The sequence below is a fragment of the Chthoniobacterales bacterium genome (assembly GCA_035274845.1).
GTDB lineage: Bacteria > Verrucomicrobiota > Verrucomicrobiia > Chthoniobacterales > UBA10450 > AV80.
Genome location: DATENU010000002.1, coordinates 56,339 through 113,481, shown reverse-complemented (window position 1 = coordinate 113,481; position 57,143 = coordinate 56,339). Strand labels below are relative to the sequence as shown.

Here is a 57,143-nt window from a genome sequence, read left to right as displayed (position 1 = left end):
ACCTGGCCAAGGTGGAGAGCTGGCTGCAAAAAAACAACGCGCCGTCACAGCTCATTCTCCCGAAAAAATTGCGGGACCTCGAGCCGGTCGGCTGCCGCACCCTGCGTTTTCGCGGACACGATGTTGCGCTGGTCTGCTTCAAGCGGAACGAAGGCGGACTGCTCCATCTATTTGTGCTGAATCGCGCGGCCTTACCGGACGAAATCAAAGACAAGGCGCCTCAGATTTCTCCGGAGGGAACCTGGATGACCGCAGCCTGGGGCGACGGAGATCAGGTTTACCTGATTACCGCACAGGGCGACGAGAAGGTCATCGAGGCTTACCTGGCGGACGCGTAATCGAAACATCGAGTCTTCCGATCCCATGGTAGGGACGGCGCGCTGCGCCGTCCGTCCGCGACATTGCGTCGGGGCCTATTTCGGACGCCGCAGCGCGGCGTCCCTACCAGTCGCTTCGGTGTTTGCCTACGGCGCAATGATCGATTGGGCCAGCTTCGCGATCAGCGCTCCAACGATGACCAGGAAAAAGATCCGGACAAAGCGGCTTCCTTTCGCGATGGCGAGCCGGGCCCCGATGCTGGCGCCGAGGACGCTGCAAATGGCCATTGGGACCGCGTAGGCGTAGATGATGTGGCCGGTCCAGCTGAAGTAAATGACCGACGCCAGGTTCGTCGCGAGGTTGATCACTTTCGCCGAGGCGGAGGCGGCCAGGAAATCGAACCCGAATACGCCGACGAAGAGAAAGATAAGGAAGCTGCCCGTTCCCGGACCAAAAAAACCATCGTAAAAACCGAGCGCCGCGCCGAACAGGAGGCCGAGAAGCTGCGCCTTCTTCGGCGGATGTTTCGGCGCGTGAATGATGCCGAGGTCTTTCACAAAAAAAACGTAGATCGCCACGAGGACCAGAAGGACGAGCACGATCGGCCGGAGAAACGCGGTGTTGAGGAGCGAGACAACGCGCGAGCCGAGGAAGGAGAAGATGAAGGCGCTGATCGCCGCCGGCAGGATGGTGGGCCAATCAAAGGTGATGTGCCGCGAGTAACGCTGCACGGCGATGGTCGTCCCCGCGCACGAGGCGAATTTATTCGTCCCGAGAATGGTCGCGATCGGCAGACCCGGGAGGAGAATCAGCATGGCCGGAATCTGGATCAGCCCGCCGCCGCCCACGACGGAATCGATGAAGCCCGCGAGGAGCGAAAACGCGCAGAGGAAGAAGATAAGCATGATGGATCGCGCGCTCGTTGCCGTAGCGACGGCGCTCTGTCGCCGTACGATCGCGTCGATTGCGGGCAGCGCCTGTTACGCCGACAGAGCGGCGTCGCTACAACTCCTCATCTCATAGCTTCACGCGTTGTAACCGCAAGGCGTTTGCGATCACCGAGACAGAACTCAAGCTCATGGCCGCGCCGGCGATGACCGGGCTCAGCAGAATTCCAAAGAAGGGATAGAGCAGCCCGGCCGCGATCGGAATCCCGAGCGCGTTATAAAAAAAAGCGAAGAAAAGGTTCTGCCGGACATTACGCATGACGGCGCGGCTTAAATGGATCGCTTTCACGATGCCGTTGAGATCGCCCCTTAGCAGGGTGATGCCAGCGCTTTCCATGGCCACGTCCGTGCCCGTCCCCATGGCAATTCCCACGTCGGCCGCGGCCAGGGCAGGCGCATCATTTATTCCGTCGCCCGCCATCGCGACGACGGAATTCGGTCCGCGCAAGCGCTCGATCTGTTCGTGCTTGTCCTTTGGAGCAACGCCCGCTTCCACGTCATCGATCCCCAGTTTTCGCGCGACCGCCTGTGCGGTCCGCTCGTTGTCCCCGGTCAGCATGATTACTTTCAGGCCCAGCCGATTCAGTTCCCGGACGGCACCGGGCGTTGAATTCTTAATTGGGTCCGCGACAGCAATCACGCCAGCGGCGCGGCCCGCGATGGCGACAAATATCGCTGTTTGACCCTCGGTTTGCAGCTTTGCCGCCTGTTCCTCCAAATTCTCCAGGCCGGAGATTCCATTTTCGCGCAGGAAAGCCGGCTGGCCGACCATGATCGTCGCGCGCGGCACTGTCGCGATCACTCCGCCGCCGGTCGTGGAAGAAAACCCTTCGATCTTCTCGAGCGGAATTTTCCTTTCCCGCGCGGCTTCGACGACGGCCGAGGCGAGCGGATGTTCGCTCTGCTGCTCGGCGGAAGCGGCCGCGGCCAAAAGATCGTCTTCGTCGATTCCTAAGGTAGCAATAATCCGGGTGACACGCGGTTTTCCTTCCGTGAGCGTGCCGGTCTTGTCCACGACCAGGGTTTTGACCTTTTCCATCAGCTCGAGCGCGACGGCGTTTTTCACCAGCACTCCGCCCTGAGCGCCGCGGCCGACCCCCATCATGATTGACATCGGCGTCGCCAGGCCAAGAGCGCAGGGACACGCGATGATGAGCACGGCCACGGCATTAACAATCGCATGGGCGGGCCGCGGCTCGGGGCCGATCCAGGCCCAGACGACAAAGGTGATCACGGCCACCACCAGTACGGCCGGCACAAAATATCCCGCGACGGTATCGGCGAGCCGCTGGATGGGGGCGCGGCTGCGTTGCGCCGCCGAAACCATCTCGACGATCTGGGCGAGCACGGTCTCGTGGCCAACCTGCTCAGCCTTCATGACGAAACTGCCGGTGTTGTTCAGCGTCCCGCCAACCACTTTGTCGCCGGGAGCCTTTTCAACTGGGAGCGCTTCTCCGGTGATCATCGATTCGTCCACGGAAGTTCGTCCCTCGATCAGGGTTCCATCGACGGGGACTTTCTCGCCGGGTCGGACGCGCAAATGATCGCCGCTCCTTACTTCCGACAGGCCAACCTCTTCTTCGTTTCCATTGCGAACACGGCGAGCGACCGGCGGCGCGAGATTCAACAAGCTCCGGAGGGCGCTTCCTGTCCGGCTCCGCGCCCGGAGCTCGAGGACCTGGCCGAGCAAAACCAAAACGGTGACCATGGCGGCAGCTTCGAAATAGAGGCCGAGCTCTCCGTGATGCGTCATCGACGCCGGAAACAGATTCGGCAAGAGCAACGCCGCGCAGCTGTAAAGATAAGCAACGCCGACGCCGATTGCGATAAGGGTAAACATGTTGAGATGGCGGCTCACGATGGAACGCCAGCCGCGGACGAAGAACGGCCAGCCGGCCCACAGGACCACCGGCGTCGTGAGCGCGAATTGAATCCAGCGCGCAATATTCCCGGAAAGCCACGACGGCGGATTCGGGATCAAATGCGACATCGCCAGGAAAAAAACCGGCAGAGTTAGCGCCGCGCCGATCCAAAACCGGCGGGTCATGTCGCGCAACTCGGAGTCGTCTTCTACGGTCGCCACCGAAATCGTTTTCGGCTCGAGCGCCATCCCGCAAATCGGGCAGCTCCCCGGCCCGACCTGCTCGATCTCAGGATGCATCGGGCAGGTGTAAAGGGCGCCGGGCGGCGATGGTGCACCTGTGGACGAGCGCTCATGATGACAGCAGGCGTGTTCCTCATTCATGGCGGCAGCATAAGACCTATAGGACGTATACGGCCTATTGCCCGCTTTCACAGTTCGTCCGACCGTTACCGTGATGCGGACGTCTTTTGGTGATCGCACCGAAGCCGGCCAATTGCTGGCGGAGCAATTGCGCGCCTACGAGCGGCGGCCCGACACGATGGTGCTCGCACTGCCACGCGGCGGCGTGCCGGTCGGATATGAGATTGCGGTGGCTCTCGGCTTGCCCCTCGACGTTTTCGTCGTGCGAAAGCTGGGCGTGCCCGGGCAACGGGAACTGGCCATGGGGGCGATCGCTTCCGGCGGGGTGCGGGTCTTGAATGAAGATGTCTTGCGCGCCATGCCGGATGCGGCGGCGACCGTGGCGGAGATTACGGCGGAAGAAACGCGCGAAGTGGAACGGCGCGAACGCGATTATCGGCAGGAACGGCCCGCGCCGGAATTGCAGGGACGGACGGTAATCCTGGTCGACGACGGCCTGGCCACGGGCGCAACCATGCTGGCGGGAATCGCGGCGCTGCGGCGGCAGGACCCGGCGCGGATCGTGGTCGCGGTCCCGGTTTGCCCGCCGGAAACACTCGGCGAAATCGAGCGGGCGGCGGACGAGACGGTGGCGTTGTTCGCGCCGGCCTGGTTTCGCGGGGTCGGGCAGTTTTACGGAGATTTTGCGCAGGTGAGCGACGAAACCGTGCGCGATTTGCTGGCGCGCGCCGCGAGGAGAGAGTAAACGAACTTCCCGATGCGGCGCCGATTTACATCCTTTTTTTTCTCTACCCCCCTCCTGATGTTGGGCGCGGCCGCCTTCGGCGCGGACGATCCAGCCCAGGAATCCCGCTTCATCTCGAACACCCGCCAGCTTGTCTTCGAAGGCAAGCGAAGCGGGGAAGGCTATTTCTCGCCGGACGCCAAGAAGCTGATCTTCCAAAGCGAACGCGAACCGGAGAACCCGTTCTTCCAGCAATACATCCTCGACCTGGAAAACGGAGAAACGACGCGAGTCTCTCCGGGCAAAGGCAAGACGACCTGCGGTTTTTTCCAGCCGGGAACAGACCGCGTCCTGTTCTCCTCCACGCATGCCGATCCGGAAGCGGCCGCGAAACAGAAAGCCGAGCTGGAATTCCGCGCCAGCGGGAAACAACGGCGTTACTCGTGGGATTACGACGATTCCGCAGACATCTTCTCCACGAAACAGGATGGGACCGACGCGATCAACCTGACGCACTCACCGGGTTACGATGCGGAGGGCTCTTATTCACCCGATGGAAAACAGATCGTCTTCTGCTCGCTGCGGAGCGCGTTCCCGCTGGATAAGCTGCCGGCCAAAGATCGCGAGCGTTACGACAAAGACGCCGCCTGGTTCGGCGACATCTATCTCATGAACGCGGACGGCTCGAATGTTCGCCGCCTGACCACGGAGCCGGGCTACGACGGCGGCCCGTTCTTCTCGCCGGATGGAACGCGGATCGTCTGGCGGCATTTCGAGGAGAACGGAATGATCGCCGATGTCTGGACGATGAAGCTCGACGGCTCGGACAAAAAGCGGGTGACCGATTTCAAATCGATGTCGTGGGCGCCGTTCTATCATCCGAGCGGGAAGTATTTCATTTTCACGTCGAACAAACTCGGTTTCGAAAACTTCGAGCTGTTTCTCGTGGATGCGGCGGGGGAACACGAACCGGTCCGGGTGACGTTCACTCCGGGTTTTGACGGGCTCCCGGTGTTTTCGCCGGATGGAAAGAAGCTCTGTTGGACGAGCGGGCGCACCGGGGATGGGAAGTCGCAGCTTTTTATCGCGGATTGGAATGACGAGGCGGCGCGAGCGGCGCTGGGCACAGCGACGCAGACAAGCGACGCGGTTTCAAAATCACCCACGACTGGAACCCCCGATCCCGGCTACAGCGCTGAGATAAGGGCGGCGGATTTGCGCAAGCAAATCGAATGGCTGGCGGACGCGAAGCGCGAGGGACGGATGACCGGGAGCGCGGGAGCGCAGGAAACGGCAAAATGGCTGGCGAATTATTTGCGCGACAACGGCGCCAAGTCGTTTGCCGAAAACTACGCGCTTCCGTTCCAGTTCAATGCCGGCGAACGGGTCCTTCCGGAGAAAACGCGACTCGAAATTTCAGGGGCCGCGGCGAAACTCGACTCGGACTTCCGGCCGCTCGCCTTCAGCGAAAACGGCGAGGCGAACGGCGACGTAGTTTTTGCCGGGTACGGGCTGGTGGTTCCGGGGGAAGGCGCGGCGCGCTATGACTCGTATGCGGGCCTCGACGTGAAGGACAAGATCGTCCTGATTTTGCGCTACGTCCCGGAAGGGGTCGACCAAACGCGACGCGCGCAGCTCAATCGTTATGCCGGTTTGCGTTACAAGGCGATGCTCGCGCGCGAGCGCGGCGCGAGAGGCGTGCTCGTGGTGACCGGGCCGACTTCGCCGAACGCGGGCCAGCTTCTCGCGCTCAACAACGACAACACGAACGCGAGTAGCGGCATCGTAGTGGCGTCGATCAGCGGATCGCTCGCCGATTCGCTCCTCGCGCCGAGCGGCAAAAAGTTAAAGGAACTTCAGGTGGGACTCGACCAGGAAAACCCGCACGCCGAGGGCGGCTTCGTTTTGCCTAACGTGAAAGTAAAGCTGGCCTGCGGCGTCGAGCACCTGAAGAAAAACGACAACGATGTGGTCGGTTATTTCCCGCCGAGCACAGGGACTGATGAATACATTGTGGTCGGCGCACATTACGATCATCTCGGTCGCGGCGGCACAAGCTCCCTCGAGCGGACGGGCGAAGAGAACAAGATTCATCCCGGCGCCGACGATAACGGTTCGGGGACGGCATGGACGATGGAGTTGGTAGCGGCCCTCGCGAAAGAGCGGAGCGAACATCCGGAGAAATTTCGGCGCGGCGTGATCTTCGGGTTTTGGTCGGGCGAAGAGATCGGGATCATCGGCTCAGCCGCGTTTTGCGAGAAGCCGCCGGTGCCCTTGGAAAAGATCGTAGCCTACGTGAATGCCGACATGGTCGGCCGGCTCCGCGACAACAAGCTGACCCTGCAAGGCGTCGGCTCATCGCACGCCTGGCGAAAGCTGATCGAGAAACGGAATGTCGCCGCCGGATTCAATCTCACCCTGCAGGATGATCCCTATTTGCCGACCGACGTGACGAGCTTTTACCCGAAGAATGTGCCGGTCCTGAATTTTTTCACCGGCGCGCATGACGATTACCATCGGCCCAGCGACACGGCGGATAAAATTAATTACGAAGGGCTGGAGCGAATCGCGAAGTTTTCGGAGCAGCTCGTGATCGATCTGGCGGGAGCGCCAGAACGGCCCGACCTGGCCAAGGTGGAACGCACTTCGCAGGATGGCGGCGGCCGCGAGACATTGCGGGCGTATCTCGGCACGATCCCGGATTATACGACCAGCGATGTCAAAGGCGTGAAGCTGAGTGGCGTGCGCGGAGCAAGCCCGGCGGAGAAAGCGGGATTGAAAGGCGGCGATGTCATCGTGGAATTCGCCGGGCAGAAAATCGCGAATATTTACGATTACACCTACGCGCTCGACGCCGTGAAAATTGGCCAGCCGGTGCAGGTGGTGGTTGAGCGCGATGGCAAGCGCGTGACGCTGACCGTCACGCCGGAAGCGCGGAAGTAATTTTTTTCTTGGAGACGGCCCGCCATCGGGCCGTTGGGATTACGGTCGATGGCATGCGAGGCCTCCCCCCTCCGGCCTGTGGGCAGGCCGGCTCCATTAGGCGGCTCCAGCTCACGGCACCAGCACCGCCGCCCCACTCAGTTTTCCAGACCGCAACGCTTCGAGCGCTTCGTTCGCCTGTTCGAGGGGAAAGGTTTTCGTTTCGGTTCGAATCGAAATCCGGGAAGCGATTGCCAAAAATTCTTCCGCATCGCGCCGAGTCAGATTGGCTACCGAGACGATCTCTCGTTCCTGCCAGAGATCGCGATAGGGAAACGCAGGAAGATCGCTCATGTGAATTCCACCGCAGACAACTCGCCCGCCCCGCTTCAGAACCCGAAGCGCCGCCGGGACGAGCGCACCGATCGGCGCGAAGATAATGGCGGCATCGAGCTTTTCCGGGGGCGCTTCCTCCGAATCGCCGGCCCAATGCGCACCCAAACGGAGAGCGAATTGCTGCGCCTCGACGTCTCCCGGCCGCGTGAAGGCGAACACCTCGCAGCCTTCGGAACGCGCCACCTGGGTAATGATATGCGCCGCGGCGCCGAAGCCGTAAATGCCCAGTTTCCTGGCATCGCCCGCCTTCCGGAGTGAGCGATACCCAATCAAGCCGGCGCAGAGCAAAGGCGCCGCGCTGACATCGTCGAAGGCATCCGGGAGCCGAAAAGCGAAGCGAGCATCGGCCACGGCGAATTCCGCGTAACCGCCATCGATGGTGTATCCGGTGAACCGGGCGCGCTCGCACAAATTCTCGCGGGCCGAAAGGCAAAATTCGCATTCGCCGCAGGTCCAGCCGAGCCACGGAATTCCAACGCGGTCCCCTCTTTGAAAGTTGTCCACGCCGGGACCGATTTCTTCCACGCGTCCCACCACTTCGTGTCCCGGCACCAGCGGCAATTTTGGATTCGGCAGTTCACCATCGACGACATGAAGATCGGTCCGGCAAACAGCGCACGCGGCTACTTTCACGAGCAATTGCCTCGTCGCAGGCCGCGCAACGGGAAGGTCGTCGCCAATCAACTCTCGCCCGACAGCATGGAGACGCATTGCGCGCATGAGGTCCGTTCTATCCGGCTGGATCAACCGTGGCGGGCGTGATTATCTCGGCGCGCGAAATCGGCCATCATCATTCGCACCGTCATTCTCCTGTTCTGCCCAAATGCGTTCATGACCTCACCTGGTATTCTCATCTGCGGAATGCGAACGACAACAGGTTGTTCGTGGCCACGAGGCACTGTTTTGCCGGGGAAAAATTTTAAGAGCTCGACAGATATCAGTGACCAAAGCAATATCTGGATAGCCCCTCAATCGCCCAGTCCTCCATGAACTTTTTCCTCCAGCCGTCTTGAGCCGCGCAAAATCGACACGCTGTAGTCCTCGAAATTGTTGCGCATTACCATTCGCACGTCGCCCGAATTCTCTATGAAAGCGAACGATTCACTGGCGCTGATGGGGAACCGGAAGACCTATTCCGTGACAATTGTGCACGTCTCGGATATTCACTGGGACTATCCTAACTCCGCTTCGTTTCATACCAAGTCGCTAGGCGGAACGCCGCTTGACGAACTTAACGAGATTTTCAGAAATACACTGCATGAAGCAGCGTTAAAGGCTGCGGCAGTATCGGACAAAACTTACCTTCTTCTGGGCGGGGATAATATCTACAAAAGTAGATGGGACAAGGACCGTGTAGCGACGCTTAACGAGGAATTATTACTGCCCACGGTGAACCTGGCTGGAAAGCGGCTGCCCGTATTTCACGGCGTCATAGCCGTACCTGGCAATCACGATTCATTCTCTCCGCACCGCAATCTCCCGGCGGCAGACAAACAAGGCACGCATGGAGACCCTGCATCCGACAAGTTCCACTATTTTAAACAGATATGTGCTGAGCTCCAAACTAGCAGCAAGGTCCCGATTACCTTCGTAACACCATTTTCGCATCCACCGATTGCGAGAATCGTATATGCCAGAGACACGAGTTATGGGAAAGAGACGGATACCGGACGGGATAAATCGATTTCGATATGGGCTGTCAACTCTGCTGAAAAGTGCGGACTGTACGACGCGGCTGAAGAGAGGCTCCAAATTTTGCTCCGCGACCTTCGAAAGAAGGTCTCCAATTCCAAGAGCCGTTCCCCCGCCGTTCGCAGCGTCATTGAGCAAGTGGAAACAATTCTCGCGGCATACGATAGCCCGGAAAAATCCTACGACCCTGGCTCCATCGACCGAGAGGCTGCGAAGGCCTGCGAGAGAGCGTTATCCCCCGCCGATAGCTTAAGGATCGCAGTTCTTCACCACAATAATCTGCCGACCAACAATGATGACACCAACAAATACAGATTTTTGAATGCGAGCTACTTCAACAAGTTCCTCGTCCGAAATCGATTTAGAATAATCCTGCACGGCCACCAGCACATTTCCGAGGTGGCAGCTTATACCACCTTCCAGTCGTCGCGCGCCGAGGAATACGCTTCCTATCTCACCGATGGCTTTCTTGCCATTGGCGCGCCGGCCTTTGATATTGGCGCACATCAGGCGGGTCACCTCGGTTTTAATATTGTGCGCCTCGAGGTCTCATCAGAGCACAACATATGTCGAGTCGGCGTAACGAGTCATCTTTGGAACGAGGAGGCTAATGACATAAAAGCGCAAACTCGTGTTCACGACATCGCCCTGTGCGAACCCGAGGAAAAGGAGCGTTTGATGGCTCTTTCCGGTGTGAACAGAATTATTTTTAGCAAATCCTCACTGCGCGGTATTGCGCGTTCAATTGACAGCATGGACTACGATCAAAATCATAGCGCGCCGCTCAGAAACGAACTGAGCAACGCTAAGGAAATTAAAGCCATGTACGCCTTAAGCGTTTTCACGCCGATTAACTGGCTTAATGCCAAGCTGTCCGATCTATTTTCCTCCCTGGGGCGGCTAAATATCAAACGAGCGGCCTACGCATATATGCGGCACAAGCGCAAGTCCGTGAATGGCGACGGGTTGCTGTTCCAGTTCTCGAAACCACTGTTGTATGCCCTGCGCGGCGCTACAGCCAATAGCCAGGTTCTGCGTCGCCTAGATTTAGTGGCGTTGGCGTCGAAAATGAAAGAGCAACAATACGCTCAAGCGTATGAGTTCGTAAACAGTAGAATTGCGGCCTTTGCCCTCGGTCTTCGAAGCATGAGCCTTTTCGGACAGGCTATATCGCGGGAATCCGCCAGTAACGCAGGTCTCGATGAAGCCTTGGCTGGCGTAACGGATACTTGGGTCACCGAGGGTGCTACAAGGCCTTTCGCCAATTTCGGCGGTGTATTCAAGAAGGAACTGAAGCAGATGTCTAATCTGTGCGAGTTTCCTCGTATCGTCCTGTGGGAGGAAGAAGATTTCCTACGCCCGTCTGCATTGGACATAATTCTTTTCCATGAAAGTATGGGCTTTCCACTTTTCTGGCTCGATGCATCTCTAATTAAAAACTCTCAGGGATTGCGTCGCAATCGGATAGGATATGTTTCGATAATAGCGTGCCGACGAAGCGACTATGATATTCAATCAGCGAAGGAATTATTTCATAGTCCTGACGGAAAAGCGATTTATCAAATGAGTAATGTAGCTGATTTGTTGTGGGGGGGTAGCGATGTCAAACTGTGGCCCTTGGCGAAGAAGGAAATGGGACTCGAAAAGAAAAAATTCGGTAAGCTTGGACGCAGCGATAGGGCGTTGCATGAGTACGTATGGCTACTGGGACATCCTTCACTTTGTTTTGCCGCCGACGCGTGGTGCGCCAAGCAGGCCGGCGGGGAAATATGGAAGGAGTTTCGCAGAAGACTGGATCGCTCTACGAAGAGGAAGGCCCCGAGAAGAACAAAAGCTAGCTCCTCCGATCGCGCGAGCTAGATGCTTTTGGGAGGACTGTTTCGTGTAGGGGACGCCCGCTAAGCGGATTTAGCTACTGCGAAACGCCCCCAGCGTGGCGACCTTTGGGTGGCGCAGTTCGACAACCAGGAGATTCCGGAAGACGGCGGCATGTTTCAGAACCGGATTCCGAAGGGGGAGGAACTAAATGCATGGCGCGAAGCCTTGAGGCGGGCTGCTGCCGACTCTCAGAGCGGGTAGGCTGCAGCTCATGAACGAGCCCCGTTGGATGGCGCGACAGCCCGGGCTGGACGAACAGAAAGTCGTCAAGCTCGATTATCTCTGGTCCGGCTCTGCGTCGCCAGCCTGGCGTATTTCATATTTCACTCCTGATTTTCGAGCGGCTAAAGAGGATGCCCTTGCGTCGTTGCCTGCTCGTGATCGCGACTGCGGTCGCCATCGCTCCCGCTCGCGCCACCGCGGACGAGGTCCGTGAGTGTCGAGAAGGCGCAGAAGCTGGTGAGTTTTCCTCCCCCGGCGTCCCACGCCATTGCTGACGTTCTTTGACAAACAATGCGTGTCTCTGCAAAGCTCGGGGTCTAAACCGGCCCGCCGAATGTCGACCACGCGAATCCTGATTATTGAGGACGAACCAGACGTGGTCGATTTGCTCACGCTGCATTTGCGCAAAGCCGGCGGTTTCAGCTTGTGCGTCGCCACCGAAGGCGCGGCCGGGCTCCGCCTGGCCCGCGAGGAACGGCCCGCCCTGATCATCCTCGACCTGATGTTGCCCCGAATGCCTGGACTCGAAATTTGCAAGGTTTTAAAAACCGATCCGGCCACGCGCCAGATCCCGATTATCATGCTGACGGCGAAGGCAGAGGAGATCGACCGCATCGTTGGCCTCGAATTTGGCGCGGACGATTACGTGACCAAGCCGTTCAGCCCCCGTGAGCTGATCTTGCGGGTAAACGCGATCTTGCGGCGAGGAAAAGGCGAAGCCACCGAGGAAAAATTGTCGATCGGCCAGATCACCCTCGATCCCGCGCGGCACCAGGTGAGCGTGGGTGGCCGTTCCGTCCGGCTAACCAGTGTGGAATTCAAACTCCTCCGGATGCTCATGCGGCGACAAGGGCGCGTCCAGGAACGCGACCGGTTGCTAAACGAAGTGTGGGGGTACGAAAGTTTGATCGATACCCGCACCGTGGATACGCATGTCCGCCGGCTCCGCAAAAAACTCGGCAAAGCTTCGGCCGCCATCGAAACGGTTCGCGGCTTCGGCTACCGGATCCGGGAAAGCTAAGGGCTGATGGGCTGGCTCGCATTTTGTGGACTGGCCGCCATCGTGATTGTCGCGGCCGTCGTCGTCTGGCGACGGTGGATCGGACCCTGGGAGGACGCGGAAGAATTGGTGGATGCCATTTTCAACGGACGACCTCCGCGGAAATTCCTGATTAGTGCCAACGCGCGAGCGCAACGCCTGGGACTCGCGCTGGAGAAAGTAGGCGATCGCCAGCGAGAGCTCGCAGAGAGGGTCAGGGAAGGCGAGCTGAGCGCCCAGACCGTTTTTGGCGCAATGCTCGATGGCCTCGTGGTGGTGGATGGCCAGCGCCAGGTTCGCCTGATGAATCGCGCGTTCCGGCGTTTGTTCGGCATCGAAGGAAAAGGCCGCGGCCTGCCATTTCTCGAACTGATCCGGCACGCCTCGATCGACCGCCTCGTCCTGGAAGCGGTCCGGGCGCGCGAACCGCAGCGTGAATCGATTCAGCTCTCGCGCGGTCCGAGCGAAGGCCGCGAATTGGAAGTGACGGCGGTGCCTCTGGGCGAAGATTCCGCCCAGATGGAGGGCGCGGTGATCCTCTTTCGCGATGTCACCCAGCTCAAGCAGGTGGAGGAAATACGGCGCGAATTCGTGGCGAATGTTTCCCACGAGCTCCGGACGCCGCTCTCGATTTTTCGCGGATACCTCGAGACGCTGTTGGACGACCCGCACCAGCCGCCGGGCGAGTTGCTTCGGATTCTCGAAATCATGGAGCGCCATTCCGATCGTTTGAACTCGCTCGTGGAGGACGTCCTGAGCCTGGCCCGTCTCGAATCGCCCGGCACCAAGCTCGACTTGTCCGAGGTCGATCTGGCTGAGCTGTTGCACTCGATCATGCGCGACTGGGAAAAACGCTTCGCGGCCGCCAAACTCAAGTCGCACCTCAATTTTCCGGGAAACCTGCCCCTTCTCAACGCGGACGAGAGCCGGCTCCAGGAGGTCATCTACAATTTGCTCGATAACGCGGTGAAATATTCGCAACCGGGAGGCATGGTTTCCTTGCGCGCGGAGCTCGAGGGCGACCGCGTCCGCATCAGCGTCTCCGATCAGGGCGTTGGAATTCGCGAAGAGGATCTCCCGCGGATCTTCGAGCGATTTTATCGCGCCGACAAAGGACGCAGCCGGGAACTCGGCGGGACCGGTCTCGGGTTATCGATCGTGAAACATATCGTGCAGCTGCACGGCGGCACAGTCGAGGCCGGGAGCGAGCCGGGGAAAGGAACGACTATCAGCGCTCTCCTCCCCGTCACACAAACGTAACACTAAACAAATTGCCGGGGAGCTGACCTTTCCGCGATTGTCTTTTTCGCATGGAAAGTGTCGCCGACGCCCGCCTTCTCATCCCGCCGAGAACAAAATCGAGAAAAATGCAGGCGGCCTTCGAGCAGATGATCAAGGCCTTCTTCGGCGGCAATGCCCTCGTCGCCGTGATTGTGCTCGCGCTGATCACCATTTTCCTGTTCCGCGAAGGGTTCGGATTCTTCGGACAGAATCTCGCCAACCTGCGGCTCTACCGGCAGGCCGGGCTCGAATATGTGGACATCATTCGCGGTGTCTCCACCCAACATGAAGCGCTCGCGCGCAACCTGAGCGACATCCGGCTTCGGGAGGTTCGCACCATGGAAAAGCGGAATGTTCCGCTGGACGAAATCAATGCGGCGCTGGTGCCGTTCGATCAATTCGCGGCCGGATTTGGCGACAGCGCGGAGAACATGCGCGGCCTCCTCTCCGATCTCACGGACCAGGCGAGCGCCTTGAAAGAGCAGTTGTTCGCGCGCAACGAATTGCTGGTGCAACGCGAGCAATTGATGCGTTCCGGCAACCAGGCTGCAGCTGCGGCGATTGCGGTGCCGGAAGTGAATCACGATGCCGCTTTGGCCACTTTGGGGCAGAGCGCCGCGACCTTTGATACGGCCAGCGCTGAAATGGCGGCAAAAATTCGCAATCTCCTGGGGGAATCGCCCTCGCTTCCCGATCCAGCCGGGACGAAAGCGCTCGAACAATGGAAATCCAAGGCTCGCGAGTATCTCGATGGATTACCGGTAGCGTCACAGAGATTGCGCGCCTGGTCGCCGGACGTGCTCGTGCCGTGGTATCGCTCGATTAGCTCCTTTCTCACGGGGCGCGAATGGGTCACGGCGAGTTTTTGGCAGGATTGGTACGGAATCATTCCGCTGCTCGTGGGCTCGGTTCTGGTCTCGATCGTGGCGCTGCTAATCGCTGTGCCGCTCGGGGTCTCTTCCGCGATTTATGTGAGCGAAATCGCGTCACGCCACGAACGACGGTTCATCAAGCCATACATCGAATTCATTTCGGCGATTCCTTCGGTGGTGCTCGGCTTTTTTGGAATCGCGGTTGTCGGGCAAGCGGTCCGGGCCGCCTCCCAGTCGCCCCTCCTGAAGTGGGTCTCATTTTTTCCAATTAGCGAGCGGCTGAATGTTTTCACCGCGGGTTGTCTGCTCGCGCTTATGGCGGTGCCGACGATTTTTACTCTTTCCGAAGACGCGCTTCGCAACGTGCCGCGCGGATTCAAGGAAGCGTCTTACGCCCTTGGGGCGAACCGCCTCCAAACCATCGGGCGCGTGCTCGTTCCTGCTTCCCTGTCGGGAATTGTTTCCGCCATTCTCCTGGGCCTGGGACGGGTCATCGGCGAGACGATGGTGGTCCTGCTCTGCGCGGGAAACCGGATTGCGATTCCCGATTTCACCCAGGGGCTGGGCGCCATGTTCCAGCCGGTCCACACCATGACGGGAATCATCGCGCAAGAGATGGGCGAAGTGGTGCGCGGCAGCACGCATTACCGCGCGCTCTTCATGGTGGGCCTGGTTCTTTTTACCATCACGCTCGTGATCAACTATCTCGCGCAGAAACTGGTCGCCCGTTACCGGATGAGCATTGGATAGGACCCATATGACCTATACGACTTATAGGAGGCGCGGACGGCTGCTCGAACAAACGCTCTTTGGGCTCTTCCGCTTCGCCACCTACTTCGTCCTCGCCGCCGCCACCTACATCTTTCTCGACATCGGCATCAAAGGCAGCCGGACGGTTTTTACGTCGACGCCGCCCTTCATCAACATCCCCTTCCTGACGGAGCCGCCCCAAACGCTTTACGTCTTCGACTTCGAAGGAAAAAAATTGACGTTGAGCGACAGGCAGTTTCGCGAATGGAAAGCGGCGCATCCCGCGGACACCGTTGAAGCCACGAGCATCGCCTATTCGGCCGGCGGCATCTGGCCCTGCATTGTGGGAACGGCGCTCCTGGTCATCGGGTCGATGATCCTGGCGCTCGGCATCGGGATCAGCAGCGCGATTTATCTGAACGAATACAGCCGGAACGGCCGCGGCATCCGCCTGATTCGGATTGCGATCCTCAACCTGGCTGGGGTGCCTTCGATTGTCTTCGGTCTTTTCGGTTTTGGATTGTTCGTCATTTTCTTCGGCTGGAATGTTTCGCTCATCGCCGGCTGGTTCACCCTCGGCCTGATGGTCCTGCCCGCGATCATTACCGCGAGCGAAGAATCGCTCCGGGCCGTCCCCCAGGGGTTGCGCGAAGGGTCGCTCGCGCTCGGGGCGAGCAAATGGCAGACGATCCGCAAGAATGTCCTCCCTTACGCGATGCCGGGAATTCTGACTTCCTCGATCCTCGGGATCGCGCGGGTCGCGGGCGAGACGGCGCCCATCATGTTCACTGCGGCTTACGCCATGAAGGACGAAATGCCGTGGCAGGTGGCCAGGTTTACCGACTTCGTTTTCCAGGGGGTCATGGCCCTGCCGTATCACATTTACGTGGTCAGCTCGAAGATTCCGCAGAACGAGTACACGGAACGCGTGCAGTACGGCAGCGCGTTTGTCTTCCTTTTCCTCGTCATGCTGATTGCACTAACATCTATTGTCTTGCGAGAACGAACCAGGAACCGCCTATCATGGTAAGCGTCGCTGAAATGCCCAAATTAACTTCACAGACTCTCGTTAACCCGCCCGCCCCAGTGCCGGAACCGAAAGCGGAGGCCGGCATGATTGAGATCGAGCACCTCGACTTCAAGTATGGCGCGCACCAGGTGCTCCACGACGTCAGTCTCAGTATTCCCGCGCGCGCCGTCACCGCTTTCATCGGGCCGTCCGGCTGCGGAAAAACCACCCTGCTCCGTTGCCTGAACCGGATGAACGATCTTATCGATGGCGCCCAGATCTCGCGCGGCTCGATTCGGATCGAAGGCGTGGATATCAACGCGTCCGAGGTTGACGTGGTCGATCTCCGGCGCCGGGTCGGCATGGTGTTTCAAAAATCGAATCCATTCCCAAAATCGATTTACGACAATGTCGCCTACGGCTTGCGCATCGCCGGGGTCACCAAACGCACGCTGATCGACGAAGCGGTCGAGAAAAGTCTGCGCTCGGCCGCACTGTGGGAGGAGGTCAAAGACCGGCTGCATGTGAGCGGTTACGGCCTTTCCGGCGGCCAGCAGCAGCGGCTTTGTATCGCGCGGGCCCTGGCGGTGGAACCGGAGATCGTCCTGATGGACGAGCCCTGCTCCGCGCTCGATCCCATCGCCACGGCAAAGGTCGAGGAATTGATCCGTCAATTGAAGCAGGAATACACCATCGTCATCGTCACCCACAACATGCAGCAGGCGGGCCGCTGCTCCGATCACACCGCCTTCTTTTATCTCGGGCGCCTGATCGAGTTCGACGCCACCGGCAAGATTTTTTCCAACCCCGGCCAGCGGCAAACAGAGGAGTACATCACCGGCCGCTTTGGTTAAATCGCTTATCGAGCCAACCACGTTCCGCAATGAATGCACCCAAGCATATCCTCGGCACCTTCGAAGAGGCATTGTCGTCTCTGCGCAACAATGTCCTCATGATGTCGAGCCTCACCGAACGCAGCCTCGACCGGGCCATCACCGGCCTCCTCAAGCGGGATGACGACCTGTGCGCGGTCGCGATCGCCGACGACGAAGAGATCGATCAACTGGAAAAGCAGATGGACAAGGATGGAATCGAGTTGCTCCTCCGTTTTCAACCGGTCGCGTCCGATCTGCGCCGGGTCGTTTCCGCGATGAAGCTTTCCTCGAATCTCGAGCGTATGGCGGACCAGGGCACCAACATCGCGCGCCGCGCCCGCAAACTGAACCAACACCCGCCGCTGCCCGAGGCGGAATTGATGAGGCCGATGTACGTCCACGCCATGGCGATGTTCAAGGACGCGGTCGACGCCTATGTCCGCGAAGACGTGCAACTGGCGCGGTCGGTCGTGCCGCGCGACCAGGGCCTCGACGATATGAATTCATCCGCCAGCCGGCGCCTGATCGAACGGATGGCGGAAGATCCCGGCCAACTGCGCGGTTACCTGAATCTGATCTTTGTCTCCCGTTGTCTGGAACGCGTCGGCGATCATGCCACCAACATGGCGGAAGACGCCGTTTACGCCGCCGCGGCCGAAGATATCCGGCATCAGCATTCCGCCCTCGAAGAGAGCGCTGTAAGGTAGCTTGCCGGTTCGTTCGCATCGCGGTTTCCTCTCGGGCAGACGCCGTTTCCGGGCCCGTCCGCCCGGTAAATTGAATAGGCACAGCCGCTGCTACGCCTAAACAGGCGATATGGTTTTTGTTGACCAGCGCGCGTTTATATGAAAAACAGTGCCGACATGTCCGCGGCGGCGCAGAGCGAACAATCGCAGTTCGTCAAAAACTCGGTGCTCTACAAGGAGTTCCTCGCCGAGCGGGAGGAGATTTTGAAGCATAAATGGATCGAGAGCGAAAAAGCCGGAGCCGATATCGGTTTTGAAAAGGCGCTGCTCGATTGGATCGTGAAATATCGATCCAGTTGGCGGAACAAGCGGATGAAGGAGGCAAAGGCCGAGACGACCACCGCTTAATCTGCCACCTTCCTTTAATGCGATCCCGCGAGGTCGCGAAGGAACCTTGTGAAACCAAACCCTTCCACTTCTTCATCCTCATCCACCACCGGGCCGGTGATGGATGCTTCCGCGATTAATCGCGCCCTGCGCCGGATTGCGCATGAGATCGTCGAGCGGAACCCGGAGCTCGGCTCTGTCATTCTGGCGGGAATCCCGTCCCGGGGCGCCGCGATCGCGCAACGGCTCGCGGAGATTATCCGGTCGTTAGGCCAAGGCGAAGTTGGGTCGGGCGCGATCGACGTTTCGATGCATCGCGACGACGTCGGGATCCGGCGGGATTTGCCGCGGGTCCAGGCTTCGACGCTGCCGTTGCCGCTCGAAGGGAAAACGGTCGTGATCGTGGATGATGTGCTCTCCACCGGCCGCACGGTGCGCGCGGCGATGGACGCGATCGGTTCGTTCGGACGGCCCGCGCGGATCCAGCTGGCGGCGTTGATCGATCGCGGGCATCGCGAATTGCCGATCCGGCCCGATTACGTCGGGAAAAATCTGCCCACCGCACCAGAGGAACAGGTGCGCTTGCAGCTCCAGGAAATCGACGGCGAACCGGACGCCGTCCGGGTCGAAAAGGGAGGGGTCGCATGAGCAACGGCGAGAAATCCGAGCTGCGCTGGCAGCGAAAAGATTTACTCGGGATCCGCGAGCTCTCGGCGGACGAGATCACTTTTGTTCTCGATACGGCGGACGCTTTCAAGGATGTGGGCACCCGCGAGATCAAGAAAGTGCCGGCCTTGCGCGGTAAAACGCTCGTGAACTTCTTCGTTGAGCCGAGCACGCGGACCCGGACGTCGTTCGAGATCGCGGCCATTCGGCTGAGCGCGGACGTCATCAATATCTCCGCTTCCTCCTCCAGCCTGGTCAAAGGCGAGACGCTCAAGGACACCACGAAAATCCTCGAAGCCTATCACGCCGATTTGATTGTGATCCGGCACAGCTCCTCTGGCGCGCCGCAGTTTCTGGCCCGCCGCGTCAAATCGAGCATCATCAACGCCGGCGATGGAGCGCACGAACATCCGACCCAGGCCCTGCTCGATCTTTACACCATCCGATCGCGCAAAGGCGGCGTCGACGGACTGCACGTCGTCATTATCGGAGATATTCTTTTCAGCCGGGTCGCGCGCTCGAACATTTTTGCCCTGACGAAACTGGGAGCGCGCGTCACCCTGGTGGGTCCGAGCACGCTGGTGCCGCCTGAGTTTGAAAGGCTCGGTGTCACGGTGACCCACGATCTGGATTCGGTCCTGGAAAGCGCGGACGTGGTCAATTTGTTGCGCATCCAGCACGAGCGGCAACGAAAGGAATATTTCCCCGGGATCGGCGAGTACATCCGGCTGTTTGGCCTCACCAAAGAGCGAGGGAAACGGCTGAAGCCCGATTGCCTGATCATGCATCCCGGCCCGATTAATCGCGGCGTGGAAATCGACAGCGAACTGGCCGACGGCGCCCAGAGTGTGATTCTCGAGCAGGTCAGCAACGGGATCGCGGTGCGGATGGCGGTGCTTTATCTCTGCGGAGGAATTTCCACGCCATGAGCACGGTGATTCTTCGCAACGGCCGGATCATCGATCCGGCAAACCACCGGGATGAAGTCGCGGATTTGTTTATCGTCGATGGAAAAATCACCGACGGCTCTCAACTCTCAACCCTCAACTCTCAACCCGACGAGATTGACGCAAGCAATCTCGTCGTCGCCCCGGGCCTGATCGACTTGCATGTCCATCTGCGCGAACCCGGCTTCGGTTGGAAGGAAACGATTGAATCCGGGGCGCGGGCGGCGGCAGCGGGAGGATTCACCACGATCGTTTGCATGCCGAACACGTGGCCGGTGGCGGACAGCCCGGCGACGATCACCTGGATTCGGCGCGCGGCGGAACGGGCTTGCGTCAACGTTTTGCCCTCGGGGGCGATCTCAAAAGGCCTAATGGGCGAAGAGCTGGCCCCAATCGGTTCGCTCAAACAAGCGGGCGTTGTCGCCATCACGGACGACGGCCGTTGCGTCCAGAACAACGAGCTCATGCGCCGCGCGGTCGAATACGCGCGGATGGTTGGCGTGCCGGTTCTCGATCATTGCCAGGATTACAACCTGGTCGGCAACGGGGTCGTGCATGAAGGCTACTGGAGCACGCTCCTGGGGTTGCCCGGCTGGCCGAGCATTGGGGAGGAAGTCATCGTGACGCGGAACATTCTTCTCGCGAACTGCTGCGATCACCAGGTCCATTGCCAGCATCTCAGTGCGGCGGGGAGCGTTCGGCTTCTGCGGGAAGCGCGAGGCCGCGGCGTGAAAATCAGCGGGGAAGTCTGTCCGCACCACATCGCGTTGACGGATGACGCGATTCAGGACTTCGACACCAATTGCAAGATGAACCCGCCGCTGCGAGCGAAGGAAGACGTGGCCGCGCTCCTCGAAGGAATCGCCGACGGCACCATTGAAATCCTGTGCAGCGATCACGCGCCGCACGCGCAGTTCGAGAAAGAAGTCGAGTTCGACGCCGCGCCGTTCGGGATCGTCGGCCTAGAAACGGAACTCGGATTATTTCTTGATCTGCTCGTGCACAAAAACAAAACGATCGAGCTGCCCCGATTGATTGAGATGTACACCGTGAATCCAGCGCGATTGCTTCAGATCGACGCCGGTACGTTGTCGGCCGGTCAGGCCGGCGATGTCACGCTGATTGATCCTGATCTGGAGTGGACCGTCGACGCCTCGAAATTTCAATCGATGTCGCGGAATACGCCGTTCGATGGCTGGAAACTGAAAGGCAGAGCGGTGCGGACGATTGTGGGCGGGAAAACGGTTTGGGCGTTGTAGGCGTTTTTTCGTCCTTCGTCCTCGTTCTCGGGCTCGTCCTCGATCTATAGCCGATTCGAGCACGAGCACGAGGAGGAGGACGAGGACGAGAGAAGAACTACCCGGTGTAGCCGCCGGAAATATACATCTCCAAATGCTGGATGGCGGCGGATTGGGTGGCGATGACCCATTTCACCAGGTCGCCGATCGAAATCACTCCGCGAATTTGGTCTCCTTCGAGCACGGGCAAATGTCGGATGTGTTTGTCGGTCATCATCCGGAGACAATTCTCGACCGGTTCGCGCGGACTGACGACGGTCAGTTCGCTCGACATGATTTCGCGCACGAACGATTCCCGGGACCTCTTCCCCCGCAGCATCACCTTCCGGGTGTAATCGCGCTCCGAGATCATCCCGACCGGCCGGTCGTTCTCGGTGACCAGGAGTGCCCCGATGTTTTTCTCGGCCATCAGTGCGATGGCGTCGTAAACCGTTGCGTCGGGCGAGATCGTAAAAGTCTCGGCCCCTTTTTGGGCGAGGATCGCTTCGATAGTTCCGGTTACGTCCATGGCTCCCAGTTTCTGCCGGCGGCAAAACCACCGGCAGGGAACCGAACGTAGCGACCCTCGCTGGCCGTTGCAATACTTTCTCTGCGGACGATAGGAAAGCGGACGCCGCAGCGCGGCGTCCCTACCTAGGCGCGTTCAGCGACGATGAAATCGAACTCCTTTTGCTGCGGGCGCGGCATCGGGGGAACAGCCGCCAGGGATTGACGCAACGCCCGGAGGATGCGGAGTCCGCGCTCGATTCGATCGGGCCGGACAGAATAGGGAACGGCGAGCAGGTGCCGCCGGGGATAACGGATTTTGTATCTTTTCATGGCGCGATCCTAAAACAGGGGGTAGGACATCGACTGTCCGATGGTCAAAAATAATGAAAATTTTTCGCGGCCCCCGCTCGAGCGGATGATGCGGCTGCATGCCGCCCTGAAGGCCCGCCACTTTCCCAACTGCCAGAAGATCGCCGCCGAGCTCGAGGTCTCGGCCAAGACGATCCAGCGCGACATCGATTTCATGCGCTACCGGCTCGGGTTGCCGATCGAATATCACCCGAAGGAATTTGGTTTTTTTTATAGCGAGCCGGTCACGGCTTTTCCGAACATCGAGGTGTCGGAAGGCGAAATTACGGCGTTGCTCGTGGCGCAGAAGGCGCTCGCCCAATACAAGGGGACGCCTTTTGAGAGGCCGTTGCAGTCCGCCTTCCGAAAACTGACCGACGGGTTGAAAGACCGGCTCTCGTTTTCCTGGCACGACCTGGAGGAAGGGATCTCGTTCCGGAGCGCCGGCGCCAGCGCGGCGGACCTTGAATTGTTCGAAGCGGTGAGCCGGAGTGTTCTCCGCTCAGTCGAATTGGAGTTCGAATATCGGAAACTGAACAGTCCCGGCTACGAGCAACGGCGAGTCCGCCCCTACCATCTCGGCTGCCTGGAAAATCAGTGGTACCTTTTCGCGGAAGACCTGGAGCGCCGGCAGCTCCGGACGTTCGCGCTTCCGCGCATGCGAAAGGTTTCGCTCACGAACAAAGGGTTTCGCCGGCCGGCGGATTTTTCCATCGCGCAAATCCTGAGCGGAAGTTTCGGCGTCTATTCCTCCGGGAAAAAGCAACGAATCCGGATTCAGTTCGACGCCTTCGCGGCACGCCTGGTAGCGGAACGGAAGTGGCACGAGTCCCAGCGTGTTCGCGAGAAGGCTGATGGCTCAATTGTCCTCGAGCTGGAATTGGGCGGCCTGCAGGAAATCGAGCGCTGGATCCTCAGCTGGGGCAAGCACGCGCGGGTCCTCGCCCCGGCGGAGCTGGCGACGCGCATTCGGGACGAAGCGACCGCGATCGCGAAGCTTTATTGACGCGCGCGCCGGGTCGACCGCACTAGGCTAGACTCGGTCGATCCAAAACTCTGGCCGGCGAAAGCCGTGTGCGATTGCGACAATCCAGATTGTCTGTTCCCGGATGACATAAGCGACGTAGTGCGGAAACACGCGCAGGTTTAGTCGGCGATATCCTTTCGGCCTCAGCCGTGGCAATTCAGGTTTTGGGCAATTCGACCCATGGCGGCGGCGAGTTCATCACGAAACCGGGAACCAAGGCCGGGCTCCTGCGATTCGTAATAGGCAACCGATTCAGCAAATTCCCGCTCGGCTTCGCCAAGCGTAATCAGGTTCATCGACGGAGCTGACGATCAATATCGCGCAACACGTCGGCGAACGGCCGGCCTTGTGCGACACCACTATCGATCATCTGAATCCGACGCTCGATCTCAGCCTCCCACGCCGCATCGACATCTCCGCCTCCGCGCGCCTCATTGTTTTCGAGAATCGCCCGCGCAAGTCTTAGTTGCTCTTTCTGCGGCAACTTGAGCGCCTCTTCCGATAGATCAGCCAACGTCCGGCTCACAGGTCCAGGATAAGACTTTCGCCAATGGTTGTCGAGGGGGTGCAAAATTTTGTGAGAAGTTCATGGATAATTCTCCGTTCGACCGCCGGCGCTGACAACCGCATAGACTTTTGGAGACGAAGTACCCATAGAGGTTTTTAATGCCCGACAAGAGATGGCAAAAGAACGATGACGGCTCGGAGTCCACGACGAAGATTAAGCAAGTTGGTGACATAAAAGAAACACACCATCTGACGACGGCGGGCGGCGGCACTCGCAAGGATCACAGTCACGTTGTCATTCGCGAAAAGGCCGACGGGACAAAGAGCGCGCATGCCGCGCCACGCAAATCGAAGCGGTAATCAGAAGATCAGCCCACGCAATGTGGGGCAGCATAGTTTCGTTTATAGAACTGGCGAAATCGTCGCTTTGCTCTGCGGATCATTATAGGCTGATGGGAGAAACACCGGTCTCGTAACGCTCGGCTTCCAAGGCCAAATTGAAGCGTTGAGCCAGCGGTGCTTCGCAATACGATCGAGCTTCGTAGGCTGATCAGTCTGGACACGCCACAAGCCGGTGAAAATCTGGCTTCTGAGTCGCTCCAAACCTTCAACTGCCTTCTTTCTACAATCCTCTCCGTCCCGGTATGCCTCCCAAGAACGAGGACGAGCGAAGGGATCGATGAGCCAAAGCCCGTCGTAGTCGCGGACGACCATTGAAAGGAAACTGATGTTGATCGGGATCTCGGCACCGGCCTCCTCAAGTTGTTGACGAACCTCATCGGTTACAATTATCCGCGGGTAGACCGCTGCTCTTCTTTCCAATTCGTACGCGCGGTTCAGGCCTTCCCCGAATATGATCCGCTTTTTGTGATACGTCGATCCTCGAGCGATTGCGCCACGCGTCAAAATCGATAAACGCGACAACCCGTTCTTCCAATTCATTCGCCATCTCGTAGTCATAGAAATACTGCGGCCTTCACTGCCCGCCACCGATTTCCGTTGCCGGAAACGCAAGGACATACATCGGAATTCCTGATCTGGGTGCCAACCGAGATCTCTATCTTTGCGGCGATTCGCAATTGCTTGCAGGACTACGCACATTTCGCCAGTGCGTGTACAATGACCGGATGGAGCATAACCTGACCATCCGCTATGTAATCGCGATCCGAAGCGAAAAAAGGATACCGAAGCTCTACAAACTTTTGCTCCCCAGCGAAGAGAGATTGATGGCGTTACGATCGCTCAACCGGATGAACATCAACTTTCTCTCATTGTATCCTGACGTCGAAGGCGCATCGCTGTATTGCAATATGACCCTTGAACTCGACCATTACTGACGCCCGAAATACCGCGAAGAGGTTCCGCCGACCTTACCGCCGCGCGAATTTCGCCTCGATCAGCTCGTGGACGAGACTGGTGATCGCCGGATGATCGAGGCGATCGACGACTTCGTTGAGGAAGCCGGAGACGAGGAGCTGTTTCGCGACCGGCGCCGGGATGCCGCGTGAGAGCAGGTAAAACATTTCGTTTTCGCTGATCTGGCCCGAGGTCGCGCCGTGGCTGCACTTGACGTTGTCGGCCAGAATTTCCAGGCCGGGCATCGAGTTGGCCTCGGCATCGTCACTCAGCAAAAGATTGCGCACCGTCTGATAGGCGTCGGTAAAATGAGCGTGCGGTTCCACCCGGATCAGGCCGCCGAAGGTGTTTCGCGCCCGATCGTTCAAAGCGTTCTTGTAAAGAAGATCGCTCGTAGTGTGCGGGCTCATGTGGTCCTGAAGAGTGCGAGCGTCGAATTCCTGGCCGTTATCGGCCACGGACACCGCGAGAAGATCGCTCCGGGCGCCTTCACCGATGAGGCGGCTGAGGCTTTCGAAGCGGGAATAAGCGCCGCCGAGATGGACGTTCAGGCTCAAGGCGGACGCTTCGCGCGCCACGGAGGTTGAGTTGATCTGGATCGAGAGGACTTTCTCGTTCCAGTTTTGCGTGCAGACGTAATTCAGTTTCGCGCCGCGCCCGACGACCAGATCGTTCACGCCGCAGGCGAACCCGGCGCGGTCCGGATGCACGGAACCGAAGTGCTCGATCACTGTCACCTTCGCCAGCTCGTCGGCGATCAGCAACGTATGGGGAAACACGCTGGCGTTCTCCCCATGAAGCCAATGGAAAATTTCAATCGGCAGCTTCACCTCGATGCCGCGCGGGACATAGACAAACGTTCCGGAGGCGACCCAGGCCTGATGCAACGCCGCAAATTTCGCCGATCCGAGCGTGGCCGGCTGCGCCATGAAATGGCGGCGGAACAAATCCTCGTGCTCGAGCAAGGCCCGTTCGAGCGGCATCAGAAGGACGCCGCGTTTTCGAAGCGCTTCGGGAAGCGGATCGCGCCGCAACAGTTGTTCATCCGCGAAAATAAGCCGCCCGGAGACCGCCTCGAGCGCGACGGAACGATCGAGCACCTCGCCGCGTTCGGCTTCCGTTAATTCGGCGCTCTTTGTGTAGCGGGAAAGATCGAGCGCATTGACGCTCGAGAATCGCCAGGGCTGATCTTTCCGGTTCGGAAGTGGAAGCGACTCGAATGTCGTCCAGGCGGCGCGCTGTTGATCCCGGAACCAGGCGGGAAGCCCGGTTCCATGGGAATCGGAAGGGCCGGAGAGAATCGCCGGCCCGGAATGTTCCTGCGGCGTTTCTCGTTCCATCACTTCATCAAGGAGAGCTGTCTGGTTAGTCATTCCCGAAATGAGACGCAAACGGCGGCCCGAAGACCGCCGCCGATTGCCCTTGTCTTGGGGGCCGAACCCTAGCCGACCGACCCCTCCATCTCAAGCTCGATCAGGCGCTTGAGCTCAACGCTGTATTCCATCGGAAACTGACGCACCAGGTCGTTGACGAAACCGTTCACGCTCAGGCTCATCGCCTGCGCCTCGGTCAGCCCTCGCTGTTGCATGTAAAAAATCTGCTCCGCGCTCACCTGGCTGACGCTGGCTTCGTGTTGCACGGAGTTGCCGGTCCCGCGGACTGTGATCGCGGGATAAGTGTCGGTGCGGCTGGTGGCGTTGATCAGGAGCGCATCGCACTCGGTGTTGTTCTTGCAGTTTTTGAGGTGCTTCGGGATCTGGACCAGGCCCCGATAAGTCGCCCGGCCTTCGCCGATGCTGATGCTTTTGGAAATGATATTGCTGCTCGTTTCGTCGGCCGCATGCACCATCTTGGCGCCGGTGTCCTGGTGCTGCCCGTCGCCGGCCAGGGCGATGGAAAGAACTTCGCCGCGAGCGCGCCGGCCTTTCATGATCACGCCGGGATATTTCATCGTCAGGCGCGAACCGATGTTGCAATCGATCCATTTCACCTCGGCGTCTTCGTGGGCAAGCCCGCGCTTGGTCACGAGGTTGAAAACGTTCGAGGACCAGTTCTGGACGGTGATGTACTGCAGCTTCGCGCCTTTCAACGCGACCAACTCGACGACCGCGCTATGAAGCGTGGCGGTGTTGAACTTCGGCGCCGTGCATCCCTCCATGTAGGTCAACTCCGATCCTTCGTCGCAGATGATCAGGGTGCGCTCGAATTGGCCGAAATTCTCGGCGTTGATCCGGAAATACGCCTGGAGAGGGTGCTTCACTTTTACGCCGGGCGGGACGTAGATGAACGATCCGCCGCTGAACACCGCCGAGTTGAGCGCGCTGAATTTGTTGTCACCCGTCGGGATGACTTTGCCGAACCATTTCCGGAAAATTTCCGGATGCTCCTTCAACCCTTCGCGGCTGCCGACAAAAATGACGCCCTGTTCGCCGACGGCCTTCTTGATGTTGGAATAAACCGCCTCGCTGTCGAATTGGGCTTCGACGCCGGCCAGAAATTTCCGTTCCTGTTCCGGAATACCGAGCCGCTCGAACGTCCGCTTCACGTCATCGGGCACTTCCTCCCAGCTACGCTTCGGTTGGGTCCCTCCGCTCAGGTAATAGCGGATGTTGTCGAACACGATCGCCTCCAGGTCCTTGCTCGCCCAGTGGGTCGGCATCGGCTTGCTCATGAAAGTCTTGTAAGCGTTCAGCCGGAATTCGCGCACCCAGTCCGGGTCCTCCTTGATGTCGGAAATGTAGTGAATCGTTTTTTCCGTCAGACCTACCCCCGCGTCGTGGGTGTGGGTTTCGGGATAAGCGAAATTCCCGACGTTCCGCTCGATTTCCAAAGGTGATGGTTCTTTGCCCATAAAATTCCTCGTCAGGCCAGAGCCGGCTCGCCCACTTCGTCCGGCAGCGCCTCATAACTTTCGTAGCCTTTTTCTTCCAGCTCCAAGGCGAGCTCTTTCCCACCGCTCCGCACGATCCGGCCCTGGACCATGACGTGAACGTGATCGGGAACGATGTAATCGAGCAAACGCTGGTAGTGCGTGATCAAAAGAACGCCGAGGTTCGGGCCGCGCAGGGAATTGACGCCGTGGGCCACGACTTTCAGCGCGTCGATATCGAGTCCGCTGTCGGTTTCGTCGAGAACAGCGTATTTCGGCGCCAGCATGGCCAGCTGAAGAATCTCGTTTCGTTTTTTCTCACCGCCCGAAAAACCCTCGTTCACGGACCGGGCGGTGAAGGATCGATCCATTTCCAGGAGATCCATTTTCTCATAAAGCTTCGCGTAATAGTCCGTAGCCTCGAGTTCTTCTCCCTCCGGCAAACGCGCCTGGACCGCCGCACGCAGAAAATTCGCGATCGTTACCCCGGGAATTTCGCTCGGATACTGGAAGGCGAGAAAGAGCCCCTGGCGAGCGCGTTCGTCCGGCTCGAGTTCAAGGATGTTCTTGCCGTCCATGGTCACTTCGCCCCCCGTGACTTTGTAGTCAGGATGCCCCGCGAGCACTTTGGCGAGCGTGCTTTTCCCAGAACCGTTCGGCCCCATGATCGCGTGGATTTCGCCCTTCGGCACGGTCAGCGACAGTCCCCGGATAATTTCCTGGTCTGCAATCGAGACGCGCAGATTATTAATGGATAGCTGGTTCATTTTTGGGGAAGCAAACATAGTCCGTTTTGCCGGCTTTGCGAACGCCGAAATCGGTTTCTGTTTCCATGGGGCGGGGCCGAATTGCCGGAGGACATTTCATCGCTAAAGCGCTCGTTATGAAAATTCTAAAGCAGGGGCATTTTTCCTGCTCTATTACGCTGGAAACATGAGGCTTATCGCAACCTCATTCCCAAACAAATGACCAGCCAAACAATGCCTGTAACTACCGCCTCCGAATCCATTTTGCCCCCGAAAGCCTCTTCGCCCGCCGCGCCCGAGACCATTGGTCACGCTCTCCCGGCGAGGCCGCGACGGATCCTGGTGGTGGATGACGAGCCAGCCGCGCGGGTTCTGGGCAAACGCGTTTTTTCCGAAGCGGGATTCGAAGTCGCCACCGTCCAATCGGGTTTCGAATGCCTGGAGCTCTTCCGGCAGCACCCCCGCTACTTTGATCTGATTTTGCTCGATCTTTCGATGCCATTCATGGATGGCGAAGAAACCTTCACTCGCCTGCGCGCCATCAATCCCAATGTCGTCGTGCTTTTGAGCACGGGTTTCATGGCCCAGGAGCGCGTGGATCGAATGCTGGCCGCCGGGATGGCCGGATTTTTGCGCAAGCCGCACAATCCCGCTGAGCTGGTCGCCCAGGTCGAATCCGCCCTGAAGAAGGTCAGCATGTCTCGCGCGGGCTGCGCGACCAGCGACATGACCGCTTCAATCTGAGAAGCGGGCGGGATGATTTGCGAATTGCGATTTGCAATTTGCGATCTAAGAATGTGAGCGGCGAGCGCCGCCATCGAAATTCGATTACCCCGTGGTGTAACGGTAACACAGCGCCCTTTGGAGGCGTTATTCATAGTTCGAATCTATGCGGGGTAGCCCCGTAAAAGGGCTTCGCCCTCACGTGGTTGATCTCTGCGGGCTCGCGGCAAAGTTCAAAAGGCGTCGACCGGCACCGCTTTTAAAACATATTACCTTTTACTCGGACCTGACCGCGTGAGGCGAAGCCTCTTACGGGGTAGCCACGTCACCGCTTAATTACGACCTGCTGGATTGCACGGTTGGGAAGCAGGTTCGCGATTGCTCCCGGTGGCGTTCCCCCGATCGCGCGGAAACGAGGTCTGTTCAAGAATCCTTGCCACCATGGCAGCTCGTGAGCTCACGCCGAGTTTTGCAAAGACCCGGCGCAAATGGGTGCAAACAGTCCAGCCGCTGATTTCCAGGACGGCGGCGATCGCCTTGTTCGGGTAACCCTTTGCAATCATCCTCACGATTTCCTGTTCCCGCGGACTCAACTTTATCGGGGCTTTCGATGGTTTTTCAGAGCGGACAAGCAGACAGCGGATGCCCTCGATTTCCATGTCCATGAGGACGTCACCGGCTCCATTGCTACCCTCGGCTCTGAGCTCGCCCGGTTTTCTCGAATGAGTCGACTGCGCGACGATTTTACGAATGAGCGTGCGAAAACTCGGGGCGACCTTTAACGGTCGCGGACCCGGCCGTGCTTTGGTGGCGGCTGGGCCCAATGATTTTTTTGGCCTCGTCCCGTAGATCTTCACCTTCAGTTCTTTCAGGGGGAGTTTCGATCACCAGATTTTCCGAGCTATGCGTGTTTCTTATTGCCGGGTGCGTCATGAGTAAGCAAGTCGATTCTTCATTGTTCGATTCGTCAAATCGCCCGGAATTCGAATTACGCGCATAACTGGCAGATCGGGGCAGCTCTAAGCCAGCCTGCGGCTCTTGAGGTTTTGGGAGAGTCGTGTTCGCTGATCTCGTTACCAAAAAGGGGGGACGACCCAGCGGGCCGGCTTATTTTATTAGTTAGCTTTGCGGAGGGGTGGGGTTCCTTTCGCGCAAATTACTATCCGTTCGCAGCCGGCGGCGCATGTCGCACGAAGATGCGACACCTGACAAAGTGAAGCTTTCAAGAGGTTCCCCAGTTTGGGTGAAACATATCCAGGTGTCGTCTGAATCGGGTTCATCCCAACGTGTGACTAGTGGCAAAACGAAGCCGGTACTAATCTCCGCTCCAACACGAGGCACAGGCCAAAAAAAAATCAATCCGAAAACAATAACTGGAGACTCAAATGAACCGATATCTGGAGCATGAACTCGAAGGAGAACTCGAAGCTGAAGGTGAGTTGGAAAACGAACTGGAGGGCGAGTTGGAACTCGAGGGTGAACTGGAATCCCACGAGCACGAAGGCGAATTCGCCTCTGAATTGGAAGGCGAAGGAGAATTCGCGAGCGAGTTAGAAGGAGAGGGAGAGCTGGCTGGCGAAGGCGAGATGGCCGGCGAACTTGAGGCCGAAGGCGAACTCGGCGAGCACGAACAAGGGGAGCAGTTTCTTGGCAACCTTGTCTCCGGCCTGGGCAGCCTCCTCGGCGAAGGGGAAGGCGAGGGGGAAGGCGAAGGTGAACTCGGAGAATTCGAATTCGAGCACGAGCAGGGCGAGCAATTTTTCAAAAAAGCCTTTCGCGGCATTTCGAGCATCGTTCGGAAGGCCGCACCGATTCTTAAGAACATAGCCAAGGTTGCGGCGCCGACCGTCGGCAAGGCGGTCGGAGGGTTCTTTGGTGGTCCCGCTGGAGCGATGCTTGGCTCGAAGTTGGCCAGCCTGGCAGCGCAGCAATTACGCGAACAGGAAATGGGTGGCTCTTTTGAGATGGAGTCTCACGAGCTTGAGATGGGCGAACACGAACTGGGCGAGCAGGAGGTGCCTCAACAACTTGCCGAGCATGAAGCCGAGGCGGAAGCGATGGCGCATTACGCCGCGTTTTCCGAGAGCGAACACGAAGCTGAGGCGATGGCGGGAGCCGCCGTCACCATCACGATGTCGCCGCGCGACCGGCGTGCTTTGCGCAAGCTCGTGCCCAACCTCGTCCGTGGCGCCGCCATCCTCACACGCGTGCTTCGGATGCGCGGGGCCACGCGGCCATTTGTGCGCGTCGTGCCTACTATCGTGCGCCGGACTGTTCGAACGCTTCGCCGCGGGGCGGCGGCCGGCCAGCCGATCACTCGCCGTCGCGCGGGCCAGGTGATGGCACGCCAGACGCGCCGCGTTCTCAGCAGTCCACGTTACTGCGGAGCAGTGCTTCGCCGCAACATTCGCGTCGCGCGAATGGTCGCTCGTCCGGGCTCCATGCGCACCATGAATGGTGCGATGCGCCGGGGCCGTTCGATCTAACCGCCTTACCCTGCCATTGACTACCCTAACTTATCAAACCGAGGAGCTAATATGTCCGCCGCCACCGAACTGGAATTGGAAACTGAATTCGAACTAGAAAGCGAAGGCGAATCTGAACTCGCCGGCGAACTGGAACAGGAGCTGGGTCTCGCTCATGAGCTGGCCAACGAGTTCGAGCTCGAGCACGAGCAGGAAGCCGAGCACGAGGCGTTTTTCAATAATTTGGCCGCGATGGCCGACCGCAGTGGGCGCTCGCAGGCCCTGCGACGCATCGCTCTGGCGGCGGCACGTTCGGCCTTGAAGGGACAGGCTCGGCCCTGGCCCGTTGTCCAGGGTGAGGGCGAGTTCGGCGAACTGGAAAGTGAATTCGGAGAGCTCGAAGCCGCTCACGAATTCGAGTTCGAAGCCTCTCCAGGGCAATTGGCCCAGTTCGTTGCCGAGATGGAACACGAAGGTCACGCCGCCGCGGAAGCAGCCAATGAGCAGGAGGCGGCGGAGCATTTCCTTCCGCTCATCGGCCTGGCCGCGAAGTTTGTCCTGCCGAAGTTGGCCGGACTCGCGGCCAAGAAACTGGGCGGGATGGCGGCCAAGAAGATTGGCGGCAAACTGATCGGCCGGGTGGGAGGGCAACTGCTCCGCAAGGTCGGTCCGCGCATGATGAATCGTGTGACCCCTCAACTCACTCGTGGCATCGCCAATGTGACGCGGACGCTATTCCGGAACCGGGCGACACGCCCACTGATCCACGCTATGCCCCGCATCGCCCGCACCACGGTAGCACGGCTCGGCCGGCAGATCGCCAGCGGCCGCCGCGTGACCCCACAGCAAGCGCTTCGCACGCTCGCGCAACAGACCGCTCGCACCGTCAGCAATCCGCGCGCTCTGGCGCAAACCTATCAAAGGTCTCTGGCACTGGACCAGCGCTACCATCGCCGCACCCGCCGCGTGTTGGGCCGTCCAGCCGGCGCGCCGGTCCGCGCTGCCAACGATCCCGGCTCGCCCACCGCAGGCGTTGCCTTCCCGGGAGCATTCCCGGCCGGGGTAATGCCAGGTTATCCGGGAGTAACCGCGCCGGCGATGGGCGGGTGCCGCTGCAATTGCCTGCCCTTCGGGGCGGCGGGGTACTCGATTCCGACGATGGCAATACCGCCGGTCACGGCAATACCGCCGGTCACGGCGATGCAGCCGGTCATGCCGATGTCACAGTCCGTTCCGACCTGCCCGACCTGCGGGCGCTGAGAAAAGAGCTGATCACTTCCCGACCCAAATGAGTACCGCCGCTCCAGCATCCGCGCCAGCCGCCTTGGGTGCCCGGAACGGCGCTCCGAAGCGGCAGACCAGTGCCACGCAGCCTGTTCTGATGCCTTGGATCCGGGCCCAGGGGCTCAACCTGGTGCGACACACCAAGGCGCTGCGCAACTTCACTCGCGAAGAATTTGGCACAGGTCCGGAAGCTCCGACTGAAGGCCACGTCCAGGCGGTCAACAAATTGCTCGGATCCCTGCGAACCGGCCTGGTTCGCCGCGCGCGGCAGATGATTGAGTTCTCCGCGGCGGCCCGCCGGAACCCGACACGTGGGCGCCTCACCGCCTTGGTCACGCACAAGCATCACGCGCACGATTGGGTCAAAGGCATCGAAAAGATTTGGGACTTCTATTTCGAGTTGTTCGGCCAGAGGCAATCGCCATTCGGCTTGTGGCTGTTGAGCACCGACCGCATCGCGCTGGATTGCTACCAGGTGACCTACCTCGGCATCGGCAAGGAAAAATCAGTGCCTGCGCCCCCACCCTTTTGTTACATGCGCACCGGCTTCGGTCCGGCGACGTATAAGCGCGGCATCAAACTGCGGCAGCTTGGCAGTCAGTACAATCCTTTTCCGCTCATCCAGCTTCCGTATCACCGCATGGTTAATCCATGGACGCTTGGGGCGGTGCTCCACGAAGTGAGCCACAACACCCAAAGCGATCTCGGCTTGTCGCGCGCCGTGCCGCTGGCCATCGCGCGCGCGCTGTTGCGGGCAGGTCTCGGCCGCGAAGTCGCGCGCGTCTGGGTGAAATGGAATAGAGAAACTTTCGCGGATCTGTGCGGGCTCTTGCTGGGCGGGCCGTGCGTCGTCGCATCGTTAATGGATGTAGTCGGCCGTTCTCCGCAGATCACTTATTACTTCGATCGAAACGGGGTTCATCCCACGCCGTACCTGCGCGTGCTGATTAGTGTGGAGCTGCTCCGGCGGATGGGCTTTCTGACCGAAGCCGAGAAATATCGGCAGGCGTGGATGACGCTTTATCCCGGGCCCGCGAGGGGGACGTTTCCGAAAGAGATTTTGCTCACCGCGCCAAAGGCCATCGCGCTGGTGGTGGATGCGTTGTGCTATCGGCCCTTCCCGGAAATCGGGAACCGGACGCTGTCGGAAGTTTATCGGTTCGGCCAGAAGGAACAGCGGATGATCGAGGAATGCGCGCAACGCCTCGCCGCCGGCACTGATCCCGGCATCGTGCCGGAACGTTTTCTCATCGGCGCGGCGCGTTACGCGTTAGACAATCGCCTGGCTGGCGCCGACGCCATCCGGGATGGGTTTTATCGAGAGTTGGCGAGGAGATGATGGATGAGTCTGGAAACCACATTTGAATCGTTGCGCGGTCAACTGGCCCGGTTGCAGGAGGCGGTGTCCGCTTTGCACGTTACCGTGACCGAGGATAAACCGGCCGCCGGCGCGGTCGTGCTCGTGGACCAGTTAGAAAACCTGGTGACGGATTTGTCTGGTACCGTGGAAGAAGCCGATGCCCGCGCCGCGCAGATAATCTTAGGCAGCCAGCTCAACGGCCCGTCGGACCAGAGTCGGATTGCCTTGCGGGAGATTCACGGGCTAATCAATCGGTTCACCGCCTTGTATGCGGACGAACTCTCCGCGCACGATCCGATCGCACAGCTTTTGGAAATGGGCCGTGAGCGCGGACGCGAGTGGCGCGACTGGAGTAAGGTCGTGAAGACGGCCATCGAGCGATGCGCCGCGCCGATGAAAGCCGCGGCGAGCGCGATCATGGAATGCTGGAGCGACCTGGCCGAGCGCCTCACGCGGAACTCTGTCTCCGTCCAGGCGACCAACATCGGACAACACATCACGCTGCGCGAAGATCAACTTGAACTGAAAACATGAACCCGAACACGAATACGAGCGGAAGGAACTGACTATGCCAAATGGAACTAGAGACGTCGTGGAAGACGCCGTCATTTACCCGATCCTGACCAAAGAGGTCAACGGTTATGGTGGTGGCGGCCGCAATGGCAAATCGCCGGGATCCTCCGGCGGCTCACTCACCCGCACAGCCCAGGGCGCCTTGCGCGATATGCTCGGCTGGCGTTATCGCGCCGACGATCCCAAGGGCTTCCTTGCCGCCTTGAACAAGGCGGTGAACCTCAAAGAAGTCGAGGGCCATGTCGAATGGACGTGGAATGCACGCCCATTCACGGTGCAAGCGGACCTGGGGGAAGTAACTGGAGCCCAGGCGAGCATTTATGCCCGTGCCAAAGTCGCCCTGGATAACGCCCTGCCTCTGCTTGATGGATTAAAGCCTTTGCGGCCGGATGCGGATTCCGAGAACACGGCCGCTACCCAGGCTTTGGTGCGTTCCGCCTGGACAGAGCTGGTGGGAGAGCTTGGCACTTTGGGCGGTCCCAGGATCCAACGCGTCGATGACTACTTTGTGCGGCTGCTCGCCCTGAAGCCGGGAGACGTGGGCATAGTGGATGCGGATCAGGTGGGCGGTTTGCTCGGCGAATTGCGCAAACGATTCGGCCTGGATTCCGATCGTGTGCTCACCGTGGAGGAAGAACGAACCTACACCGACTTCATCATCCTCGTGGATTACACGAACACGATTTTCCAAACCTGGGGCAAGCAACGGAAGTCGCTCTTCCGTAATGCAACCGGCGCGAAATATCTCGGCACAGAACTGGTTTGGATCTCGGAGGCCCTGGCTGTCATCGTCGAATCCGTCCACGAAGCCTACGACGCGATGGACTCGGTCTTCTTCGGACCGGAGGAACGTCAGGTGACCCTGCTCGAGTTCGATAATGGTGAATCCATCACCGTGGCCGAGCTGTTGAGCTGGATCGAAAATTTCGCAGGCGTCGAAGCGCCGCAATTCATCGAAAGCTCCGGTAAAGATGGTGTCGGCGCCGTTCGGGAAACGCTGAACCAGATCAACCGGCTGCTGTCGCAAGTTGTCACCGAGTAATCAACCCAGGAACCGTTTATGAACACAGACACACTTCCATATGCAGTCACATCACCACGTGTCGGGGAGGCGCTCAAGGCACTTGTCCACCACATCAATTACGCCATCACGCTGACCGGGTTGGAACCGGTTAAAACCTCGGAGCCGGTGTTGAGTGGGGACTCCCTTCCTCCGCTTCCCAAAGTCACGGAAATCAAGCCGGACGAGATCGCTTATGAAGATCGCCAGAATGTTGCCCAAAAAGGTCTCCAGGTAATTGGTCAGAATCTCGATGGAGTTCGCGAGGTGCGCCTGATCCAACGTCACGTGGTGGGAGCCTTGACCGCCTCGGCCTTGGACGATCAGATCAACCATTCGAAGGTGAACGGTAAGCCCGACGGGAAAAGCTTCACCGCGCAAATTGCCGGGCTGTCCTTTTTGCCTCCCGGCAGTTACAAACTACAGCTGATAAACGAAACTGGAGAGACCACGCTCTCCCCCGGTTCCGTCACGATCCATTCGCCGAAAGAGACGTATAGCAAGCCACCCCACACCTATGGTACGCAACCCGCGCCGACACCTCCTGCCTACGGCATTGAGGAGATGATCCCCCCTTTCGGGCACGCAGGCCAAACACTGTGTGTCCGCGTGATTGGGAAAGGGGCGTGCTTCACCGATCAGACATGCTTCACGTTCGCTCCCGCCGGGCCGAAAGTCGAGCTCACGACGCTTCTTTCAGCGCATATGGCGGTGCTCAAGGTCTGCATCCCGTCGGAAGTCTCCACTCGGGAATTTGAGCTGAGGGCAACAACTGGCACGCAAGCGGACAGTGCAGCTTTCACCGTTCATCAGGAGCACGAGAATTGGTGGAACCACTTAAAAGATGTCTTCGGGAACCACAAAGCTTGGAGAGACTGACCTATGGCAAACGAAAACGATTATCAACAACTTCTGGATCGCCTCAGCGCGTTGCGCGAGGGGATGACGAACCGATTCGCGGGCGACTTGGTCGGAAATCCGCCGCTCGCCGATGCGCTGAAACAACAGGTCGACGACATCCTCGCTTCAGTGGTGAAGCAGGACATGCAGGCCAAGCTGCCGCCAGACAAGGGGCTGGCCCAGCTCGCCGGGATCGGCGCCGAAGCCGCGGATGAATTCGGCAAAACCCGCATCCCGCAAGGCGTCGAGCCGTACGATGAGCAAATCACGTCCGAACGCCTCGTGGCTGTGGGTGACCTGTATTACATCTATCAGCACGAAAAGATTGGCGTCTTCCGTGTGATCCGGAAGCTGAAGGAACTGTTTCACGCCGGGGCAGTGCGTTTGTCGAGCGGCCCGGGGGCGTTCCGGCTCTACCAGTTCGATCGCCGCGATGTGTTGCGTTACACCCTGGCCGACCGCTTGATGGCGTATCGTCGCGCCTTCGGCTACGGCAACGCGCCCGTGCCGCAGGGCACCACACCCAACGTGGAATTCCACAATCAGTTCGGCCACTTCGTCAACCAGGTGGCGCTCTTCTGGCGCGACAAGCGAATCAGCGACGTCGTGCGCGAACGTGCTTACGATCCGAGCTTCGGAAGCATCGCGATTGTGCGCCGGTCGGGGCTGGATTTGAGAAACAACCTCAAGTTCACCTCCTTTGGCCATCTCAACGTGATGCGCGTGGAGGTCATGCAGCTCCTGGAGGAAGCCTTCAAAATCCTTGGCGCCGAAGACGTGAAGAATCTCTTCGGGACGGATAATGCCTGGGACACCGTGGAAGAAATCCTGGTGCGCTACTTCAACGAGCGGCTGGTCACCTCGCCGCGCCAGCGCATGGGTGTCGCTGGGCGAGAAATCCTGCGCTGGGTCGCGCAACCCCACATCATGAAAATGCAGCGCGGCCAGTTCGAGGCACTGCTCCTCGAGATCGCCGAGTTCGCCGAGGAATGGCTCACCAGCGCGCAATCCATGGGCCTGGCCAAACGCATGGAGACCAATCGCGTGATGTCCTGGGGCGCTAACGGAAGCAACGGGTCATCCTTCGGCGACATGGCGCCTCCTCGGGCGGCGCGGCGGGCGGCTGTCCGCGGGCGGCGAGCGCGCATGGCGGCAATGGGACGATCATGAGATAGCGCCGCAAACGGAGATCCCGCTCTCGAAAAGCATCGCCCGAATGCAACCACCACGCACCGAGTTCCAGTTGGAGCACGAACTGGAAGCGGCCGCCTTCGGACTTGAAGCGGAGCATGGAAGCGCCTATCGAACCGCCCGGCAGCAGTATCTGCGGCAACTGCTGACGGATCCGAACCAACCCCGCCATGTCCTGGGCTGGGTCACCCAGGAACTGAATCGCCTGGCGCAGGTTGAGCGGGCGCAACAACAGGGACGCCGGGGGCCCGGCGGCAGCGCGCGAAATCTGCGCGGCGTGCCCGGCCTGGATGTTGGCCACAAACTGGGAAAGCACGACCAGCATGATCCCAGGAATTTCCGGCTGGAAGACGCGCGCTTTAACCGGGCCCGGCCCGGCCTGGCCCGGCGGGTGGGCGTCTTTCAAAAATATCGCGAGGGAGAAGCGAACTTCGAGGCGGAGATGGAGCAAGCCGCCGAACGGATGGACGCGGCCGATATGGCCGGCCAGTTTCGGAACGTCTGGCGCGCGTTCCCTCCCGACATCAAACAAGAGATTCAGCGGCGCGCGCAGTTGATCTGGCAGATGCGGGGGAGCTACCTCGGCCAGTTCCTGGTCGCCCTCAATGGTCTCTTCGCCCAAAACCCCGCGGGCTGGCAGCAGGCGCTGGTGGGCAACCGCGCTGCGACCATTCAACAGCTCGCCTTGCTCGCGGGACAAATGGCGCGACTCCCGGCCAAGGGCGCCACGGTCCAGCGAGGCTTGAGTGATGCGCAAGTGCGCCAGTTTCACCGCCGCCAGCAAGCCCGTGGCCATGTCCCCGGACGCAGCCGGCAAACAGGACGGGACCGGGAACTCGAATTGGAGATCGATCGGGCCAGCCGCCAACTCGAGGCGGAACCGTTCTTTACCAAGGTCACGCCGATCCCCGGTATCGGAAACAAGGAAGGGCACGAAATACTGACGCGCCACGCAATGCGAGGCCTGCCGTTAAGTGCCGCCGAGAAATCGGCGGTGGAATTTGGCGTGATCAGGCCGGATCGCGGCGGTCGGAGCTATTGGAATTTTCCGCGGGCGGCGCTGGGATCATTGAAGGCGGCGGCGCAACCGGCCCACTCGCTGCGACCCACCCCCTCAACCACCGTGCCGGCGGCATTGCGCCTGATTCGAGCCCGGTTCGCTGGCCTGCATGCGCGGGCCTTGCGTGCGTCGAGCCGCTCGACCGCACTGGAATGGCTGGGCGAAGCCTTGCACCTGTTACAGGATTCGTTTTCCAGCGCCCACGTGGAGCGCATCGGCGGCACGGGACGCATCCGCCACATTCGCGCTTTCTTCATCCGTTTCGGCTGGCCTCCACTCTCGAGAGCGCCGCACGAGCACAACGCTCCCTCGGATTCGCGGGACGACGTCTACCTCCATGGCGCTCTGCGCCGCGAGGCGGCCGCCGCGATCCGCGCGAGCCGCGTTTATCTCGTCATGGCGCTTCGCCATTTGCGCGCGCCGCGTGCCCCAGGCCACGCGCGAGAGTTACAAGCATTCATGAACCGGCATCTCGCGAGCTAGTCGTTCTTCGCGCACCCCCAGAATAGCCGGACCATGAACGTCGAAGCTTTCGAGCGCCCAGCCCCGGCGGCTCTCGCGACGTTCGTGCGAAGCAATATCAGCCGGTTTCGACCGGAGTTGCAGGAGTTCGTCCGGATCCCAAGCGTCAGCGGTAATCCTGGTCACGCCCAGGATGTAAAGCGCTGCGCCGAGTGGCTGGCGAAGCAATTGGGTCAGGCCGGCCTTGAACGTGTCCGCGTGCTGCCTACCAAGCGGCATCCGATCGTGTACGCCGAGTGGCTGAGCGCTGTGCGAAAACCAACGGTATTGATATACGGCCACTATGACGTGCAGCCGGCGGAGCCGCTGAACGACTGGAAATTCCCAGCGTTCGGCGCGGAAATTCACGACGGTTTCTTGCACGGCCGCGGGGCCAGTGATGACAAGGGGCAGTTGTTCGCTCATGTGAAGGCGATTGAGTCCCTGCTCAAGAGCACGCGCCGCCTGCCGGTAAACGTGAAGTGTCTCTTCGAGGGTGAGGAGGAGATCGGCAGTCCGAATCTACTGCCGTTTTTGAAACGCAATCGGCGCGCGCTGCGGGCCGACGCCGCCCTGATGTCCGACACCCGGATGCTCGGGCCGGACCAGCCCGCGCTGACCTATTCACTCCGCGGCCAGCTCGCGCTCGAACTGGAATTGCACGGCCCGCACCACGACCTGCACTCCGGCAACTTTGGCGGCGCGGTCCATGATCCGCTTCAGGTCCTGTGCGAAATCGTTGCCCGGCTGCATGACCGCGATGGACGGATCGCCATCCCAGGCTTCTACGAGCGAGTGCGCCAGTGGAACAAAGCGGAGCGAGAATACCTCTCGCGCACCGGACCATCCGACCAAGCCATTCTGCGCGAGGCCGGGTCAACGGCGGCATGGGGTGAACACGGGTATTCCATTTACGAACGGCTGACTCTGCGTCCTTCGCTTGCCATCACCGGCCTTACCGGCGGGCACGCGGGAACTGGGCCGAAAGGCGTCATCCCGTGTCAGGCCCTGGCGAAGTTGAGTTTTCGCCTCGTCCCCGATCAAGACCCGGCGGAGATTGAACTCTTGGTCCGGCGCTTCGTCGTTCGCGTGACGCCGCCGACGGTGCGAGCCACCTTGAGAAGGCACATTCGATCGCGTCCGGCGTTGATCGATCGGAAGCACCTGGCGATGCGGGCGGCCGCGGCCGCCTATAGGCGCGTCTTCGGCAAGATACCGGTTTGGGTCCGCTCGGGTGGCAGTATTCCGGTGGTGAGCGAGTTCCAGCGTTTGCTGGGCATCCCGACGGTGCTGATGGGCTTCGCTTCGCCGGGCGACAGCCTGCACGGGCCGAACGAGAGATTCAGTTTGAAAAACTTTCAACGCGGGATTCTTACCAGCATCGCCTTTCTCGAAGAGTTAGGCCGGCTGCCTCGAATCTCGCCAGCGCACTCTGGCAACGGGATCAAACAGGAAGGAACGCATGATTATTGATTGCCATTGCCATGCCGGGCGGGGCGACTTGTTGACCGCGCCTTGGAACACCGATGCACCGTTAGAGTCCTATCTCCGCCGGGCGCACCGGGCTGGGATTGCGCGCACGGTTGTATTCCCTGCGTTCCATACCGACTACGCTACGGCCAATCGCGAACTGGCTCGCGTGGTGGCGCGATGGCATCCGCGGTTGATTGGCTTTGCAATGGTGAATGCGAAGACCGATGCCGGTCGAGTGCGAGAGATGGTGCGGGAGGCGGTGAATCGATTCGGATTATTTGGGTTGAAAGTTCATGGGCACGAAGCGATGCCCACGCGCGAAGTCTGCGAGGCGGCTCGTGCATTTCGCATCCCCATGCTCGTCGATGTCGGGGGCAAGGCGCATGTCATTGACATGTTTGCGCCGCAATACCCCGAGGTGAAGTTCATCATCCCGCACCTCGGCAGTTTCGCCGATGATTGGCGCGCGCACGAGCGGGTTGTCGAACAGATAGCGCGTTATCCCAATGTCTACGGCGATACGTCCGGCGTCCGCCGTTTTGATTATCTCGTCGAAGCGGTGCGGCGGGCCGGTCCGCACAAAATCTTGTTCGGCTCCGACGGCCCGTGGCTGCATCCGGGTCTCGAACTGCACAAAATTAAATTGCTTGGCCTGGGACCGCGCGCCGAAACGTTGATTACCGGCGAGAACGCGCACCGGCTGATTTTTGGACAAGAGAAAAGTGGCCCATTAGTGCGCTTCGCCACCAGCACTCCCGCCGCCGGCGCGCTCGCCTGAGAATTGTTGGCTGGACGATCGCGTTGACTCCGGCTTTTCGGAGAGCCGCTTGATGTGGTTCATTACCCGCAGATGAACGGCGCGAGTCATGTCGCGCGTCCAGAGATCGAAATACCAGCGGGGGCGAACGTGGAGGGTATACCAACTCGAGCCGATCAACGTGGTGGTGCCGTCGTGGTTGTCCTGGAGGACGAATTGCCCGCGATGCAACGTGATATGGCCGTAGGCTTCAGGATCGGTCGGTTGCTCAGCCACGTCGAAGGTGAGTTTTTCGTTAGGGACCAATTCGGCGACGCGTTCCTTGATCACGATGCCGTTGCTGAAGATGCACTGGCGATCGGCCCCCACGAAGTTGCCGCCGTTGGTGGTGGTAGTCGGATACGGAAGCCCCAACCGGAAAATCCAATAGTCGGGCGAATCCGGGATCTCGGGGAAGGCCAGGACATGCGGCCAAACTTTAGCCGGCGGCGCCTTAATGACGATCCGGTCGGTCACGACATCCTGCCGTTCCGAGTGATAAGCGGTTTCCGCGAGCGTGAGCACCGCGACGAGCGGGAAAATGGTGAGCGATAACTTCGAGTAATCAGGCCGGAACCAGACCCGTCCCACCAGGATTCCGCAAAGGATGAAGACGTAGAGGGCGGGCGAGACGATCACGAGGCAAACGACCCCTTCGCGCAGGATGATCGCGGCAGCGGCCAGACCGACCAACGAAGCCCAGAGGGCGTCGAGACAACTCCAGGCAATGGTCCGATTGAGGTGGCGCCAAAACCACGCGGCGATAAGGCCGACCAGGAATGGAATCAGAAAGAAGCTCGGCCACGCTACGAGCGCGGAAACGTCACTGCTCCGGTACGCTCCAACGAACCACACGACCGCAAAGAGAAGCACCCCGCCGGCCGCATTCGCGACGAGCAAACCGAGCAGCATCTGCCAGAGCGGGCGGCTGGGTGGCAAGGGAGGCGCAGCGTTCATGGCTTTGGAGTTCGACGATTGTTAATAGACGATCTGCAAGCGAAGAAGGAACTCATCGAATTGGTCATCGCCCAGGATCGGACGACTCTCCCGGAAATTCGACCAGGTATGGATGTAATTGGCCATCAACTTGATGTCGTCGCCGTGGATATAGTAATTCAGTCCTCCGGTTATCGAATCCAGGTTATCACTGATGACTTGACCTGGATTGAAGTGCTCATATTTCGTCGCGACCTGGAGCTTCTTGGGAATGATATAATAGCTCCCCTGGACGTAGTAACCCTCGGCGCGGAAGTCTTTGAAAGTGGGCGCGATCCCGTTCACGGTCCGACCTTCGTAACTCTCGCTCAAATATTCGCCGATCAGGTCGAATGGGCCCCAATGAAAGGCACCGTCGAAACCATAGCCTTCTCGTTCGGCCGCGGTCGGAGCGGTGAATGAGCTGAGGGAGCCATCGCTGTTCACGCGCAGGTTGCCCGCCGGGGAAAGGACGGTGCCGCTGGCATCGCGGCTATGGAGGGCGTTGGCGCCAAATTTCACCCAGGTCTCCTGCCCGGCCAACTTTCCTATCCACGGCTGGAATTCGAGCCGGCCGGCATACATGAATTCGTCGTTGTCGTTCACCGTGATATTGCGGCCGTCGCCGTTGAAGATCCCGGCATAATAAGTGAGAAGATCTTTCTGTTCGGGAAGGGCGTTCGCGAACGGCTTGCCCCAAATCTGGAGACCGATCTGCCGCTCGGGCGTCAAAGCGCTCGTGACCTGGCTGCGCTCAGCCGTGATTAGCTTCGGATCCGGCGAGAGTTGCTCGAAGCCAAACGGGGCTTTGTATTGGCCCAGCTTGATTTGGAATTCAGGGTAGCGGTGCCAGTTCGCCCAGAGGTCCAGGCCGCCGAAGGCGGTCCGGGTGGAATTCGAAGCGAGCGTGTGTCCGGCTGCGTCACGGACCGTCAGACCTACATCGCTCTGCTCGAATTCCCCTTCGAGCTTGAAATCGAACTGCTCGGAGAATTCGCCGGTGAGATTGATCCGCATCCGGCGCAGCCGGAAACGGTCGTCGATCGCGCCCGAGCCGAAGCGTCCTTCGAAAGCGGAAACATCGCCGCCTTCGAATTGGGTCTGGAGCAGCCCCCCGAGCACGAGCTTGATCTCCGAGGCGCCGGGAACCACATACACCGGCTTTTTCTCTTTCGCCGTCGTCTCGACGTAGGATTTGGAATCCTTCGACTCGGGAACAAACCGCGATTTTTTGGTCTCGCTGAGTGAGGCTGGCGCCGGCTTCTCTTTTTTGAGGCTTCTTACCTCCTGTTCGAGTTCGGCGTTTCGTTTTTGGAGGAGCTCGACCGCGCGCTCGAGTTTTTCGAGCCGTTCTGAATCGGTTTTCGCCTCGGCGGCGAAGCCAGGCAGCGAGAACGCAGCGAAACTAAGGGCGCACGCCAACCGCAGAAGGGCTGGTTTCATCAGCGGGCGCTGAACCCGCGGGGATAACAGAGTTGGTCGGAGGTTTCGGGACATGTCCACGGATATGAAAAGAGCGAGCCGAAAGACAAGCGAATTCACCGAACTGTCACAGAGCCGCCATCTGACCGTAACAATCGCTCTTTAGCTTCGGCCCGTTGACACAACCGCCAGAGGGCTCGCGCTCTCCGGCCTTAACCCAAACGCAGAAGCAAGGAGAACAAATGTCACTGAAGAATTTCGTGTTAATTACGCTGGCCACGGGCCTCGTCCTGGGCGGCTTCACGGCCCAGGCGCAGGACGCCGGAGCACTGCTCGACCTGCTCGTCAAGAAGCGGATCATCACCGACCAGGAAGCCGAAGAAGTGCGCGGCGAATTGACGCGCGAAGCGTCCGCCACTTCCGCGGGGAAATGGAAAATCTCGGCGCCGATCACCGAGATCGAGCTTTACGGCGACATGCGCGTCCGCTACGAAACGCGCCAGGGTGAAACCGGCCCGCCCAGCACGCTGGATCGGGAACACGACACCTTAAAACGCAGCCGCGAACGTTATCGCCTCCGCCTCGGCTTGCGCGGCACCCTGGTGGATGACTGGTTCTTTGGTCTTCGACTCGAGACGAGCACCAACCCCAGGTCCACCAACGTCACCTTCGACGACGACGCCGGTCCATTCGGCAAAGCCAGCGATGCGATCGGAGTTGGCCAGGCTTACCTCGGCTACAGCGGCTTTCGCGACATCAGGTTAACCGCCGGCAAGATGCCGAATCCCTTCGTGAACACCCTGATGGTGTGGGACGGCGACATCAACCCCGAAGGCCTCGCTGAGCAGTGGAAGCACACCTTCAATCTCTCCTGGGGAGGCGGCACCACGGCCGCCGCTGAAACCTACGCCAAGGACGGCAAAAGCGTGGCCGCCACGACGAGCGAGCCCCACACGATGACGATCGATCTCTTCGCCAACTTCGGGCAGTTTGTTTACGACGACGAGAATCCCGAGAATCCTCTCGGACCGCGGTCGGTCTCAGGCGGCAGGCTGGTTCCGAATAGCGACGCCTGGATGTTTGGCTGGCAGCTTGGCGCGAAGTTTAACTTCACCAAGACCACCTATTTTCAGCTCGCGCCCACCCTCTACAACTACTCCGGCACCGGCGACACGTTTAACAGCTTCTACTCAGGCGATCCCGACCGCCTCGCCGGGACGCCGCCCGTTCGAACAGCGCGCAATCAGACCGGCATCGATAGCCTCCTCATCTTCGACATGCCGACGGAGTTTGGCTGGACGATGCACGAAATTCCGTTCCGCATCTTTGGCGATTTCGCCGTCAACTTTGATGCGGACGACCGCGCCACCGCGGCGGGCCATCCGGATATGGGCGATGAACGCTACGCGTATCAGATCGGTCTCGGCATCGGCAAGATCAAGGCGAAGCACGACTGGGAATTCAAGGCCTGGTGGCAGCACACCGAGCAATTCGCGCTCGATCCCAACCTGGTTGATTCCGACTTCTTCGATAGCCGCGTAAACATGGAGGGCGTCGCTGTCCAGGCCGGATATGCCCTGAGCGACGCGATTGTCTTCAACCTCAGCTACGGCTACGGCGACCAGGCAAACAAGCTGCTCGGGACCGGAGGCGTGGGCGACATCGCGGTGAATCCGCTCCGGAAGTACCAAATATTCCAGGCTGATCTGAACGTGAAGTTCTAACCCCCGGAGGGACGGGGCCTCGCCCGTCCCAAGTTTCAAACCAAACAAAAATATGAAAACAACTTCTCTTCTCCTTGCTCTTGGCCTCGCTCTGGTCACCACCGAAGCGCGCGCCGAAAAACTGGTCATCAAAGGCTCCGATACGCTCGGCGCGAAACTCGTGCCGCAGCTTGCCGAGCAGTTCAAGGCGTCGCATCCCGGCACCACCTTCGACATCGCGGCCGAAGGGTCCACCACCGGCATCGCGGCGATCATCGACGGCACCGCTCAGATCGGCATGTCGAGCCGGCGCGCCAAATCGTCAGAAGTCGGCTCGGCTTCCGCCAAGGGGGTGCACATGAAGCCGACTATTGTCGCCTACGACGGCATCGCGGTGATCGTGAACTCCGCGAACCCGATCAAGAGCCTGACCAAGAAACAGGTCGAACAAATCTTCACCGGCGAAATCGCCGATTGGAGCGCGGCGGGCGGAGCGGGCGGGAAAATTTCCATCTACACCCGCAACACTTCCTCCGGCACCTACTCCGATTTTAAGGAGCTGGCGATGAAGAAGCGCGACTACGCGGGCGGCTCGCAGAAAATGGCCGGGAACGAGCAGATTGCCGCGGAAGTCGGAAAGAATGCGAACGGCATCGGCTACGTTGGCCTTGCCTACACCAAGGCCGGCGGGATCAAAGTCGTCTCGATCGACGGCGTCCTCCCTTCGGTGCAGACCGTGCACGCCAAGACCTATCCCTACGCGCGGCCGACCTTCTATTACACGAACGGCGAACCGAGCGGGCTGGCCAAACAGTTCGTCGATTTCACCATTAGCGGCGCCGGCCAAAAGATCGTCACCCAGGTCGGCTTCGTCCCCATTCCGTAGAACAGGCAACGCGTTAGGTTAAGTTAATAATAGCAACAGCGGCGAAAGCCCGTCGGCTTCTCCCCGGCGGGCTTTCTATTTCGACCCCGCGCTGATTGCTGGATTACTGGGGAGGCGAATTGCGGGATCCCCCGACCGGTTTGTAACGCTCCCGAGATCCGATTGCGCGACGCGGAGACGCCGAATCGGTGAGGCAAGACCTTTCTTTGAACTATTTACAACTCGCGAAGAGTAATGTGTCCACTGGTCCAACCCTTTGAACAGCGCGCTCCACGAGCACTGCAATGATCGCGCATCGTCAATTAGTCCGTCGTGGTTGACTGAAATGCTCCAAGACGATTTGAGTCTTGGTTTCGGACTCCTGATCATTTCCATGCTCGGAAACGCCGACCAGGCTGGCGATCCACTTTGAGGTGCGGGCTTCGTCGGCCAAAGGAACCTTGGCTGAGACCTCAAAAAACACCCGGGCTGGTTTGCTGGGACCACCCGGAAGTTTCCAGCGCTCCACCGTGAGACTGGGCCCCCCCGGCAGCTTGAGCTCTTTCCAAACCTTTATCTCCTTCACTGGTCCGAATGGCCTGAGTTCTCGCCACTTCACTTTTCCGAAGGCGTTCTCCAACGTTGCTTCCTGTTGCTTCGAGAAAACTTTCTTCACGTCCTTTCCCTCATTCGCCTTCTTGATTTCCCCCCTCTTTTGTCCTTTGTCGGTGACAGAGCAGGATAGGGTGCGCTTCTTTCCCAGCACCGCATCGAATTCGCAGTCGGCGTTGTTTCCCTGCGCTTTTCCGTCACGAATCTTGACGGTGGTATCGCTCCCTCCTGAGGCATCGTAGCGGGATCGGAGGATCACCCTCGGGCTGTGGCGGAACAACGATAACGATTCGGTGTCGAAGAAACAGACCGTCCGCGTCAGGGGAACCTTAGATCCGAGCGCAAGTTTCGTGGAAAACTCGGTGATTTTGTTTTCTGGGACGAGAGACTTGATTTCAACGATCGCCTGATCGGTTTGCTTCCCGGCGAAAACCAGAACCGGCCAGAGACAGAAGCAGACAACTCTTCGAACAACGAACGCGTTCATTTTGCTTCCGTGGAGAGGGGGAGAAATTGCCGCAGATGTATCCGCCGAAATTAACGTCCTTTTGCGCGCTTCTTGGGCGCTGCCTTCCTTGCCACTTTTTTCTGGATGACTCTCTTGGTTGGTCCCTTCCGGACGACCTTCTTCATCGTCCCTTTCTTCGGCGCAATTTTCCTGGCCGATGCACTTCGCCCGGGGTTTTTGGTGCTCACTTTTTTGATGGGCTTCTTCGTCTCGGGTGCGACCGCCCCTTTCTTGCGTAGGGGCACTTTACCCGAGGATGCCGTGTCGCCGGCGGCCGCAAGCCAGAAGCGCAGCTCGGGCGACTTTTCGTCCTTCCCAATGATGTAGCGCTCCTGCCACGTGTCATCGGGTTGCAAAGGTCTGCCGAAGATTTCCGGATGGTGCTGGAGCAAGAACCGAAAGGCGTAATGGTCGTACAGATCGAGCACGTGGCACGCATAGGCTTCCGCCAGCCCGCGATGACCGCGAATGATCAGCATGTTCTCGTCATTATTGTGCGAAGCGCGGAAGCCGAGATTGTGCGATCCGGTCACCACGGTGCAATTGTCGCTGAAAGGATCGATGACCACGATTTTGTTGTGAATGATCGCGAAACCGAATTTTGCGAGCTCGGCCTCCCAGGCGCCAAATTTGTCGTCCTTGTTAATAGCCCCGGCGGGAACAGCGCGGAAGTCAGGCGCCGCGGATGGCAGTTTGGCCCCCTTCTTCTTCGGTTTGCCGGGTTCGCCCACGACGGCAATGCCCGATGGCGAGCCGCCATCGGCCTGATCGCTGGCGCCCCCCTGATGCAGCGCGGCGGAGAAATTGGTGGCCCGCTGGGCGCTGGTCAACGCGCCCCGGACGAAGAGATCAGGATTTTTGGCCAGCGCCTTGCCGGCGGCGTCGAGGATCGAGTTGTTGCCGGGATCGAAGGCGAGGAAAAGCACCGCCTGTTTGGCGCCCTCGATCAGGTCGAATACCCGTTGCATATCGTTCGGCACTTCCTTAGGCGGGCTCGTGAGGGGCTTGTTGGTACTTGGTGAGAACATCACCTCGACCGTGACGCCGTCGGCTAATTTGATCGGTTTGCTGATCGAACTGTCGTTGTTCTTGTGATTCGAGCCGCGCAGCGTTGGTGATTGCAGTTTCTTCTGATCGCCCCCGGCGGCGACGACATCGGTCTTAAGAGCGTCCCAAAAGTCGCGGTAACGGCGGGCGACCTCCGCGGATTCGATCACCAGGGCATTGTTGGTCTGCGTGCAAAGACCTGTGCTGGTCCAGTTGGTCGAGCCTGAGAGCACGGCCACGGGGTTGTCGCGCTCGGTCAAGACCAGGAACTTGTTGTGCGGGATGCTGCCCGTGCCGAGGATTCGGTCGATAACTGTCACTCCCGCCGCTTTAAGGGCGGCACGGTTATCGGAATCCGCATCTTCATTGGCGGGCGTTGTCTCCGTTGCGGCCACCTTGTTCGTTTCCTAGGATAACGTTTCGGCTTTTCGGATTCCCGCTGTCAGCGGCCTGGAGGCGTACCTCGAGGCCTTTGGGGTCATTGAGCTCGTAGAGTGCGCCATGGATGGTGCCACCATCTTTATCGGCTCGATCGAGCAGCGAGGTGACCCCTTCAAAAAGCTGTCCCATCAGTCTGATGCGGATGGAATCGGCCGGGTCCAGAATGTGCGGGGTCAACGCCTGAATACTGGGCTTGTCGTTCAGGGCGTGGCTCAGCGCCTGCGTGGCCACAATGCCGCGATTGAAATATACGCTGAACGGCGGTCGTTTCTCTGTGAGTGTTACATTGTTGCTGACCAGCGGCTCGATACCGGCCAACGGCGTAAGCTTGCCGCCCGGTGTGCCGCCCATGGGAACGATGCGGTACCGATAGGTTGCGCCGCGGCGCGCGAAGAGATCTTTCCACCAGAATTTTTGTATCGGGGCCTCTTCGGTAGTGAGCTTGAGGTTTTTGTCCTGATTCGCGAAGCGCGCCAGTGCGGGTAGGACCGTATCCTTGTCCCCGTCGATCTGATGGAGGGCAAAGCCAAGACAGCCGTCAAGATGGCGATCGAATGTCCAAGCTACAACCGCAATGTCGTTATTGGAAAATGCTACGGCAGGCATAACTCAGTCCTTTCCATGGCGCATAGGGGCGCTTTTTGGAGCTGGGGTTCTTCTAAAGACCCATTCTACCGGAATCAATCCGTCGCTTGCACGCTCAAAAAAGCGATTCTCAACGGCGGATTACGCGGATGGCTCGCACAAGATGGCCGATAACGAGCAACTGTAGGGATAGGTCTTGGCGTGCACGGTTTGGACGGAGGACAGCATGCCCGTCAATCGAGACGACCTTGATGCCGCCGCCTTCGTGAAAGCGAGGACGCGCGCCCGACCTTCTATTACACGAACGGCGAACCGAGCGGGCTGGCCAAACAGTTCGTCGATTTCACCATTAGCGGCGCCGGCCAAAAGATTGTGGCCCAGGTCGGCTTCGTTCCCATTCCGTAGAACGGCAACGCGGTTAGGTTAACAAGAAGAACAGCGGCGAAAGCCTGCCGGCTTCTCCCCGGCAGGCTTTCTGTTTGCGCAATCAAGTCGCGTCAATTGATGATGTGTGGACACAGCCTTTTGGGTTGCGCTCGCGATTTTCGGCTTGGGATTGCGAGTAATCCGGTGCTACGGTTGGGCCGTGAAGCGGATTGCGCTGACGGTTTGCCTGCTCGGGGCGATTTTCATGGCCGCAATTCGGTTGCCCGCGTCGGTTTGTCCAATTTCAAGCGCGCCGATTGGCGAAGCTTGCCAGATGGGCTGTTGCGCGAGCAAGTGTTGCTGTGCGCACTCGGTAGCGAGCCAGCAAACGCCGCCGGTTGCGAAACAGACTGATCACAATCAAGAGCTGACCAGCATTGCCGCAACCAGCGGGTGTTCTTTTCTGGCACCGCCTGTCGCGGAGCCTGCCGTCTGGCGCATCATGCGAGTCAGCCCTGCCGTTTCGATACCGCGTCCAGCGCTTCTCTGCACGTTTCTCATCTGATCCAACGGCGCTGATGCCGGAGGTGTGCCCATCGTCCGAGGCCGGACTGGCCCGGGCATGCCTGTTTCTTCAACCCAACTTTTGGATCAATGAAAACAGTCACTTTACTAACAATATTACTTACCACTTTTATTTCGCGCGGCGCTGAGGCGAAACCGCTCTCCTACGTCGGCGGCACGATGGCGATGCAGGAGAACGATGAGACCGGGCATACATTATCGGTCGACTACACGTTCGATCCTCATTTCGCACTGGGGCTTTACTCCAAAGACGAAATCAATCAGGACGAATTCTGGATGGTTGGGCCGCAGCTCAACACGCTGCTGAAGCGCTGGAACCTGCCAGACGGACAGGGAAACCTCTTTTTGATGACAGGCGGCGGCGAAGCCCGCCAGGGAAATAGAGATGAGCCGGCTGCGTGGCTGACATTTCTCGGGGATTACGAAACGCGACGGGCATTTTTTTCCTATGAGTCGCGCTTCGTCTACGCCCGGGGCATCGAGAAATCCGTTTGGCAACGGGCCTACGCCGGGTTTGCACCCTACCTTGCCGATTACGAGCAGCTCAACACCTGGCTGCTCCTCCGCGTCGATCATCATCCGGCCAAGCACGACCACTTTGTCGTCACACCGGTCATTCGCTTTTTTTACAAGACCATCTGGCTTGAAGCCGGATACAGCAGCAACAACCACGTCATGGTCAACTGGACCATGCAATTTTGAAGGAGGAAAACATTATGCGAAAAACAACATTAGCTTTCACTGCCCTGATAACGCTGAGTGTTTCGGCGTGGGCCGAGACGATTACGACGCACGTCAATGGAATGGTGTGCGCGTTCTGCGCCACCGGCATCGAAAAGACGTTTCGAAAACAGCCGGAGGTAGCCACCGTGAAAGTCGACCTGCCGAAGAAACAGGTCGTGATTACCACGAAGCCCGGCCAGACCCTCAGCGACGCGAAGATCAAGGAAGTCGTGACCTATTCCGGATACACCATGGCGAAAATTCAGCGGACGAAGTAATTCATGCTCATAACCACATCTGACCCTATGAAAAAACTGCTATTCATCACTCTCTGCGTAGTCCTGCCGAAGAGGACGAGCTGGCGGCGACGGCGTGACGAGCGGTGAGATTTTTCCTGGCTCGTTGATCCAAGCCTCGGCTCACGTCCAGTCCGAGTGCGTCACGTATTTGTGACTTGATAGACGGCTGGGCTCTGGCTCAGAATGCTCACGCGCCAAGCGCGTTAGGTATGCCGACCGAGGATCGGAATTTCGTCTTTACTCGCTGTAGCGTGAAGTCAGGAACCACGAAACAAATGGAGGTCCAGTCATGAACATGAAGCTCGAAGCCGTTGTCATCCCCGTGTCCGATGTCGATCGCGCCAAAGCGTTTTACGAAAAACTCGGTTGGCGGTTGGATATTGATTACGTCCGTGACAAAGACCACCGGGCGGTGCAGTTCACGCCTCCCGGCTCCGAAGCATCGATACACATTGGCAACGGACTCACGACGGCGGCGCCGGGTTCGCTTCCGAATATCTATCTGATCGTGTCCGACATTGAAAAGGCGCGCGCAGAGTTAGTCAGCCGTGGCGCGGAGGTTTCGGAGGTATTTCATTTTGACGGCCTGCTCGGCCCGCAGCTCGCCGGCCCGGATCCGAACCGTGGGACCTACGCCTCGTTCGCGTCGTTTAAGGACCCGGACGGCAACAGTTGGCTGCTGCAAGAGATAACGGCGCGGCTGCCCGGTCGGGAATGGAAGCCGGCCAAGGGAGAAGCGGAGGATGTGGCTGCCCTTGCCACGCTTCTCCACGAAACGGAGCAACACCACGGCCAATACGAGAAGACGCACGGCAAACATAATTGGTGGGATTGGTACGCGCCCTATCTCAACGCGCGCCAGAACGGAAGCAGTCCGGAAGAGGCAGTCGTCGTTGCCGAGCGATACATGAAGGAAAGCGCGTAACTCCGTTCGAGCATGCAAGGCAACCCTTCGATCGACGCCGCCGAGTTCACCGGAAAACGAATTCTCGTTACCGGCGGCACGAAAGGGATCGGCGAGGCGGTTGTGAATCGCCTGCGCCAGGGCGGAGCGAAAGTCCTTGCCACAGCCAGAACCGTCCCGGTCGGCGGCAATCCAGAACAGTTCATCCAAGCCGATGTTGCCACGCGCGAGGGGGCGGATCACGTTATCAAGATCGCGCTCGAGCGGCTCGGCGGAATCGACATTCTCATCAACAGCGTAGGTGGTTCTTCCGCGCCCGGTGGCGGCGCCCTCGCCTTGACCGATGAAATCTGGCAGCGGGAATTCGAGTTGAATTTGTTTTCAGCGGTGCGCCTGGATCGCGGTTTTCTTCCCGCGATGTTGAAGCAAGGTTTCGGCGTCATCGTCCACGTGTCATCCATTCAGCGGACGCTGCCGCTGCCTGAAGCGACCCTGGCATACGCGGCAGCCAAAGCCGCTCTCACGAATTACAGCAAAGGACTCTCAAAGGAAGTGAGTCCCCGCGGCATCCGTGTGAACAGCGTTGCTCCTGGATTCACGGAAACTGAGGCGGCGACGAAACTGATCGAGCGACTCGCTACGCAAGCCGGCACGGATGCGGCCGCTGCCAGACAGAATCTAATAAATTCGCTGGGAGGCATTCCGCTCGGTCGGCCGAATCGTCCTGACGAAGTCGCCGAACTGATTGCGTTCCTTTCGTCGGATCGTGCCTCGTCGATTACTGGAAGCGAGTACGTTATCGACGGCGGAAACATTCCTACGGTCTGAATAGATTGCAGCAGATAACGAAAGGAAGAATCCATCACATGCGTTCATTTGTTTTTTGCATAGCCGCTGCCGTTTCACTCGGCGCAATTCAAGCGGCGGAGCCCATCACTGCCCGCGACGCGACAATCGATAACGTGCGCTTGCATTATCTGACCGCGGGCAAAGCGCCTGAGACGATAATCTTGTTGCACGGGTTCGCGGAGACTTCACGAATGTGGCGGCCTCTCATTCCGTTGCTGGCGGAGAAGTTCACCGTAATCGCCCCGGATCTGCCGGGAATCGGCGACTCATCGATTCCGGACAAGAGCGATATGGTCGATGCGGCGAAAAAGATTCATGCGCTGGTCCGCTCGCTGAAGATCGAGAAGGCGCGCGTCGTCGGTCATGACATTGGATTGATGGTCGCGTATGCCTACGCGGCGCAGTTCCCGACCGAAACCGAGAAGCTCGCAGTAATGGACGCGTTTCTGCCGGGAGTGCCTGGTTGGGAGCCGATCTACAACGCGCCGAACATCTGGCATTTTCGATTCAATGGCGAGTATCCCGAGAAGTTAGTGCAGGGACGGGAGCGAATTTACTTCGAATATTTCTGGAACGTTCTCGCGACCGACAAGGCGCGGTCGATCCCGGAAGCGGAGCGAGAGGTTTACACCGAAGCGTATTCGAAGCCGGGTCGAATGCGGGCGGCGTGGGCCTATTTCGCGTCGTGGCCCCAGCTCGCGAAAAATTTTGCTCAGCTATCGCAAACCAGACTGACGATGCCGGTGCTATCGATCGGAGGAGAAAAGTCATTAGGTAACGAGCTCGCCGCGCAAATGAAACTGGTTGCTGACAATGTCACGGTCGTCGTCCTGCCGAACACCGGGCATTGGATTCTCGAGGAACGGCCGAAAGAAACGATGGACGCGCTGATCAACTTTCTCTGAGGGGGTTGTCATGAAACTAAACCGAAAGGTGATTGGCCTAACTAACCGAAAGGAACAACAAAATGAAAATCGTAGTCATCGGAGGCAGCGGACTCATTGGAGCAAAGGCGGTAAACATTCTTCGCCAACGCGGCCACGAAGTCGTGGCGGCGTCGCCTTCCACGGGTGTGAACGCACTGACTGGTGAAGGACTGGCGGCAGCGCTGGCAGGCGCTCAAGTCGTCGTCGATGTGGCAAACTCACCTTCGTTCGAAGACAAACCTGCCATGGAATTTTTCGACACGTCGGGTCGCAATCTTCTCGCCGCGGAAAAAACTGCCGGCGTGAAGCATCACCTGGCATTGTCGGTAGTCGGCACCGATCGCCTGACTGGAAGCGGCGCCGGTTCCTTGAGTGGTTATTTCCGCGCGAAACAGGCGCAGGAAAATCTGATCAAGGCGTCCGGGATTCCGTTTACGATCGTCCACGCCACCCAGTTCTTCGAGTTCGTGAAAGGCATTGCCCAGTCGGGAACGGACGGTTCAACCATTCGGTTATCCTCTGTCCTAATGCAGCCGATGGCTGCGGATGATGTCGCTGGCGCGGTAGCGGAGGTAGCTCTCGGACAGCCGGCAAATGGCCTGATCGAAGTGGCCGGGCCTCATCAGATCCGGCAAGACGAACTTGTCAGGCAATATCTCAGTGCGACGGGCGACCCGCGGAAGGTAGTCACCGACGACAAACCGCTCTATTTCGGGATAGAAGTGAACGATCAAAGCCTCGTCCCCGGCGCCAACCCTCGCCTCGGCAAGATGCATTTCAAAGATTGGTTAACCCGCTCCGCATAAGAGTAACATGAGCACGAAAATGAAAGTGGCCCAGATCAGTAAAGCGGGCGGCAATTTTGAGTTGGTCGAGCGCGACATTCCGGAGCCTGGGCCGTCACAGGTCCGGGTGAAAATCGACGCGTGTGGAATTTGCCACAGCGATGCCCTGGTCAAGGAAGGTCTCTGGCCCGGGATTAAATATCCGCGCGTGCCGGGTCACGAAGTCGCGGGGCGCATCGACGAGGTCGGCGGTAGCGTCACGCAATGGAGCAAGGGTCAGCGAGTCGGAGTTGGCTGGCACGGCGGACATTGTTTCATTTGCGACCAATGCCGGCGCGGCGATTTCGCGATGTGCGTCAAACGCAAGGTTACCGGGATCGATTTCGACGGCGGATACGCGGAATACATGATCGTCGGCGCCGAAGCGATCGCGGCCGTGCCAGACGATCTGCCCGCGGAAGAAGTTGGTCCGTTTATGTGCGCGGGAGTTACGGTTTACAACGCGCTCCGGAATTCGGGCGCGCGTGGAGGAGACCTTGTCGCGGTGCACGGCATCGGCGGACTCGGGCATCTCGGCGTCCAATATGCGCGGCAGATGGGATTCAGGACGGTCGCGATCGGTCGCGGGAAAGATAAGGAAGAGTTAGCAAAAAAACTGGGCGCGCATCATTACATCGATACCGATGCTGGCGATGGCGCAGCCCAGCTCCAAAAGCTCGGCGGCGCGCGAGTGATCCTCGGGACGGCGCCGAGCGGGAAAGCGATTTCCGCGCTGGTGGACGGACTCGCGCCCAGCGGCAAACTGGTCGTTCCCGCCGCGCCACCGGATCCGTTAACGGTAGGCATGTTCTCGATGATCGCCGGACGACGATCCATCGATGGCTCCTATTCTGGCACAGCGCGAGATTCACAGGACACCTTGGAATTCAGCGCGCTGACCGGCGTTCATCCCATGATCGAGAAGTATCCGCTCAGCCGCGTCGCGGATGCTTACGAGCAGATGCACAGCGGCAAAGTTCGGTTCCGCGTCGTCCTGACGATGGAAAGCCAGGCCGCGCGATCTCTTAAACGGTCCGCGCAGGTCCGCCCTGGGCCCGTCGCTTGACGCCGGTGCTAGGTTTACCTGCCGCTGGAATTCATGAACCCATTATTGCTTTCGAACAATTGTCCCCAGCACGACCTCGATCCATCTCCGATCGACAACACTTCGGAGCTGCTACGCGATGAAGAACTGCTCGATTCGTATTCAAGAACCATCAGTGCGGTCGTAAACCGCGTCGCGCCAAGCGTTGTCAACATTCGGATTACGACAGGAAAAGGCCACGGCGGCGGCGGTTCGGGCTTTGTCATCGCGCGGGATGGATTCATCCTGACCAACAATCACGTCGTCGAAAACGCAACTGAGTTGGAAGTCACGCTGCGAGACGGCCGACGTTATGGAGCGGAATTGATCGGGCGAGATCCGGAAACCGATCTTGCTGTCATCCGGATCGACGCGCCGGAGCTGCAACACGCACGGTTTGCGAACTCGGCCGCCATTCGCATCGGCCAAATCGCGGTGGCAGTTGGCTCGCCCTACGGCTTTCATCAAACGGTCACCGCGGGAATCGTGAGCGCGCTCGGGCGGTCGATGCGCTCGGAGTCCGGGCGGTTGATGGACGACATCATCCAAACCGATGCGGCGCTC

General features: G+C 59.3%; 55 protein-coding genes and 1 tRNA gene (2 of these 56 running past the window's edge). 39 read left to right on the top strand and 17 right to left on the bottom strand.

Translation table 11 applies throughout. From position 1 onward, the window contains the following. On the top strand, positions 1-338 hold the 3' portion of the coding sequence (locus VJU77_00825) for a hypothetical protein (protein ID HKP01878.1). Its footprint begins 415 nt before the window's first position; the window shows 338 of its 753 coding nt (coding positions 416-753); the start codon falls outside the window, past its left edge; the stop codon is at positions 336-338. A 126-nt stretch (positions 339-464) separates the two neighbouring features. Here VJU77_00825 and VJU77_00820 read toward each other — a convergent pair whose 3' ends face one another. Both VJU77_00820 and VJU77_00815 read right to left on the bottom strand, forming a co-directional pair. Beyond that, on the bottom strand, positions 465-1,223 hold the full coding sequence (locus VJU77_00820) for a TSUP family transporter (protein HKP01877.1): 759 nt from the start codon (positions 1,221-1,223) through the stop codon (positions 465-467). A 112-nt stretch (positions 1,224-1,335) separates the two neighbouring features. Beyond that, the gene (locus VJU77_00815; GenBank protein HKP01876.1) at positions 1,336-3,426 is read right to left on the bottom strand and encodes a copper-translocating P-type ATPase; all 2,091 of its coding nucleotides are present in this window, start codon (positions 3,424-3,426) and stop codon (positions 1,336-1,338) included. Between the two features lie 157 nt (positions 3,427-3,583). Here VJU77_00815 and VJU77_00810 point away from each other — a divergent pair, with 157 nt between their 5' ends. Beyond that, positions 3,584-4,234 carry a phosphoribosyltransferase family protein gene (locus VJU77_00810; GenBank protein HKP01875.1) on the top strand — a complete coding sequence of 217 codons (651 nt, stop codon included), beginning with the start codon at positions 3,584-3,586 and terminating at the stop codon, positions 4,232-4,234. Between the two features lie 57 nt (positions 4,235-4,291). Then, positions 4,292-7,156: a M28 family peptidase gene (locus VJU77_00805; GenBank protein HKP01874.1), complete on the top strand. Its 2,865-nt coding sequence runs from the start codon at positions 4,292-4,294 to the stop codon at positions 7,154-7,156. 111 nt (positions 7,157-7,267) lie between these two features. Here the strand turns inward: VJU77_00805 and VJU77_00800 are convergent, their stop codons facing one another. Further along, positions 7,268-8,251: a zinc-dependent alcohol dehydrogenase family protein gene (locus tag VJU77_00800; protein ID HKP01873.1), complete on the bottom strand. Its 984-nt coding sequence runs from the start codon at positions 8,249-8,251 to the stop codon at positions 7,268-7,270. Between the two features lie 366 nt (positions 8,252-8,617). On the opposite strand from VJU77_00800, the gene VJU77_00795 reads away from it, so the two are divergent. The 11 genes from VJU77_00795 (at position 8,618) to VJU77_00745 (ending at position 21,094) form a co-directional block, all read left to right on the top strand. Further along, entirely contained in the window at positions 8,618-11,083 is a 2,466-nt protein-coding gene (locus VJU77_00795; protein HKP01872.1) for a metallophosphoesterase, read from the top strand. 574 nt (positions 11,084-11,657) lie between these two features. Then, positions 11,658-12,344: a response regulator gene (locus VJU77_00790; GenBank protein ID HKP01871.1), complete on the top strand. Its 687-nt coding sequence runs from the start codon at positions 11,658-11,660 to the stop codon at positions 12,342-12,344. A gap of 6 nt (positions 12,345-12,350) precedes the next feature. Beyond that, on the top strand, positions 12,351-13,622 hold the full coding sequence (locus tag VJU77_00785) for an ATP-binding protein (GenBank protein HKP01870.1): 1,272 nt from the start codon (positions 12,351-12,353) through the stop codon (positions 13,620-13,622). A gap of 50 nt (positions 13,623-13,672) precedes the next feature. Then, a complete protein-coding gene (gene pstC / locus VJU77_00780) occupies positions 13,673-15,265 on the top strand; it encodes a phosphate ABC transporter permease subunit PstC (GenBank protein HKP01869.1) in 1,593 nt (530 codons plus the stop codon). A gap of 7 nt (positions 15,266-15,272) precedes the next feature. Next, complete coding sequence (gene pstA / locus VJU77_00775; GenBank protein ID HKP01868.1) at positions 15,273-16,295, top strand: phosphate ABC transporter permease PstA; 1,023 nt, start codon at positions 15,273-15,275, stop codon at positions 16,293-16,295. 11 nt (positions 16,296-16,306) lie between these two features. Further along, on the top strand, positions 16,307-17,128 hold the full coding sequence (gene pstB / locus VJU77_00770) for a phosphate ABC transporter ATP-binding protein PstB (GenBank protein ID HKP01867.1): 822 nt from the start codon (positions 16,307-16,309) through the stop codon (positions 17,126-17,128). A gap of 29 nt (positions 17,129-17,157) precedes the next feature. Next, positions 17,158-17,856, top strand: coding sequence for a phosphate signaling complex protein PhoU (gene phoU / locus VJU77_00765; protein ID HKP01866.1), 699 nt, complete (start codon positions 17,158-17,160; stop codon positions 17,854-17,856). 138 nt (positions 17,857-17,994) lie between these two features. Continuing rightward, positions 17,995-18,243, top strand: a complete 249-nt coding sequence (locus VJU77_00760; GenBank protein HKP01865.1) for a hypothetical protein — start codon at positions 17,995-17,997, stop codon at positions 18,241-18,243. Positions 18,244-18,291: 48 nt separating this feature from the next. Continuing rightward, positions 18,292-18,870: a bifunctional pyr operon transcriptional regulator/uracil phosphoribosyltransferase PyrR gene (pyrR, locus tag VJU77_00755; GenBank protein HKP01864.1), complete on the top strand. Its 579-nt coding sequence runs from the start codon at positions 18,292-18,294 to the stop codon at positions 18,868-18,870. After that, positions 18,867-19,817 (top strand): aspartate carbamoyltransferase catalytic subunit, encoded by a 951-nt coding sequence (locus tag VJU77_00750; GenBank protein ID HKP01863.1) that lies wholly within the window; start codon positions 18,867-18,869, stop codon positions 19,815-19,817. Before pyrR ends, VJU77_00750 begins: the two co-directional genes overlap by 4 nt. Further along, on the top strand, positions 19,814-21,094 hold the full coding sequence (locus VJU77_00745) for a dihydroorotase (protein HKP01862.1): 1,281 nt from the start codon (positions 19,814-19,816) through the stop codon (positions 21,092-21,094). The genes VJU77_00750 and VJU77_00745 overlap by 4 nt, the downstream gene beginning before the upstream one ends. Before the next feature lie 97 nt (positions 21,095-21,191). Here VJU77_00745 and VJU77_00740 read toward each other — a convergent pair whose 3' ends face one another. Together VJU77_00740 and VJU77_00735 are read right to left on the bottom strand one after the other, a co-directional pair. After that, a complete protein-coding gene (locus VJU77_00740) occupies positions 21,192-21,641 on the bottom strand; it encodes a CBS domain-containing protein (GenBank protein ID HKP01861.1) in 450 nt (149 codons plus the stop codon). 125 nt (positions 21,642-21,766) lie between these two features. Beyond that, positions 21,767-21,952 carry a hypothetical protein gene (locus VJU77_00735; GenBank protein ID HKP01860.1) on the bottom strand — a complete coding sequence of 62 codons (186 nt, stop codon included), beginning with the start codon at positions 21,950-21,952 and terminating at the stop codon, positions 21,767-21,769. A 40-nt stretch (positions 21,953-21,992) separates the two neighbouring features. Here VJU77_00735 and VJU77_00730 point away from each other — a divergent pair, with 40 nt between their 5' ends. Continuing rightward, positions 21,993-22,976, top strand: a complete 984-nt coding sequence (locus VJU77_00730; protein ID HKP01859.1) for a WYL domain-containing transcriptional regulator — start codon at positions 21,993-21,995, stop codon at positions 22,974-22,976. Between the two features lie 164 nt (positions 22,977-23,140). On the opposite strand, the gene VJU77_00725 is transcribed toward VJU77_00730, so the two are convergent. Together VJU77_00725 and VJU77_00720 are read right to left on the bottom strand one after the other, a co-directional pair. Beyond that, positions 23,141-23,293 carry a hypothetical protein gene (locus VJU77_00725; GenBank protein HKP01858.1) on the bottom strand — a complete coding sequence of 51 codons (153 nt, stop codon included), beginning with the start codon at positions 23,291-23,293 and terminating at the stop codon, positions 23,141-23,143. Beyond that, positions 23,290-23,523 carry an addiction module protein gene (locus tag VJU77_00720; GenBank protein HKP01857.1) on the bottom strand — a complete coding sequence of 78 codons (234 nt, stop codon included), beginning with the start codon at positions 23,521-23,523 and terminating at the stop codon, positions 23,290-23,292. Before VJU77_00720 ends, VJU77_00725 begins: the two co-directional genes overlap by 4 nt. 140 nt (positions 23,524-23,663) lie before the next feature. Between VJU77_00720 and VJU77_00715 the strand changes: the two genes are divergently transcribed. Continuing rightward, positions 23,664-23,864, top strand: a complete 201-nt coding sequence (locus VJU77_00715) for a hypothetical protein (GenBank protein ID HKP01856.1) — start codon at positions 23,664-23,666, stop codon at positions 23,862-23,864. 42 nt (positions 23,865-23,906) lie between these two features. Here the strand turns inward: VJU77_00715 and VJU77_00710 are convergent, their stop codons facing one another. Then, entirely contained in the window at positions 23,907-24,446 is a 540-nt protein-coding gene (locus VJU77_00710) for a hypothetical protein (GenBank protein HKP01855.1), read from the bottom strand. 185 nt (positions 24,447-24,631) lie between these two features. Between VJU77_00710 and VJU77_00705 the strand changes: the two genes are divergently transcribed. Then, positions 24,632-24,841: a hypothetical protein gene (locus tag VJU77_00705; protein ID HKP01854.1), complete on the top strand. Its 210-nt coding sequence runs from the start codon at positions 24,632-24,634 to the stop codon at positions 24,839-24,841. Positions 24,842-24,874: 33 nt separating this feature from the next. On the opposite strand, the gene sufD is transcribed toward VJU77_00705, so the two are convergent. The 3 genes from sufD to sufC all read right to left on the bottom strand — a co-directional run bounded on the left by sufD (position 24,875) and on the right by sufC (position 28,496). Continuing rightward, complete coding sequence (gene sufD, locus VJU77_00700) at positions 24,875-26,233, bottom strand: Fe-S cluster assembly protein SufD (protein ID HKP01853.1); 1,359 nt, start codon at positions 26,231-26,233, stop codon at positions 24,875-24,877. A gap of 68 nt (positions 26,234-26,301) precedes the next feature. Further along, a complete protein-coding gene (gene sufB / locus VJU77_00695) occupies positions 26,302-27,711 on the bottom strand; it encodes a Fe-S cluster assembly protein SufB (GenBank protein HKP01852.1) in 1,410 nt (469 codons plus the stop codon). An 11-nt stretch (positions 27,712-27,722) separates the two neighbouring features. After that, the gene (gene sufC / locus VJU77_00690) at positions 27,723-28,496 is read right to left on the bottom strand and encodes a Fe-S cluster assembly ATPase SufC (GenBank protein HKP01851.1); all 774 of its coding nucleotides are present in this window, start codon (positions 28,494-28,496) and stop codon (positions 27,723-27,725) included. Between the two features lie 198 nt (positions 28,497-28,694). On the opposite strand from sufC, the gene VJU77_00685 reads away from it, so the two are divergent. Continuing rightward, a complete protein-coding gene (locus VJU77_00685) occupies positions 28,695-29,219 on the top strand; it encodes a response regulator (protein HKP01850.1) in 525 nt (174 codons plus the stop codon). An 85-nt stretch (positions 29,220-29,304) separates the two neighbouring features. Further along, positions 29,305-29,375: transfer RNA gene (locus VJU77_00680), tRNA-Gln, on the top strand. 155 nt (positions 29,376-29,530) lie between these two features. Here VJU77_00680 and VJU77_00675 read toward each other — a convergent pair. Beyond that, positions 29,531-29,857 (bottom strand): helix-turn-helix transcriptional regulator, encoded by a 327-nt coding sequence (locus VJU77_00675; GenBank protein ID HKP01849.1) that lies wholly within the window; start codon positions 29,855-29,857, stop codon positions 29,531-29,533. Positions 29,858-30,583: 726 nt separating this feature from the next. Between VJU77_00675 and VJU77_00670 the strand changes: the two genes are divergently transcribed. From VJU77_00670 to VJU77_00625, 10 genes are all read left to right on the top strand, one after another. Continuing rightward, the gene (locus tag VJU77_00670) at positions 30,584-31,684 is read left to right on the top strand and encodes a hypothetical protein (GenBank protein HKP01848.1); all 1,101 of its coding nucleotides are present in this window, start codon (positions 30,584-30,586) and stop codon (positions 31,682-31,684) included. A 51-nt stretch (positions 31,685-31,735) separates the two neighbouring features. Continuing rightward, complete coding sequence (locus VJU77_00665) at positions 31,736-32,923, top strand: hypothetical protein (protein ID HKP01847.1); 1,188 nt, start codon at positions 31,736-31,738, stop codon at positions 32,921-32,923. A 121-nt stretch (positions 32,924-33,044) separates the two neighbouring features. Next, the gene (locus VJU77_00660; protein ID HKP01846.1) at positions 33,045-34,286 is read left to right on the top strand and encodes a hypothetical protein; all 1,242 of its coding nucleotides are present in this window, start codon (positions 33,045-33,047) and stop codon (positions 34,284-34,286) included. Positions 34,287-34,337: 51 nt separating this feature from the next. Continuing rightward, complete coding sequence (locus VJU77_00655; GenBank protein HKP01845.1) at positions 34,338-34,841, top strand: hypothetical protein; 504 nt, start codon at positions 34,338-34,340, stop codon at positions 34,839-34,841. 34 nt (positions 34,842-34,875) lie between these two features. After that, positions 34,876-35,922 (top strand): hypothetical protein, encoded by a 1,047-nt coding sequence (locus VJU77_00650; protein ID HKP01844.1) that lies wholly within the window; start codon positions 34,876-34,878, stop codon positions 35,920-35,922. An 18-nt stretch (positions 35,923-35,940) separates the two neighbouring features. Beyond that, positions 35,941-36,819 carry a hypothetical protein gene (locus VJU77_00645; protein HKP01843.1) on the top strand — a complete coding sequence of 293 codons (879 nt, stop codon included), beginning with the start codon at positions 35,941-35,943 and terminating at the stop codon, positions 36,817-36,819. Between the two features lie 3 nt (positions 36,820-36,822). Next, the gene (locus tag VJU77_00640; GenBank protein HKP01842.1) at positions 36,823-38,010 is read left to right on the top strand and encodes a hypothetical protein; all 1,188 of its coding nucleotides are present in this window, start codon (positions 36,823-36,825) and stop codon (positions 38,008-38,010) included. A 46-nt stretch (positions 38,011-38,056) separates the two neighbouring features. After that, positions 38,057-39,574, top strand: a complete 1,518-nt coding sequence (locus VJU77_00635) for a hypothetical protein (protein HKP01841.1) — start codon at positions 38,057-38,059, stop codon at positions 39,572-39,574. 33 nt (positions 39,575-39,607) lie between these two features. Beyond that, positions 39,608-41,065 carry a dipeptidase gene (locus VJU77_00630; GenBank protein ID HKP01840.1) on the top strand — a complete coding sequence of 486 codons (1,458 nt, stop codon included), beginning with the start codon at positions 39,608-39,610 and terminating at the stop codon, positions 41,063-41,065. Next, complete coding sequence (locus VJU77_00625) at positions 41,055-41,843, top strand: amidohydrolase family protein (GenBank protein ID HKP01839.1); 789 nt, start codon at positions 41,055-41,057, stop codon at positions 41,841-41,843. Before VJU77_00630 ends, VJU77_00625 begins: the two co-directional genes overlap by 11 nt. Here the strand turns inward: VJU77_00625 and VJU77_00620 are convergent. After that, positions 41,796-42,818, bottom strand: coding sequence for a hypothetical protein (locus VJU77_00620; protein ID HKP01838.1), 1,023 nt, complete (start codon positions 42,816-42,818; stop codon positions 41,796-41,798). The two genes, VJU77_00625 and VJU77_00620, sit on opposite strands and share 48 nt — an antisense overlap. 21 nt (positions 42,819-42,839) lie before the next feature. Further along, positions 42,840-44,279 (bottom strand): porin, encoded by a 1,440-nt coding sequence (locus VJU77_00615; GenBank protein ID HKP01837.1) that lies wholly within the window; start codon positions 44,277-44,279, stop codon positions 42,840-42,842. Positions 44,280-44,500: 221 nt separating this feature from the next. Between VJU77_00615 and VJU77_00610 the strand changes: the two genes are divergently transcribed. Both VJU77_00610 and VJU77_00605 read left to right on the top strand, forming a co-directional pair. Beyond that, complete coding sequence (locus VJU77_00610) at positions 44,501-45,982, top strand: putative porin (GenBank protein HKP01836.1); 1,482 nt, start codon at positions 44,501-44,503, stop codon at positions 45,980-45,982. Between the two features lie 52 nt (positions 45,983-46,034). Further along, on the top strand, positions 46,035-46,847 hold the full coding sequence (locus VJU77_00605) for a phosphate ABC transporter substrate-binding protein (GenBank protein HKP01835.1): 813 nt from the start codon (positions 46,035-46,037) through the stop codon (positions 46,845-46,847). A 298-nt stretch (positions 46,848-47,145) separates the two neighbouring features. On the opposite strand, the gene VJU77_00600 is transcribed toward VJU77_00605, so the two are convergent. Genes VJU77_00600 through VJU77_00590 form a run of 3 tightly spaced genes read right to left on the bottom strand, consistent with a single transcriptional unit; the run spans position 47,146 to position 50,040 of the window. Continuing rightward, a complete protein-coding gene (locus VJU77_00600) occupies positions 47,146-47,925 on the bottom strand; it encodes a hypothetical protein (protein ID HKP01834.1) in 780 nt (259 codons plus the stop codon). 50 nt (positions 47,926-47,975) lie between these two features. After that, entirely contained in the window at positions 47,976-49,388 is a 1,413-nt protein-coding gene (locus VJU77_00595; GenBank protein HKP01833.1) for a phospholipase D-like domain-containing protein, read from the bottom strand. Continuing rightward, the gene (locus VJU77_00590; protein HKP01832.1) at positions 49,357-50,040 is read right to left on the bottom strand and encodes a hypothetical protein; all 684 of its coding nucleotides are present in this window, start codon (positions 50,038-50,040) and stop codon (positions 49,357-49,359) included. The genes VJU77_00595 and VJU77_00590 overlap by 32 nt, the downstream gene beginning before the upstream one ends. A 999-nt stretch (positions 50,041-51,039) precedes the next feature. Here VJU77_00590 and VJU77_00585 point away from each other — a divergent pair. The 8 genes from VJU77_00585 to VJU77_00550 all read left to right on the top strand — a co-directional run. Then, positions 51,040-51,672 carry a hypothetical protein gene (locus VJU77_00585; protein ID HKP01831.1) on the top strand — a complete coding sequence of 211 codons (633 nt, stop codon included), beginning with the start codon at positions 51,040-51,042 and terminating at the stop codon, positions 51,670-51,672. 14 nt (positions 51,673-51,686) lie between these two features. After that, positions 51,687-51,971: a heavy metal-associated domain-containing protein gene (locus tag VJU77_00580; protein HKP01830.1), complete on the top strand. Its 285-nt coding sequence runs from the start codon at positions 51,687-51,689 to the stop codon at positions 51,969-51,971. 310 nt (positions 51,972-52,281) lie between these two features. Continuing rightward, on the top strand, positions 52,282-52,917 hold the full coding sequence (locus VJU77_00575) for a VOC family protein (GenBank protein ID HKP01829.1): 636 nt from the start codon (positions 52,282-52,284) through the stop codon (positions 52,915-52,917). 12 nt (positions 52,918-52,929) lie between these two features. Then, complete coding sequence (locus tag VJU77_00570) at positions 52,930-53,724, top strand: SDR family oxidoreductase (protein ID HKP01828.1); 795 nt, start codon at positions 52,930-52,932, stop codon at positions 53,722-53,724. 38 nt (positions 53,725-53,762) lie between these two features. Continuing rightward, the gene (locus tag VJU77_00565) at positions 53,763-54,650 is read left to right on the top strand and encodes an alpha/beta hydrolase (protein ID HKP01827.1); all 888 of its coding nucleotides are present in this window, start codon (positions 53,763-53,765) and stop codon (positions 54,648-54,650) included. A gap of 62 nt (positions 54,651-54,712) precedes the next feature. Continuing rightward, positions 54,713-55,477 carry an SDR family oxidoreductase gene (locus VJU77_00560; GenBank protein ID HKP01826.1) on the top strand — a complete coding sequence of 255 codons (765 nt, stop codon included), beginning with the start codon at positions 54,713-54,715 and terminating at the stop codon, positions 55,475-55,477. A gap of 7 nt (positions 55,478-55,484) precedes the next feature. Further along, positions 55,485-56,561, top strand: a complete 1,077-nt coding sequence (locus tag VJU77_00555) for an alcohol dehydrogenase (protein ID HKP01825.1) — start codon at positions 55,485-55,487, stop codon at positions 56,559-56,561. Positions 56,562-56,594: 33 nt separating this feature from the next. After that, positions 56,595-57,143 carry the 5' portion of a trypsin-like peptidase domain-containing protein gene (locus VJU77_00550; GenBank protein HKP01824.1) on the top strand. Its footprint extends 462 nt past the window's final position, so 549 of the gene's 1,011 nt are visible here — the first part of the coding sequence; it begins with the start codon at positions 56,595-56,597; its stop codon lies beyond the right edge, outside the window.

Coding starts and splice junctions, on each gene's coding strand:
- VJU77_00820 (HKP01877.1), bottom strand. CDS start 1,223: ATGCTTATCTTCTTCCTCTGCGCGTTTTCGCTCCTCGCGGGCTTCATC.
- VJU77_00815 (HKP01876.1), bottom strand. CDS start 3,426: ATGCATCCTGAGATCGAGCAGGTCGGGCCGGGGAGCTGCCCGATTTGC.
- VJU77_00810 (HKP01875.1), top strand. CDS start 3,584: ATGCGGACGTCTTTTGGTGATCGCACCGAAGCCGGCCAATTGCTGGCG.
- VJU77_00805 (HKP01874.1), top strand. CDS start 4,292: ATGTTGGGCGCGGCCGCCTTCGGCGCGGACGATCCAGCCCAGGAATCC.
- VJU77_00800 (HKP01873.1), bottom strand. CDS start 8,251: ATGCGCGCAATGCGTCTCCATGCTGTCGGGCGAGAGTTGATTGGCGAC.
- VJU77_00795 (HKP01872.1), top strand. CDS start 8,618: ATGAAAGCGAACGATTCACTGGCGCTGATGGGGAACCGGAAGACCTAT.
- VJU77_00790 (HKP01871.1), top strand. CDS start 11,658: ATGTCGACCACGCGAATCCTGATTATTGAGGACGAACCAGACGTGGTC.
- VJU77_00785 (HKP01870.1), top strand. CDS start 12,351: ATGGGCTGGCTCGCATTTTGTGGACTGGCCGCCATCGTGATTGTCGCG.
- pstC (HKP01869.1), top strand. CDS start 13,673: ATGGAAAGTGTCGCCGACGCCCGCCTTCTCATCCCGCCGAGAACAAAA.
- pstA (HKP01868.1), top strand. CDS start 15,273: ATGACCTATACGACTTATAGGAGGCGCGGACGGCTGCTCGAACAAACG.
- pstB (HKP01867.1), top strand. CDS start 16,307: ATGCCCAAATTAACTTCACAGACTCTCGTTAACCCGCCCGCCCCAGTG.
- phoU (HKP01866.1), top strand. CDS start 17,158: ATGAATGCACCCAAGCATATCCTCGGCACCTTCGAAGAGGCATTGTCG.
- VJU77_00760 (HKP01865.1), top strand. CDS start 17,995: ATGAAAAACAGTGCCGACATGTCCGCGGCGGCGCAGAGCGAACAATCG.
- VJU77_00750 (HKP01863.1), top strand. CDS start 18,867: ATGAGCAACGGCGAGAAATCCGAGCTGCGCTGGCAGCGAAAAGATTTA.
- VJU77_00745 (HKP01862.1), top strand. CDS start 19,814: ATGAGCACGGTGATTCTTCGCAACGGCCGGATCATCGATCCGGCAAAC.
- VJU77_00740 (HKP01861.1), bottom strand. CDS start 21,641: ATGGACGTAACCGGAACTATCGAAGCGATCCTCGCCCAAAAAGGGGCC.
- VJU77_00735 (HKP01860.1), bottom strand. CDS start 21,952: ATGAAAAGATACAAAATCCGTTATCCCCGGCGGCACCTGCTCGCCGTT.
- VJU77_00730 (HKP01859.1), top strand. CDS start 21,993: ATGGTCAAAAATAATGAAAATTTTTCGCGGCCCCCGCTCGAGCGGATG.
- VJU77_00725 (HKP01858.1), bottom strand. CDS start 23,293: ATGAACCTGATTACGCTTGGCGAAGCCGAGCGGGAATTTGCTGAATCG.
- VJU77_00715 (HKP01856.1), top strand. CDS start 23,664: ATGCCCGACAAGAGATGGCAAAAGAACGATGACGGCTCGGAGTCCACG.
- VJU77_00710 (HKP01855.1), bottom strand. CDS start 24,446: ATGAATTGGAAGAACGGGTTGTCGCGTTTATCGATTTTGACGCGTGGC.
- VJU77_00705 (HKP01854.1), top strand. CDS start 24,632: ATGGAGCATAACCTGACCATCCGCTATGTAATCGCGATCCGAAGCGAA.
- sufD (HKP01853.1), bottom strand. CDS start 26,233: ATGACTAACCAGACAGCTCTCCTTGATGAAGTGATGGAACGAGAAACG.
- sufB (HKP01852.1), bottom strand. CDS start 27,711: ATGGGCAAAGAACCATCACCTTTGGAAATCGAGCGGAACGTCGGGAAT.
- sufC (HKP01851.1), bottom strand. CDS start 28,496: ATGAACCAGCTATCCATTAATAATCTGCGCGTCTCGATTGCAGACCAG.
- VJU77_00685 (HKP01850.1), top strand. CDS start 28,695: ATGACCAGCCAAACAATGCCTGTAACTACCGCCTCCGAATCCATTTTG.
- VJU77_00675 (HKP01849.1), bottom strand. CDS start 29,857: ATGGAAATCGAGGGCATCCGCTGTCTGCTTGTCCGCTCTGAAAAACCA.
- VJU77_00670 (HKP01848.1), top strand. CDS start 30,584: ATGAACCGATATCTGGAGCATGAACTCGAAGGAGAACTCGAAGCTGAA.
- VJU77_00665 (HKP01847.1), top strand. CDS start 31,736: ATGTCCGCCGCCACCGAACTGGAATTGGAAACTGAATTCGAACTAGAA.
- VJU77_00660 (HKP01846.1), top strand. CDS start 33,045: ATGCCTTGGATCCGGGCCCAGGGGCTCAACCTGGTGCGACACACCAAG.
- VJU77_00650 (HKP01844.1), top strand. CDS start 34,876: ATGCCAAATGGAACTAGAGACGTCGTGGAAGACGCCGTCATTTACCCG.
- VJU77_00645 (HKP01843.1), top strand. CDS start 35,941: ATGAACACAGACACACTTCCATATGCAGTCACATCACCACGTGTCGGG.
- VJU77_00640 (HKP01842.1), top strand. CDS start 36,823: ATGGCAAACGAAAACGATTATCAACAACTTCTGGATCGCCTCAGCGCG.
- VJU77_00635 (HKP01841.1), top strand. CDS start 38,057: ATGCAACCACCACGCACCGAGTTCCAGTTGGAGCACGAACTGGAAGCG.
- VJU77_00630 (HKP01840.1), top strand. CDS start 39,608: ATGAACGTCGAAGCTTTCGAGCGCCCAGCCCCGGCGGCTCTCGCGACG.
- VJU77_00625 (HKP01839.1), top strand. CDS start 41,055: ATGATTATTGATTGCCATTGCCATGCCGGGCGGGGCGACTTGTTGACC.
- VJU77_00620 (HKP01838.1), bottom strand. CDS start 42,818: ATGAACGCTGCGCCTCCCTTGCCACCCAGCCGCCCGCTCTGGCAGATG.
- VJU77_00615 (HKP01837.1), bottom strand. CDS start 44,279: ATGAAACCAGCCCTTCTGCGGTTGGCGTGCGCCCTTAGTTTCGCTGCG.
- VJU77_00610 (HKP01836.1), top strand. CDS start 44,501: ATGTCACTGAAGAATTTCGTGTTAATTACGCTGGCCACGGGCCTCGTC.
- VJU77_00605 (HKP01835.1), top strand. CDS start 46,035: ATGAAAACAACTTCTCTTCTCCTTGCTCTTGGCCTCGCTCTGGTCACC.
- VJU77_00600 (HKP01834.1), bottom strand. CDS start 47,925: ATGAACGCGTTCGTTGTTCGAAGAGTTGTCTGCTTCTGTCTCTGGCCG.
- VJU77_00590 (HKP01832.1), bottom strand. CDS start 50,040: ATGCCTGCCGTAGCATTTTCCAATAACGACATTGCGGTTGTAGCTTGG.
- VJU77_00585 (HKP01831.1), top strand. CDS start 51,040: ATGAAAACAGTCACTTTACTAACAATATTACTTACCACTTTTATTTCG.
- VJU77_00580 (HKP01830.1), top strand. CDS start 51,687: ATGCGAAAAACAACATTAGCTTTCACTGCCCTGATAACGCTGAGTGTT.
- VJU77_00575 (HKP01829.1), top strand. CDS start 52,282: ATGAACATGAAGCTCGAAGCCGTTGTCATCCCCGTGTCCGATGTCGAT.
- VJU77_00570 (HKP01828.1), top strand. CDS start 52,930: ATGCAAGGCAACCCTTCGATCGACGCCGCCGAGTTCACCGGAAAACGA.
- VJU77_00565 (HKP01827.1), top strand. CDS start 53,763: ATGCGTTCATTTGTTTTTTGCATAGCCGCTGCCGTTTCACTCGGCGCA.
- VJU77_00560 (HKP01826.1), top strand. CDS start 54,713: ATGAAAATCGTAGTCATCGGAGGCAGCGGACTCATTGGAGCAAAGGCG.
- VJU77_00555 (HKP01825.1), top strand. CDS start 55,485: ATGAGCACGAAAATGAAAGTGGCCCAGATCAGTAAAGCGGGCGGCAAT.